Consider the following 54437-nt stretch of genomic DNA (forward strand, 5'->3'; position numbering starts at 1 on the left):
TTTCCCGGAACAGCCGAACGTCGGCTACGAAACGTTGTTGTACGACTGCATGCTGGGCGACGCGACGCTGTTTCAGCGCGCCGACAGCATCGAGACAAGCTGGGCCGCGGTAGACGACGTGCTGCATCCGAAGGGCAGTCCGCTGCCGGTGCGCGGCTACCCAGCTGGCAGCGAGGGCCCGGCCGAGGCCGATGCGTTGCTCGCACAAAACGGCCATACTTGGCGGCCTTTGAGCAAGGACGCGGACGCAAAGAAGTAAGGCTCACTACACATCACCAGGGGACCACTGTGGCGACACGTCAAACCAACGTCAAAGGTAACGTCAAGAGCCGTACTAGCGGCACCGGTAAAACCACCGCTGCCAAACGCGTAGCGAAAACCGCAACGAAAGCTGCGCCTAAAGCCGCAGCTAGACCTGCGGCTAAAAGCAGCGCCAGGCGTGGTGTGGAGCAGATCCTTGCGATCGACGTAGGCGGTACGGGACTGAAGGCCGCGATCATCGATGCGCAAGGCAAGATGCTCACCGAGCGCCTGCGCGTGGCGACGCCGCATCCTTGCACGCCCGAGCAACTGGTCGATACGCTGGTCAAGCTGGTCGAGCCGCTGGTTGCGGAGCATCCACCGACGTGCATCTCAATCGGCTTTCCGGGTGTGGTGCGCAACAACCGCATACTGACGGCGCCGCATTTCGGCGACGTGGGCTGGCACGACATTCCGCTTGCGGAGTCGCTAGCCACGCGGCTTGGCGGCTTGCCGGTGCGCATGATCAACGACGCCGAGGTGCAGGGCTTCGCAGTCATCGAAGGCCACGGCATTGAGTTCGTGCTGACGCTTGGCACGGGCGCGGGCACGGCGCTGTTCCGCGATGGCGAATTGATGCCTCACCTCGAACTGGCCCATCATCCGGTCAGCAAGAATCGCGCGTACGACGAATACATCGGCGACGCCGCGCGCATGAAGGCGGGTAACAAGCGCTGGAATAACCGCGTCGAGAAGGTCATCGGCATTCTTGCGTCGCTGGTGAACTACGACAAGCTGTGGATTGGCGGCGGCAACGCTGCGCGCCTCACGTTCAAGCTGCCGGCGAATGTAGCGGTGGTGTCGAACGACGCCGGTATCGAAGGCGGCGCGCGACTCTGGCATCCGCTCTCATTGCGCGACACGCGGCAATTGCCCGAAGCGACCCAGCGCACGGGCGCGTTCGAGTGATGCAACTGTAATGCGCGTGCGTCGTTGCGCGCGCAACCTTTAGCTGTGCAAGAGGCGCGGTACTTCGAGCGAAGTGCCGCGCTTCGTCATTTAGCGCGCCGCGTCGCCCCAGCGGTACTCGTGCGTCACATCGTCGAGTTGCGCTTTCAGTTCCGCATCGAGCGTGAGATCGACTGCACTGAGCGTGTCCGTCAGTTGATCGGGACTGCTCGCGCCGATGATCGCCGAGGTGATCAGCGGATTGGCGAGCACCCAGGCCAGCGACGTCTTCGTCAGCGAGGCGCCGGATTCCACCGCAATGGCCCGCAGTTTGTCGATCGTTTCGAATTCGCGCTTGTGCCAGTAGCGTTCCTGATACATCGCGCCGGCTTTCCCAACGGTTGCGGTGAAGCGTCCCGCCGCGGGCTGCGCGTCGTGACGGTGCTTGCCGGTCAGCAGGCCTCCTGCCAGCGGGTTATATGGCATGACCGCGAGCTGTTCCTCGCCGGCGAGCGGTAGCAACTCGCGCTCGATCTGCCGGAACAGCAGGTTATAGCGAGGCTGCACGGAGACGAAGCGCGCGACGCGCAGCACATCCGCGCGCCCCAACGCACGCGCCAGCCGGTAAGCCAGGAAGTTCGATACGCCGATATAGCGTGCTTTGCCCGAACGCACGATCACGTCAAGCGCTTCGAGTGTCTCGTCAAGCGGCGTCTCATGGTCGTCGGAGTGCAACTGGTACAGGTCCACATAGTCGGTGCCGAGGCGGCGCAGCGACGTGTCGATGGCATCGAGCAGGTGTTTGCGCGAGGCGCCCTGATCCCACGGCGACGGCCCGACCTTCCCCACTGCCTTGGTCGCGACGATAAAGCGATCGCGCTTACCCTTCAACCAGCGGCCGACGATCTCTTCGGTGCGCCCCGCGATATTTTCTCCGCCGCCGAGCGGGTAGACATCCGCCGTATCAATGAAGTTGACTCCGGCTTCCGCTGCCCGATCGAGGATGCTGTGCGAGACCGACTCTTCGGTCTGTAAGCCGAACGTCATCGTGCCAAGACACAAACGTGAAACGCTTAGGCCGGTGCGGCCGAACTTACGATATTGCATGGTGGACTCCACGAGAGGAACAGACTGCCGATTGCGTGAAGCGAAAAGCATAGCGCTTATCCACGATTGGCGTCGGCGGGACGGCAAGTGTCCTGCGGCTTGCCAAAACACACGCCTACGCCAGCGAGGCATGCCATCGCAACGGCGCCGAGCGTGACGAACACATCGCTCGTAGAGAGCAAGCTCGTCAGCACCGCGCCGAAACACGGCGCGATGAACTGCATGAACATTCCCGCAGATTGGAGCGCCGCGCTGGCGCCCGCCACCTGATCCGCGAGGCGGCGGGCGATGAACAACCTGCTCTCGACCCTGAAACGTGCGCCCACGAGTCCGGTTGCAAAGAAAGCGATCGCCAGCATCAACCCGGCCGGATGCAACGGCATCCGGAAGATCCCACCAATGGCGATGAACACGGCGCACGTCACGAACGCAGGTGCAAGGAGCGCGCCGAGGCCTGCTTGCTGTGCGTTGCGTCCCATCGGCAGCAAGCTGCCGAGCACCCCGCCCAGCGCAGAACAGGAGACCACGATACCCAGTACGGACTTGTCGAAGCCGTGGTTCTTCAGCATCAACGGAAACTGATTGTTGACGGCCGCGGCCAGCGCGAAGTAGATGCCGACACAGAGCAATAGCGGCACGATGGGCCCGCTGAAGGGGGCTCGCTGCACAGCTTGCTCGTCAGGGGCTGCTAGTACCGAGGACGCCGCTTTACCGTTCGACGCCGAGGCCAGCATCAGGATGATCGCGGCGGCGATCAACACAATCGACGCGAGCATCGTGTGATTGTCGCCGGCCCACGCGCCGACGATACCGCCGGCCGCGGGCGCACAGATCTTCGCCACGCTTTGGGCCAGACTCAGAAGCCGGAAGGCGCGGCTTTGCTGCGCCTCGTCGACGCAGGTGGTGACGTAGAGCGTCTCGGATGGATCGGTGAAGCCGAGGGCCGCCGATTTCAGCGCGACAATCAGCAGAAATGCAACGAAATTGCCGACCCAAAGGAGCGCGGCCGTCGTGCCCAATGTGAGTGTCAATGCGACGACGAGAACTCGTGTACTGGCATAACGGCTACAAACCTGGCTGATGGTTCGCGTCAGCAGAATGGGCGGCACCAGCAATGCCGCGCTCAAGATGACCAGGTCAAACGGGGTGGCGTCGAATCGATAGGTCGCGATGTTCAGAATCGCGAGAAAGTTGATCCACCCACCGAAGCTGGCAAAGAAGCTGCCGGTTAGAAACGAATAAAAGCGGCGATTCCCGGACATATTCACTCTCAGTGCATATTGGATTTATTGGAGTCCTGCGGCCTAACTAAAAACAGCAAGACGCAACGAGACCTTCGAAGTCTTTCGAATGGTTAACTAAGGAATGCTAAAAAATCAGGGCGAGACGATGCGAACCCTTGGTGACTTAAGGGTTCGATGCTGCTTGCTAACGGGTAGTACGAGTAGTACGGGTAATGCGGATCTTGCTCGCCGTCGAAATGCCGGCGTCTAGAACAGTGCCGGCTGCTGCGCAGATACCATTGGCACGACGTTCAGTTCGTCGAGCCTCAGGCGCGCCTTGGCGAGATCGTGAAGCACTTGCCTTTGTAACCATGTTTCCGCGCCGCCGCCGAACGCCTTGTCGAGGCGCAGCGCCATCTCGGGTGAGATGCCTGCCTTGCCGCTCAACAGATTGGTGAGCGCCTGACGACTGACGCCCAGAACCAGCGCACCCTCGGTGACGGTCAAATTGAACCGCTCAAGGCAGTTCTGCCGGATGGTGATGCCCGGATGGATGAAATCTGAATCGGCCATGGGGTGAACAATATCGACGAATGGAACATCCGTCAACTGACAAGCGCTCCTTGTCATTGGGGCGAATGAGGTTCTCACCGTGCGTGCTTGTCCCGCCAGACTTTCCCGAAGTGCACCGACATAAAAAGTCCAATTGCCAGCGCACCGGCGAGCGGCACGATCAGGTCAGGCGTGAATTCTAGAGTCACAGGGTGACGCGAAAACAGATAAAGGCCGACCAGCAGATTCAAAAAGCCCCACACGAAGTTCACGAGCGCGGAGGAGTCGCCGACACCGTGCGGTTTGGCGAAGGGTGTCGGAAAGGGAGCGCCCTGCAGCCCTGCAACGAGATGCGGGACGCTATTGCAAAGAAAAGCCCCGGCAAAGAAAGCGGCGACGTAGTGCATGAGATGACTTGAGGAAAGGGTGGCGTGAATCAGCGTGCCGTGAAGGTTGCTTTCATGCCGCTGACGAAAACATGCTGACAGTCCGGTCGAAACCGGACAGGCATGGCTAATATGCGAGGGTATCCTCCGTCAGCGACGAGCGCTTGCTGCAGGCGGAAATCCGGCAGCTCGTGCACCTCTACCTGGGTTCGGCCCAGCGTGAGGCGGGGGCGTAGTTTGTGGCCACAACCCGCACCGCGCCTAGGGATGCGCCGGGAGCGTAAATATCGCTTTCCGGTCGAACTGCTACAATCCACGCATTTTCCTCGTCGTAGACTGCATCATGGGCTTTGAACAACTCGCTGCACTGAAAGACCAACTGGCGAAACAGGCTGAAGAGAAACGCATGGCGAAGCGTGCGCAGCACGCCAAGCCGGCGCAGAATGCCAAGCCAGCGAAGCAGGCCGAGGCACCGAAGCAAGCCAAGCCTGGCCGCGCTGCGCCCACGGCTGCTCGCCACGCTCAGGCGCAAAAGGCGCCTGCGCAGAAGTCGAAGCCGGTCGACCCCGTGGTGCTGTCTATCGGCAAGCTGCAGAAGCGGTTCCCGAAAGCGTTCCCCAAGAATCCGGCCCCGAAAGTGCCACTTAAGGTGGGCATTTTCAAGGATCTGCTCGAACACTCGGAAGAACTCGGCCTGAATGAAGCGGCACTGCGCGACGCCATCAAGGTGTGGTGCTGGGGCAGCCGCTATTGGGCATGTGTCGCCGAAAACGCAATGCGCGTCGACCTCAACGGTCAGGACGCAGGTCAGGTGCTGCCGGCGGAAGCGGCGCGTGCGCGCGGCTTGCAGGCCAAGCGGCAAAAGACGAAGAACGCCGCCGCACAAGGTGGCGCTGCTCAACAGGCCGGTGCTGATCAGCAAGGTAGCGCCGTGCAGCAGGACGCTGTGGTCTCGCAAGACGGCAGCGCGGCTCAGCAAGACGGCACAGCGCAAGAAGAGCGTGCGGTTCAGCAGGACGTGGCCGCTCAGCAAAACAGCACTGCTGAGCAAGACGTCGTCGCGCAGCACGACGACGGTGCGTCCCAGCAAGACACCCCGGCCCAACAGGGCAACGTAGCTTAACGAAGCGGCGCCGTCGTCACGACGGCGTCTCGCAACGCGGCAGCGCTCTCCGCTCATCGTGCTCGTCGTCGCTGCTGTACCTGCGCCTTATTCGGCGGACGACGTCAGCGGGGCGGGCATCGGCAACGCCATCGGCGTACTCGTGCCGAATCGACGCACATCTTCCACTGGCGTGAACCCTATCGCGCTGTAAAACTCCACGGCGTTCGGCGCTGCGTTGACTCGCAGATAAGGCCGCTCGTTGCGCGCCGCGCATCGTGTGACCGCTTCCTGAATCAGACTGCGACCCACGCCAAGCCGGTGGTAGCTGGGCTCGACAAACAGACTGCACAGGTTCCAGAAATTTTTCACCAGCACGGCGCCGACGATGCGTCCGTCGTCGACGCATTTCAGGTGGACGCATTGCTGCGGATGGTCGAATGCCCAGCGCATGTTCGCCAGGACATTGGCGACGATCACGTTCATTTCCGCCTCATCAACCCGCACGCTGGTCTTGATGGTTCGCAGCATCATGGCTTCGAGGCTGGACTCATCGGTGGTCTGGATTGCTTCGATTTTCATCGGATAGAGTAATTGCTGCCGCGCGCCGGTTTCCAACCGTGACCGGCGAACGGCGACGTGGTGCGGTGCCCCCACCACAAGCGCATCAACACGGCCATCACGACGAGCAGCACGAGCACCAGTACGCTGCCTTCTGGACCGGTTTTGCCGCCGCTCAGCAGAACGTTGCCGAGCGGATGCGCGGTGAAGAAGCGATGGTCCACCACCGTGCCGCTGTCGGACGTGCCGTAGAAGAACGATTCACCCCAGTCCCACGCGGCATGGAAGCCGATCGCCCAGAACAGCGACCCCGTATACCAAAGGCTCAGACACAACACGATGCCGAAGCCCCCGGCGGTAATGAGACCCACTGGCGTCTCGCCGGGATTGGAGCCATGCAGGCCGCCGAACAGGACCGACAGCAGGATCGCGCTCCACCAGAAACCAATGCCGCGCCCCAGCGTGTGCTGAAGATATCCGCGCAAAGCTGATTCTTCAAAAAGGCCGACCAGCAGGAAGAGTCCACCCCAGGCCAACGCGCGCAACCACACAATCGCGCCGTATTCCGATGGTGTGTCGAGCGTGAGTACATGCATTTGCATCAGGAGGAACACCGTCAGACTGACCGCGGCGAATCCGCAGATCACGCCGCTTCCAAAGCGCGCCCATGCGGCGGATCCTTGCAAGCCAAACGACAGCAAGGGACGCCGCTCGATAGCCGACATCACGGCCAGTGCCACCGTTAGGCTGGCGATCTGGATGGACTCCCCGAGATAGAAAGGGAAGAGCGTCAAGTGTGTCGCGCTGTGAGGGATCGGTCCAAAGACATAGTGCTGCAACTTGGCCAGGCCGAATGCGACAGCCAGAAAAATCGCGATGAACAGCACGATTCTCCAGCCCCACCGGAGTCCGTAATTGCCGACGAATATCCAGCACACCCGCCCCTTGCGTCGCGCTGGGGGTGTTTCGTCGTTGATGGCTTTTGCTGACTGCTGAAGCTGGTCGTCCAAGAAAACCTCCGTTCTATTGACTACGATGGAATGGGCGCATTCTTTTGTTTCCGGGCTCGTATCATGACTGAAGCGAGCCTGCTGTTTATGCGCTGTGTATATAGCGGCCAGGTCGATTTGAGCGCATTACTTTAACGTCGTTTAATACGTGATGCCAACGGGTTCAATAGTGGATGCACTTCATTCGACGTGTACGGGTGTAGATTCCACGGAATAGATTTCCACCCGCCTGTGTTTGCCTTGTATTGCTCATCCGATCTGCTGATAGGGGGGCGTTCCATGCCTTGCATTGCTCGTTCAATTGCACGCTCCACGTTCGCCGCTGCGGCCTTGGCTATGTTGGGTGTGCCCTGCGCCGTATGGGCCGGTGGCCCGGCCGCCCCCAACACCGCAGAAGCCCCGTTCCTGGCGGAAAACGACACAGCCATGACCAGGATGATGGGCGACATGACCATCAAGCCCTCGGGCGACGTCGATCAGGACTTCGTTGCGATGATGGTTCCGCACCACCAGGGCGCAATCGACATGGCCCAGGCCGAACTGCGCTACGGCCACAACGAACAGCTGCGACGTATCGCGCAGGAGATCGTCGTCGAGCAGCAGCAGGAGATCGTCGCAATGCGGTTGGCGTTGGGACAGACTCTTCCGCCCTCCGCGCCTGCGCCCGATCAGCAACATGGCCCGAACGTCCCACCCTCACAGGCAAGCCCCACACCCCCTAACGGCATGCAAATGAACATGCACAAGGAGCCGTGATGAAACACTCGCCGATTCTCTCCACCGCGCTGACGTCTATCGCTATGTTCGCGGCCCACCTTGTGTGGGCTGGCCAGGCACCGGGCTCGTTATCGGAGCCGGACATTCCGGTGAGTCATCATGACCGTGTCTATGCTGCCGAGCAATTCTCGAACACCGTGTCGGTGATCGATCCGGCCGACAATCGGTTGGTTGGCGTTATTCGTCTCGGCGACCCGTCGCCGGCCAATTTCAGCCCGCTCTATCACGGCCAGGTGCTGGTGCACGGCATGGGATACGCGCCCGACCATCACACGATTGCGGTGGTCTCCATCGGCTCGAATTCGGTTTCGTTCATCGACACGCAGACTAACGCGGTCAAGCATGTCACCTACGTGGGCCGCTCACCGCATGAGGCATTCTTCACACCTGATGGCAAGGAAGTGTGGGTAACCGTGCGCGGCGAAAACTACGTGGCGGTGCTCGACGGAAGCAGCTTCGAAGAGAAAACCCGCATTATCGTGCCGGCCGGCCCGGGGATGCAGATCTTCTCGCCGGACGGCAAGTACGGCTATGTATGTTCGTCGTTCAATCCGGAGGTCGAAGTGATCTCTGTGGCGGACCACAAGATCGTCGGTACGGTTAAGCAAGCCAGTCCGTTTTGTCCTGACCTCGCGGCGACGCCGGATGGCAAGCAGGTCTGGTTCACACTCAAGGATGTGGGCAAGACCCAGGTTTTCGACGCCAACCCACCTTTCGCTCTCCTGAAGACTCTCGACACGGGGCCGATCACGAATCACGTGAACATCGTGCATAACGCCAATGGCATGTTTGCTTATGTGACCATAGGCGGCCTGAATCAGGTCAAGGTGTTCCGCACCGACGACTTCTCGCAGGTCGCAACCATACCGATCGGCAGTCTGCCGCATGGCATCTGGCCGTCGGGCGACGGCAGCCGCGTCTATGTAGGCCTTGAGAATGCCGATGCGATGACTGCTATCGATACATTGACCAACCGTGTGATCGCGACCGTGCCGATCGGGCAGGCGCCGCAGGCGGTGACCTACGTACCGAACGCGGTGCCGCAAGGAGACGGCACGCAGAACACGGTCCTGCTCGGGGTGGCGGGCCAAACCGATCATCTGGCGATGGTGGCGGTGGGCATGGGCAAGCCGGCGGATTCCGCCGTTGCGCCAACCAGTGTCGCGTTGTTCGATCAAGGTCTGGTGCAGGTATTGCAGGCCGCCGTCACTGGGCTTCAGCCAAAGCAGCCCTACGTGCTGGGACTCGCGAACCAGCCTGACGGCAGCGGCACGATGGACGTGCTGGCGAGTTTCATGACCAATCCCGCGGGTTCGGCCATTGTCAATACCATCGGCCAGATTCGCCAGGTGGTCACGCCGGGCATGAATCCGACGGCCGACACTCGGCGTTATCTTGTGATTGCTCCGCAAGTGGCCGGAAAACCCGGCGCGCCCGTACAGGTCCAGGCGCTTTGAATTGAGTGCACGGGGTCCGCGCCGAGTATCCCCGGATGTATATCAAAAAGGCATTCACAAGATACGAAAGATGTATTTTTTATATGGCAAGCGCAAGCCTAAAGTTCATTCATGACTTCCCCACCGGAGATGATGATGAACAACACCAGAATTGCGCGCGCCCCGTCCGCCAGCGCACAGCTCCTTTCCGAGAAGGTCCGCCAGTTCACGCCGAACTGGTTTGCGGTGACGATGGGTAACGGCATCGTGTTTCTCGTGCTCACGGCGCTGCCGCTGCACTTTAGCGGTCAGCGGGCATTGGCCGAGTCGCTGTGGTGCGTCGACATCGCGCTGTATGCCGTGTTTGCGGCGATGTTCGCAGCGCGCTGGATCTTTAACCCCGAGACCGTCAAGCCGCTGCTGCATCATCCGCTGCAGTCGATGTTCCTCGGCGCCATCCCCATGGGGCTCGCACCGATCATCAACGGCATCGTGCTGTTCGCCGGTCCGAGTTTCGGCGCAAGTGCGTACACGCTCGCCTCTGCGCTGTGGTGCTTCGACGCGCTGCTCGCCGTGACGGTCGCGGTAGTCGTGCCGTATCTGATGTTCACCGAGCAAAGCCACGCATTCGAGCGCCTCACGGCCGTTCTGCTGTTGCCTATCGTCGCACCGGAAGTGGCGGCATCGAGCGCCGCTGTGCTGGCGCCGCATCTGCCGGTCGAAACGGCGCGGGTCGTCATCGGTGCAGGTTATGTGCTGTGGGCCATCTCGGTGCCGCTGGCGTTCTCGGTACTCACGCTGGTCTTTTTCCGGCTCGTCATTCACAAGCTGCCGCACCGCGATCTCGGTCCTTCGAGCTGGCTCACACTTGGTCCGATCGGCACAGGCGCGCTGGGACTGCTCACACTCGGACAAGCGGCCTTAGGCGCGTTCGCTGGCACCTCGCTCGCCAGCGTAGCGGTCATTGCGAGAGACTTCGGTATCGTCGGCGGCTTGCTGCTGTGGGGTGTCGGGCTCTGGTGGCTCGCCGTCGCGGTGCTCTTCATGTGGCGCTATCGCCGCGAAGGCTTGCCGTTCAACCTCGGCTGGTGGGGCTTCACGTTCCCGATCGGGGTCTACGCACTCGCTACGCTGAACCTTTACCGCTTGACCGGTTTCAGTGGTTTCGCTGCGATCGGCGTGGTACTGGCTGCCGCGCTCGGCGCTCTTTGGGTCCTGGTGGTGTCGAAGACAGTGCGTGAATTCATGCACGGCCAACTGTTCAACGCGCCTTGCCTTGCGGTTGCACGTTGAGCTCGGGCGTCGCGCATCCGCGCATGCCTTCAAACCAGCAACGAAATGATGCCTCCGATGGTGAGCCCGGCTGCAATCCACCGGCCTGCGGTGTAGAAAGGGTTGCGATTTTCTTGCGACTGATCGGGGCGCTCGAGTCCCAGCGTGCCGTAGGCGAGCGACTTCAGCGGCGAGACGTTGGCGGTGTTGCCTGGATCGTCTAACGTGCCTGCGGTGCCTGCGGTGCCTGCGGTGCCTGCGGTGCCTGCGGTGCCTGCGGTGCCTGCGGTGCCTGCGGTGCCTGCGGTGCCTGCGGTGCCTGCGTCGCTCGCGTCAGTCGCGCTATTCGCCGCGATCGCCGCGCCCTCCGGAGAAATGGTGACGGCCGAATCCTGACTTGGGTTGCTTGTCGTCGAGGTAACGGGTGTCGTCGGGTCAGCGTTATTCGCAGACACCGATGCCGGGTCCGACGCTGCGTTTTCGCTGACCGCCGTTTGCGTCGACGTGGGCGACGACGCGGCGTTGCTGATTTGCATGGCAAGCTTTCCTCATTCTTATATCCAGGCGGCAGGGCTGCGCATCCACAGACGTTGCGTGCAGAGCCGCAGCCGCAAAGCGAACCCTACGACGGCCCCCCAGTCGTTCGATGCCGCCTCGCCTGTTTTGTCGACCTCGCAGAAACGTATCTTTAGCGTTGGTAAGGCGCCGTAAGGCCAAGCCACGGGCCTGCGCGCGCCGGGGTATCATGCGGCTCCGGCGGCCCCAGCCACCCACCAACGACTTGGCCCGCGTGATGGGCTCACAGAGACACGAATTGCACTGCGCGATACGCGAGCTCGTCAATCAGCAGTCATAGCGCGCAGATGCCATCCATGGTTCACATCAATCTCTCCGCCGGCGTTTTAGGTCCCGCCCTGCAGGCACTCGATCTGTACGCGCTACTGGGCATCCTGGCCGCGTTGATATGGGGTGGCATGGTCAAGGGAGTAGTCAGCATCGGCGTGCCGCTGATCGCGATGCCGATTCTTAGCCACTTCCTGCCGATCAAGGAGGCGGTGTTGCTGCTCTCCATGCCGATCATCCTCGGCAATATCCCGCAGGCGCTCGAAGGCGGCGAGATGCTCGCTACGGTGCGCCGGATCGCGGCGCCGCTGGTCGGCACGGTGCTCGGCAACATCGTCGGGGTGACAATGCTGATCTCGCTTGCGCCACACCGCGCGCAAGCCGCCGCCGGCATAGTGCTGGTGATCGCAGCGCTTCTGCTGTTCCTTTCGCCGCGGCTGACGCTGTCGCCGGGGCTCGCCAAGCCGGTGGGCCTGATACTCGGCTTTGGGGCGGCCGTGATGGAGAGCATCGCCTCCGTTCCCGGCCCGCTGCTGGCCATGTATCTGATCGCGACCGGGGCGACCGGCAAGGCGTTCACCAAGCAGATCGCCATCATTCTTGTGGTCTCGATCATTACGCTGATTGCCGCGTTCAGTGGCGGCGCGCACGCGAGCTGGATCGATCTCGCCATCTCGGCCGCCGCGAGCATTCCGGTGATTGCCGGCATGCTGATCGTGCGCCCGCTGCGCGACAAACTGCATCCTGCGGCTTTCCGCAAGCTTGTGCTGCTATTTGTGCTCGCGGCTGCGGCGCAGATGATCTGGAAGTCCGGGGTTCTGTAGGTGCGTCAGTCGTCGCGATGCATAAGTGAGCTGAGCGTCGAGCCAGAGCTGCTCAGCCCACCTGGCCAATGCCTCAGGCGGACACGTCGACCAGCACGCCCACCGGCTGCCAGTTCAGACTGCTCGCGCTGTCCGACAGGCCATCGAGCACATCGGACAACGTGACCGTCGCGGCCGGGTCCGAATCGAGCGCGGCGACGTGGGCTTGCAACGCATTGCTCAGATTCGACATGGCGGCGTCCATCGGATCTTCACCGTCTTCCGCTTCATCCGGCTCGGATACTTCTTCCACGTCATCGACTTCGACGTCCCATTCCCCGGCGTCGTCATCCACATCGTTGTCTACCGCGTTGGCGGCATTCGATAACTCCGCAATGCGTGAACCAAGATCGCGATACGCGCCGACGCCGCCGCCCGAGGTCGCCGGGTCGTTAAAGCTGGCAATCGCTTTGGCCGAACTATCGCCGGATGAGGTGCCGCTGTTGTCCGCCGAGATCGACTGCTGAAGGGACAGCGCCTGATACAGCGCGGCGAGGAATTGCGCGCCGGTGCTGGTTGCGTCCGAGTTGGACCCGCTCACGGCGCTCGCGCTGCTGCCGTCCGCGCTTTCTGTGCCGCTGGTGGCGCCGGTCGTGAGCGAGCCCGCCGGCATGCTATAGCCAAGCTGCGATAGCGTCTGCTGAAGCGCGGCCATCAGCGGGTCGGTATTTGATGAGGCCGACGTCGTGGACGAGTTGTCCGAAGTGGCTTGTTTCTTCGCAGGCACCGAGTCTAGCGACGCCGCCGCAGACGGTGCGGTGGGCGCTGGCAGCGACGCCATCGCCATACCAAACGAATCGACTGACATGGTCCATTTTCTCCAGATAAGCACGTTGGATGGTGGGGGTACGCACGCAATCGAAAGGCGAATTCACTTCGATGGCACGAACCTGATCGAACGGGTTATCGGAGGGATGGGTTCAGAGTTTGATGGTTTGTAAGGCGACGAAAGAGCAAACCGGCCTTCGTTAATATTTGGCGGCCTGCAGCAGATGGCAACAATGGACGACGGCGGCCGTCTACGTGTCGCTGCGTGCGAAGGAGGCGAATTGGCCTGCGTCTGGAAAACCGCACGTCCGATATCGCACCGGGTACATCGATTCTTCTTCGAGCAGGCCACCCACGAGAGGTGCGATCTGTTGCCACGGCACGATGCGTGTCTCGCCCGACTCGGGACGCACCAGCACGATGCGGTCGGCTTCGGGCAACAACGACTCCACGTCTGCGGTCCACGTTGCAGCGGAGAACATCTCGCCGGCATCATCCTTGGCGCCGTAGAGCAGGTAGTTGGCAACGAACACATCGCGTCCTTCCTGCTTGTGGAGGCGATCAAGCGCGGCCTTTTGCGTATCGTAGTCGTCCTTGCGATAACGCAACGCGAGTTGTGCGAGGCGCTGCGCCACCTCGGCCTGCCGCGGCGTAAAGCGGCGCAAGCCTTCGTGGTAGCAGTACATGAACGGTGACACGGGGCGACCAGTCTGTGCGGCTTCGTGGCTCAATTCGACCATGCGCGCGAGCGCGCCGTCGTCCTTGTCGCTGGTGACGAGCAACACATCGCGAGTGGGAATCATGAAGACGGGAAAGCCATGCACCGGCGCGCGGTGCAGCAGGTCCGGCAGCAGCGCTCGGCTCGCGTCGTAGCCGTCGCCCCAGTCGCCGCGATAGACGCCGCGCGCCACTTCGACGAATGCGTCGGTTGTGATATCGCGCAGGTTGTCGCACGCAATCGAAAGCGCTTCGTCGAGCGGAATGTGCCACGACTCGGGTGGCCCACTCATCAATGTTGAGGTGGACTCAGGATAATCGAGCGCCAGCAGCACTGCGCAGTCGTCACCGAACGCTTGCCACGCGGGCGCGAACGTCGCCTTTCTGCCAGCCGTGCGAAGTTGATGCAGACGCACGTCTTCGAGCACGCCACGGCCGCGGATCAACGGACGCAGCATCGCTCGCGCGTTGCACAGACGTTCGGGCGCCGCTTGCTGGCTCGAGCATAGCGTTGCCACGAATCCCTGCAGTGCGTTCTCACGCGACGCCTTGTCGCTGCTGCAATAAGCGCGGTATGCGTGATGCAGATTGAAGACGGCGTTGTCCCCGTATTCAAGCCGGAACTCGTCGGCGTTGTAGTTCAGTGAAGTGTCGAACCCGTGGCGTTTGGCGGCCTCGATGAACAGGGAGGCGAACGCGTCCGGCGTTGGTTTACGTACGAACAGCGCGTCGAAAAATCCCATGTGAGCAAAGGCAATAAGGCGAGCGTAGACGGTCAATCGAGGGCGCCGTACCGGTCAGGCGCAATGGGAACATCGTCGCAAATCGCGGCCGGTGAGATCACCCATTATTGGGGCATACAATGAATAACGGCCTCGCGCCGCAATTCTTGAAGACCGGCTACTAAACCCCCAATCCCCGCTATGAAAAACTCACGTCGTAGTTTTCTTCTGTTCAGCATCGGCGCGGGGTCGTCCCTCGCGCTTACCCGCGTCGCATTGGCCGACGCGGCCAAGCTCAGCGAAGCGGATCCGAAGGCGCAAGCGGTAGGCTACAAAGAGGTGGCCGCAACCGTGGACAAGAGCAAGTTTCCCACCTACGTCGCAGGTCAGAACTGCGGCAATTGCTCGCTGTTTCAAGGCAAGTCATCAGATGCATGGGGTGGCTGCACGTTGTTCGGCAGCCAGCAGGTGGCTGCGACCGGCTGGTGCAGCTCTTACAGCAACATGTAGTGGATGCGCAGCGTGACGGGACGCATCCACGAGATCACTTGCCGAACACTTCCAGCTTCAGCGTGTGCGAGTGGCCGATCCAGACCGCGGCGTCGCGGTGATCGCGTAAGCCGTCGCCGGTATTGGGGTGCAGAAATACGTCAAGCGCGCCGTGATTGAGCGTGAGCCACTCCACGATCTCGGCGAAGTGAGGCCGGTCGAACTCGAGCTGATACGACCACAGCGGGTGCGGGCCAACCGGACGCTCGTGAAAGCGGCCCAGTTGCAGCTTGCCTGCGAAGCGGGCTTCGATCTGCCCGCGCAGCGCCCATGCCGCATCGCGATGCGCAGCATCGAAGTACACATGGGCATGCCAGTTCTGAACTGCCGATACATCTGGAGAGGTCATGTGATGAGTGTGAGTTCGGGAAGACCGTCAGGATAAGGCAGTTTGCGGATGTTCGGGCGGGCGAGGCAGCGGGTTCTGCCTCGCGTGTCAAATTTGCCTGCCTTGCAAATCGGGCGGCCTGGCAGCTTGGCCGCCAGGCGATCTGCTCAGTTGGCCTACGTATTGACCTGCTGATTGCGTGCCGCGTTTGCGCCACTCAGCGATCTATTTCCCCAGCTCATAACCGATGGCGCCGCCCACGACGGCGCCACCCACCGTACCTGCAGTGCTGTGGTTGGTGGCTTCATTGCCGACCACGCCGCCCGCTGCCGCGCCGCCTAGCGTGCAGCCACTCGCAAGCGACGCCAGAACCACGAGCGTGACGATACCGGTCCACCTGAATCGAGTGCTCATTTTCAACCTCTCTTTTTCGTGTTGATACTCTTTACCAGCAAGTTCTGTGCCGGAGCGGAGCAGGGTTAAGCAAGGGCTGAGCTCGCCCGACGGCGTTTGCGTCGATCCGTCTGCGCTTGCTAGACTGCCTGCGCAAATTGCATCGCCTTTGAAGGCGTAGGCATGTGCCAGTTTCCTACCCGTCGGCGCACGCCCGAGTCATTCCACAAAGACGCACACAGGACCACCGACTGGAGTTCCGTATGGCTTATATGCTGTTTATCGTCGAACCCGCCGACCAGCGCAACGAACGCAGCGAGGAGGAGGGACGTGCGCTCTACGAGCGCATGGGAAACTACGCCGAAGACCTCCGCAAGCGTGGCCTGCTGCTCGCGTGCGAGTCCTTGAAGTCCACCCGCGACGCGGTCCGCGTGCAGATGCGCGACGGCCAGTCAAGACTGCTCGACGGCCCGTTCGCGGAAGCCAAGGAAATGGTCGGCGGCTTCCTGCTGCTGAATTGCGACACACGTGAGGAAGCGGTTGCGATCGCCACCGCCTGCCCGGCGGTCAATTGGGCCACGGTCGAGGTCCGCGAAGTTGGGCCGTGCTACGAATGATGTTGGTGGCGTAATAGGCCAGTAGCGACTGCTGTCGCGGCCGTCTTCTTCAACATCAGGGTTTTCCCGAAAGTGCGGATTCTGTGTCGATCCGCCCCTGTGTCGCGCGTCGTGTCAGTGAAGAGCCCACGAGGCGGCTCGATATCCACAACTCCAAGGAGCAATACGATGCGATTCATGATCATGGTCAAGGCAACCGCAACGAGCGAATCCGGTTCCATGCCGGACGAATCCCTGATGGCGGTCATGGGCGCCTATCACGAGGAGCTGGCGAAGGCCGGCGTGTTACTCGACGCGACTGGCTTGCAGCCGAGTTCGAAGGGCTGGCGCATCCAGTATTCGCAGGGTCAGCGCCGCGTGATCGACGGACCGTTCGCCGAGACGAAGGAATTGCTGGCGGGCTATACGCTGATTCAGGTGCGCTCGCGCGAGGAAGCCATGGAGTGGGCGCGGCGCTTTCCGGCGCCGTTCGGCGAACACGCCGATGGTGAGATCGAGGTGCGGCAACTGTTCGAACTGGAAGACTTCGAGCCGGGGCCATCCGTCGATCGCTTTCGCGAGCTGGATGCGGCGCGTCGCTAAGTGGCGGTGAATTCAGCAGCTACCCATCGTGCGATAGAAGCGGTCTGGCGCATCGAATCGGCCAAGGTCGTCGCCTGCGTCGCGCGCATGGTGCGCGACGTGGGCGTGGCCGAAGAACTGGCGCAGGATGCGCTCGTCGCGGCGCTCGAACATTGGCCCGAGCACGGCGTGCCCGACAACCCCGGCGCCTGGTTGATGACGACCGCCAAAAACCGCGCGCTCGACCGCTTGCGCCAGGACGTGCTGCATGCACGTAAGCGCGAGGAACTCGGCCGCGACCTGGATGCACAGGAGGCTCACCTCGTGCCGGACTTTGTCGATGCGCTCGATACCGCGCGCGAGGATGACATCGGTGACGATCTGCTGCGCCTCGTGTTCACGGCGTGTCATCCGGTGCTATCCACCGACGCGCGTGTCGCGCTCACGCTGCGCCTGCTCGGCGGCCTCACGACCGACGAGATCGCGCGCGCCTTTCTCGTGCCCGAGCCGACCATCGCACAACGGATCGTGCGCGCCAAACGCACGCTGACGGCCGCCAAGGTGCCGTTCGAGGTGCCGCGTGCCGATGCCCGTGCGGTGCGGCTCGCGTCGGTGCTCGAGGTGATCTACCTGATCTTCAACGAAGGCTATTCGGCCACGGCGGGCGATGACTGGATGCGCCCGGCTTTGTGCGAGGAGGCGCTGCGGCTCGGCCGTGTACTGGCTGGCCTTGTGCCGGACGAAAGCGAGGTGCATGGGCTCGTCGCGCTGATGGAAATCCAGGCCTCACGCCTCCACGCACGGATCGACGCACAAGGCCGTCCGGTGCTATTGCCCGATCAGGACCGCAGCCGATGGGATCTACTGCTGATCCGGCGCGGGTTTGCGGCGCTCGAGCGTGCTCAGGCACTTGGCGGCGCCAGTGGGCCCTATGCGTTGCAAGCGGCGTTGGCCGCCTGTCATGCGCGCGCCCATACCGCCGAGCAGACCGACTGGGCACAGATTGTCGCGCTATATGACGTGCTTGCTCAGGTCAGGCCGTCGCCGGTGGTGGAGTTGAACCGGGCGGTGGCCGTCGGCATGGCGTTCGGCCCGGCGGCGGCGCTCGAGATTGTCGACGTGCTGGCCGCTGACGCCGCACTCGCGAACTACCATTGGCTGCCCAGCGTGCGTGGCGACTTGCTCGCGAAACTCGGGCGTATGGACGAGGCACGCGCGGAATTCGAGCGTGCCGCCGCAATGACACGCAACGCGCGCGAACGTGAACTGTTGTTGGAGCGTGCGCGGGGCGGGGCGGGCTGAGCGAAGGCCCGCGTGCCTCTGAATCTGATCAACCCGTTCGAGCGTTAGCGGGTTAGCGCATCCGTTACCAGACGCCGTGTTTAAACGGACAAAAACGCTGCTGCACCGAACAGGATGCCCGCTGCGGCCACACCTAAGGACAGATTGCGCAGCCACTTCTTGCGCGTGAGCAAGGTGATGGCCGTCAGCGCAATGGAGATCTGAATCAGCGTGGTGGCCTGGGCCCAGCGGTGGTGACCATGCAGCAGCTTCTCGCTTTGCGCGTCATTGTTGGTCACATCCTTTTCGATTGCTTCGGCGTTGGCGCGAATCGGCTCTTTCTGCTGCTTGTACTTTTCGACATCCGCGAGGAATTTCGCGTGCGCGTCGCTGCCCGGAGTCGACAACGCGGCCCCCAGTTCAGCGAGGTTTTCTTTCTCGCCCTTTGCCTGGTAGTACGACCATTGATTGGCCGCCTCAGTCTTCTTTATGGCCGCTTCGTTCTTGTAGTAAAGCGCGAGGTTTTCGCTGGTGCCGCTCTGGTAGGCGTAGATCGCGCCGATCGTGGCAAGGATTGCCGTCATCACCGCCATGCGGCTCGCAAACGGATCGGCATCCGCGTGAGCGTGATGCCCCTCGCCCACGTGCTCGACAGCATGGTCATGCGGACCATGCACTTCATATTCATCAGACATGCAACACTCCGGAACACACTTATGTATTGAAGTTCACGCGGCAGACTTAGACGGCGACGATGGCGCCCGCTACGCGGGGCTCAATCTTAGCGGGTTGTGTTCAGGATCGCGCAGCGCGAGTCGCGAGTTGCTCAACGAGAAAATCCACGAAGCAGCGCACGCGGACCGACAGATGCCGCACATGCGGATAGAGCAGCACGAAGGGGCGCGACGCGCCGCCGAGGTCCGCCATGACCTCGACCAGGTTGCCGTCGCGCAGATCCTGCTCGACCACAAAACGATACGTCTGAAACAGCCCCGCGCCGTGACGGGCGAGCGTCACGCCGCTGAGCACGTCGCCGCCGGACGAATAGCCACCGTCCGTGTTCAGGTCAACGAAGCCGGCGTTGTCGCGCAGCGTCCATGGAATGCGCCGGCCCGTCCTGGGCAGGTCGAACTGGATGCATTCGTGATGCTGCAGATCGTCGATCGTGCGCGGTGTGCCCGCCCGTTTCAAATAGCCCGGGGTGGCTACGACCACCAGTTCGGCATCTTCCAGCTTGCGCGCGATCAGGTTGGAGTCTTCCGGCGCCTTGCCGCGAATGGCGAGATCGTAGCTTTCCTCTGCGAAATCGATGTTGCGATTGCTGACGTGCGCATCGACCCGGACGTCCGGAAAGCGCTCACGGAAGAGCGGCAGGAGCGGCAGTACCCGATAGTGTGCGTAAGGCGTCGGCATGCTGATGCGCAGCAAGCCGGCGGGTGACGCCTGCTGTCCGGTGGCTTGGCGCTCTGCGTTCACCAGTTGCGCAAGCGCGCCGCTGCATTGCTCGAAATAGGTTCGGCCTGCATCCGTCAGGCGAATCTGCCGCGTGGTTCGTACGAACAGCCGCACGCCCAACCGTTCTTCCAGGCGCGATACTGACCGGCTCACAGCGGCGGGCGTGACTCCGGCCGCAGTGGCTGCCGAGGTGAAGCTAGCCAGTTCCGCGGCGAGGCAAAACAGCTCAATGCTGCCGAGCAGCAGGTCGTCGAATTGCCGTTTGGTATTCATTACATGGTGGACGGAGTGAGGTGCGCGGATGACGATTTGTTCGTCAAAACGGCATGAGTATAGTCCGTCCGAAGGAAGTCGAGGAGACCGGCGGCTCCTTGTCGCGGCGCGCTTCCAGCACCGCTTCAGCGCGACTAGTTGACGCTGGAACCGAGCAGCGGCACGTTCACACCGCCGCGCGAACCGGATCTCACATCGTGATGACGACACGCCCGCGCGTGCCGGCGGTAACGGCCTCGTAAGCCTCACGGGTGCGCTCGAGTTCGAAGCGCTCGGCGATGGCAGGCGGCTGCAACGCACCGCTCTCGAAGCCTTCGACCAGCGCCGTCATCAGCCGGGCCGACTCGGCGACTCCAAGCTTGGCGCTATCGACGCCGAACAGTTGAGTCTCGTTATGGTAGAAGTCGATCATGTCGAATTCGACGCGGCGTTTGCCGGTTGCGCTGATCTCGGCCACGCGGCCACGGCGTTTGACCAGACTCAACGCGGTTTCGAAGGCGACACCGCCCACTGCGTCGTACACCACGTCGACGCCGCCGCCGGTCAGGGCCTTGACGCGCTCGGTGGTGTGCTCGTCGAACGGCACGTACTCGTCGATCAGGCGGCCGGCCGGTGAATCGGCCAGCGGCGCATGACGGTCCACGCCGATCACGCGGCAGCCGCGCGCTTTGGCAATCTGCACCACCGCCCCGCCCACGCCGCCGCCAGCGCCGATCACGGCAATGGTCTCGCCGGTCTTCAGTTGTGCGTAATCCACCGTGCCGAGCCATGCCACCACGAAGTTCACGCCAATTGCCGCGGCCTGTTCGTGGCTGAGCGTTTTCGGCTTGCGCGACAACGCGGCGACCGGAATCTTGATGAACTGGGCGTGGGTGCCGTCGCGCGTAAAGCCGATGTCGCCGCCGGTGCCCCAGACTTCGGCGCCGATCCATTCAGCGGGACCCTCCACGACGACGCCGCTGAAATCGCGGCCCGGCGTGCGTGGCAAAACCGTGTGCTCAAAGTGGCCGGAGACGTTTTTCACGTCGCTCGGATTCACCGAGGCGCTTTTGACCTGGACGACGGCGCTTTCCGCGTCGGCCGACGGGGTGGGCAGGTCGAGATATTCGAGTACTTCCGGGCTGCCAAAAGACTTGAACTGAATGGCTTTCATGACAACGCTCCTAAGCGGGGTGTGTGCTGCGCGGTGCAGCGATGAACCCATTCTAGATGTCCGAGTCGTCCCTGTTGAGACAACAACTTTCGAATTTCGGACAGCGGCGTGCAGCGCCGCCAGGCGTCGCCCGAACGGCTATTTGCCGGCGTGGGAGCTGGTTTCTTCGCGCGCTGTGCTGAGGGTTTCTTGCGGATCGAATTCGGTGGGCGGGGCGCCGAGTTCACGCCGGAACATGTCGCTGAAACTGCTCGGCAGATAGCCGAGATCGCGCGCGATGCTGCTGACCGAACGGCCTTCCGCCAATCCAGAAACGGCCACAGCCAGTTGCACCTGGCGTCGCCACTCGGAAAAGCCAATGCCGAGTTCGCGCGTGAAGAGGCGCGCGAGCGTGCGTACGCTCGCGCCCACCGAAGCAGCGTGCTGCTCGAAACTGATGGCAATCGATGGATTGTCGATCACCGCCCGGCATAACGCGTCGAGCCGGCGGTCGGAGGCATCCGGCAGCGGAATGCGCAATGAGGAGCGGGGCGCGTGCACCAGTTCCAGCATCGCGAGCTTGTACGCCGCCTCCAGATAGGCGCGGTCGCGGGCGTGGGTATGTTCGTATTCGGCGATCGAGGTGATCAGCTCGCGCAGCAAGCCGTTGATTTCGAAGACGTCGCTCTGCTTGCTGAGGTGCTCGACGTTGCGCGTGTGGAAATAGACATTGCGCATCTCCACTTCGCTCATCATGTGGATCGAGTGCACCGCCCCGGGCGGCAGCCACACGGCGCGCTGCGGAGGTACCACCAGCGCCTCGCGGTCGACCTCGACCCACATGACGCCCGCCACGGCGTACAGGACCTGCGCCCAGGTGTGCGAGTGGGGCTCGATGTGCATTCCACGGGGATAACGCCGCGCGAGCGAGTGGGCGTCGTCGTCTTCGGGTAGTTCGGGAGGGCGGGCTAGCGGCACGGTGGCTTCCAGTCAGCGAGAGTTGCAGGGCGTCACGCGATCAGGGTCACAGGATAGCGCGACCCGCGGCGGGATGGGAGGTGTGAGCTACCCGGACCCGCAAGGCAGGCCCCGAAATTATTCACGAAACCACAAAAAATCAGCGACGGATTTTCGCGGCGCCTGCGTTTAAGACGAAACGGCCGTTCGCGCCGGTTGCCGGCAGCCCCCTGAGAAGCCAGTGCGGCCGGCGTATTACCATTCTGCCGACGCGTATATTGAAGGCCCGGATTGATAACAAGCGTAGAAACAGGCGCAAAGCGCCCCTCTCGGAGCAACGGCAAGTGAGAAACGCTCGTGTCGCGACACGATATGTCCGGGCGCAGCGGCGGCAGCCGCGCACGCTGCGGATGTCACGGAATTGCGCCCCTTGAGCGAGCGCGATCCCGATGCGGAACTCGTCGCGCGGGTCGGCGAGCAGGATCCGGCGGCGGTGCGCACCCTGGTGTCGCGCAAGCTGCCGCGTTTGCTCGCGCTCGCGACGCGCATGTTGGGAGACCGTATGGAAGCGGAAGACGTCGCACAGGAGGCCTTTGTGCGTATCTGGAAACAGGCGCCCCATTGGAAAGAGGGTGAGGCGCGCTTCGACACGTGGATCCACCGCGTGGCGCTGAACCTCTGCTACGACCGCTTGCGCGGGCGGCGCGAAGACCCGGTGGCCGAACTGCCGGACGAGGCCGATCCGCAGGCTTTGCCCGACATGCAACTTGAAGCCCGTGTGCGCGACGAACGCGTGCGCACGGCGCTTGCCGCGCTGCCGGTTCGGCAACGCGAAGCTCTGGTACTCAACTACTACCAGGAGCTCTCGAATATCGAAGCTGCCGCGTTGATGGGCGTCACGGTCGACGCCCTCGAAAGCTTGCTCGCGCGCGCCCGCCGCAATCTGCGCGCACAACTGGCCGGCAGTGGCTTTAGCAAGGACATGCCATGACACCTGAGAGATTTCGTACCATCGTCGACGCCTATGGCGCCGATCCGCGCCGCTGGCCGGACGAGGAGCGCGCGGCGGCCGAGGCCTGGGCCGATCTTCACCGGGTCGAGGTCGACGCCCTGCTGGCCGACTCGGCTGGCCTCGACGCGTGGCTCACGAGCCATACGGTCGCGCCGCCGGAGCGTGCGTTCGTCGATCGGATCGTTGCCGCGGCGCCGGCGCGGCGTCCGGTGAAACATCGTGCGCGGTTCTGGTGGCAGGGCGCCGCGTTTGCGGGCATCGGGCTCGCGGGCGGTCTGGCAGGTGCTTTTGCCGTGTCGTTTTTTGTCCTGACGGGCACGCCGCAGGGGCATGACTCGTCGTCGTACATGACGTCGAGCTTCGACGGTTCAAGCGCTGACTGGAGCGGCGAATGAGCGACCGTACATGGAAGGTTCTGCTAGCGGGTTCGTTTGTACTCAACGTGTTTTTGCTGGGTGGGATTGCCGGTGGTGCGTATCAATGGTTTGCCACGCATGACAACGTTGCCAAGGCGCCGCAGGCACGTACTGCGCTGCGATTCGCCACGGACGGACTCTCCCCGGAGCGTCAGAAGCAGTTCCTTGCGGTGCTCAAGGAAGCGCGCCGGGACGGTAGGGACTATGCGCGCGAAGGTCGCGAAGGACGTCACGAAGTGCTGGCCTTGCTGGCCGCGCCGCAGTTCGATCGCGTCGCGCTGGATGCAGCGCTGCAGCACACGCGTGACGCGGATATCGCGCTGCGCACGGAGGTCGAGAGCAGCGTCGCTAATTTCGCGACGACGCTCACGCCCGAGGAGCGCGTCAAATTTGCCGAAGGACTGAAGCAGGCAGGGCAGTGGCGTGAGTCGCCGCCTGCGTCAGGGGCGAAGGGCAAGCGGCCCGCAAACGCGGGAGCGAATGAGACGGCTAGCGAGGGGCCGGCGAGCGAGTGAGTGGGCAACCAAGCAACTGAGCACCTAGGCACTTGGGCAACTGGGTTGGGCGATCCCAGACCGTGCGCATAAAAACTTTTGTGAGCAGCGACGGAAACGGCGGCCACGAGCGTTTAAAGAAGGTACGCAACGCTCGAAGGAACGCGCATGGTTACCTCACCCAGCGACAACGCCGCGGCAATTGCGCTGAACCGTTTCGGTCTCGGCGCTCGCCCGGACGACACGCCGCCCCCCGACCCCAAGGGATGGTTGCTCGCGCAGTTCGAGCAGTATCAGCCGCTGCCTGCGGCATGGGCGGGGCAGCCCACGGCTGTGGCGCTCGCAACTCAACTAGGCGAGCAACGCCAGCAGAACGCGGGCGCTAACACGAATGTCAACGCCAACGCCAATGCGAATGGCAATGCCAACGCGAATGCCGATCCAGCGGCCAGTCAGGCCGCGAGTCAGGCGGCAAAGCTGGCCGCCAACAAGGCAATCCGCGGCGAAATCCGCGATATCTATCGCACGGCGGTCGATGCGCGCGTCAACAGCGCATTGACGAGCTCGACGCCGTTCATCGACCGGCTGGTGCATTTCTGGGCGAACCACTTCGCAGTATCCATAGAAAAGCCGCAGGTCGCAGCGCTGGCCGGCGCGTTCGAAATGGAAGCGATTCGCCCACATGTGCTGGGCCGTTTCGATGACATGCTGGTCGCGGTGGAGCGTCATCCTGCGATGCAGATCTTCCTCGATCAGACGCGCTCCGTAGGCCCCGACAGCATGGCCGCGGTGCGGGCGGAGCAACGCAATCCCGACAACAAGCGCGGGCTCAACGAGAACCTCGCACGCGAAATCATGGAGCTGCATACGCTTGGCGTGCGCAGCGGCTACACGCAGGCCGACGTCACCGAGTTTGCCCGCGCACTCACAGGATGGAGCGTAGCCGGCGTGAAGGGGCCGCAGCCGAACGGCGCTGCGCCTGGCAGCTTTGTGTTTCGCCCGCAAGTTCACGAGCCGGGTTCGCGGACCATCATGGGACGCCGCTACGATCAGCAGGGCGAAGATCAGGCACTGGCGATCCTGCACGACTTTGCGGCGTCGCCGGCCACTGCGCAACACATTGCCGGTAAGCTGGCGCGTCACTTTGTTTCGGACAACCCACCACCTGCGGTCACCGAACGGCTCGCAAACGCGTTCGAGCGTAGCGACGGCGATTTGCCGACGGTCTATCGCGCGCTGATCGATTCCCCGGAAGCATGGTCGCCCGTGGCAGTGAAATTCAAAACGCCGTGGGAGTGGACTATCTCGTCGATGCGCGGCCTCGGCTGGCAAGACCTTGGCAATCTGCAGGGCGCGCCGCTGCTCACGCAGCTCGGTGAACCTGTATGGCGGCCGGGCTCGCCCGCCGGCTACGACGATATTGCCGCGAGCTGGGCCGCCCCCGATGCGCTGGTGCGTCGTGTGGAAGTCGCGCAGCGCTTTGCGGCGCGCGTCGGCGACCGGATCGATCCGCGTACCTTGGGCCAGACGCTGCTGGTCGGCTCGATCAGTGTGCCGACCCAGACGGCGGTGTCACGCGCCGAGAGCGCCTCGACCGCGATTGCGCTGCTGCTCGTGTCGCCCGACTTTCAACGGAGATGAACGCCATGATTTCCCGTCGCCAATTTCTTAGCTTCGCCGCAGCCGGTGCAGGCGCGATTCTCGTGTCGCCGCACATGGCCTTCGCGAGCGTCGAGACCGACCGCCGCTTCGTTTTCGTGATCCAGCGCGGCGCGGCCGATGGTCTGAACATCGTGGTGCCGTATGCCGAACCGTCCTATCAGAGCTTGCGCGGTGCGCTCGCAATCGATACGTCGACGGCGACCAAACTGAACGGCACCTTTGCGCTGCATCCCTCGCTTGCCGAGACCGCGAAGATGTACGCGTCGGGTGAGGCGCTGTTCGTGCATGCAGTGGCTTCGCCGTATCGTGACCGCTCGCATTTCGACGGCCAGAATGTGTTGGAAACTGGCGGAACGTCGCCGTATCAGGTGAAGGATGGCTGGCTGAACCGGCTGGTCGCGATGATGCCTACCACGCACGAGAACGCGATTGCGTTTGCACCAACGGTACCCATGGCACTGCGCGGCAAAGCGGATGTCACGTCGTACGCGCCGTCTGGATTACCGCAAGCGCCCGACGATCTGCTCTTGCGCGTCTCGCAGCTTTACGAACAGGACGCGCAACTCAGACCGCTGTGGGAATCCGCGATGACAGCGCGCGGTCTTGCTGGCGACGCCGGTGCGCGTCAGGACCCGGCGAGCCTCGGCAAGCTTGCCGCGGGTTTTCTGTCACGCGAGGACGGTCCACGCATCGCGATGATCGAAACCGGCGGCTGGGACACGCATAGCGCGCAAAACCCGCGCCTCGCGAATCAATTGAAAGCGCTCGACACAATGCTCGCTTCGTTGCGCGACGGCCTCGGGCCGCTATGGGGCAAGACGACCGTGCTGGTGGCCACTGAGTTCGGCCGCACGGCCGCTGCCAACGGCACGGGCGGCACGGACCACGGGACCGGATCGGTAGCGATGCTGGTGGGCGGCGCCGTGGACGGCGGACGCGTAGTCGGCGACTGGCCGGGACTGAAGCCCAACGATCTCTACCAGGCGCGTGACCTGCGGCCCACCACGGCGCTCGACGCTTTGATTGCGGGTGCCGCGAGCGAGAGCCTCGGACTCGACCCGCATCGAACAGCGGCCGCGCTGTTTGCGCAAGCGGGCTCGACGCAGCCGCTGACAGGTTTGATCCGTAGCTAGCGCGCAGTATGGCCACGGCTTTGTCGTTGTCGTCGCAATACCAGGGAACAGGAGCTTTACATGAAAAAACCATCCACCTTCACTGCTGCTTTGCTTTCTTGCGTGTGTGCTGCCTTGCTCAGCGCATGCGTTGTCGAACCGGCGCGGCCGCCCGAGCCGGAGCCGCGGGTCGAAGTGGTGCCGGCGGCCCCCGCACCTGGCTATCACTGGGTGAAAGGACACTACCGCTGGGAAGGCAACCATTGGGAATGGGTGCACGGTCACTGGGCGCCGGGTTACTAAGCTTTGCTCAGAGGTGTCAATGCGATACAGGCCAAAGACGATGAATTCAAATAACAGCCTATGGCCTGTATTTGCCAAATACAGGCCATAGGCTGTACGACGCGTTCGCAACCTTGATTTTATGCTGAGGCAGTAGCGAACGAGCAAGCCTCAATGCGTTACCCCCCGCCGCAAATCCTCCGTCGTCTCCCCCGCACCGTCCGGCCTCCAACCGGGTGGGCGCAGCACGTATTCGATCGCGGTCCACGGATGCTTCGACGATGCAATGTCGCGAGCGAGGCTCACCCAGTGTTCGAACTGCACAACGAAGGGATTGTGCGAGCGCGTCGGCGTCGTGAGGCCATAGCGGCAGGGCAGATCTTCGCGCTCTGCGACGTAGGTGCCGAACAGGCGATCGAAGATAATCAGCACGCCACCGTAGTTCGCATCCAGATACTCCGTGTTCGAGGCGTGATGCACGCGATGGGCAGACGGTGTGTTGAACACATATTCCAGCCAGCCCAGCTTCGGCATCCACGTGTTGTGCAGCCAGAACTGATACAGGAGATTGATCATCAACGTCGCCAGCACCACTTCGGGGCGGACGCCGAGCCACACGAGCGGCGTGAAGAACATCGCCGTGCCGGTCAGTTTTCCTGTCCAGCCGAGCCGGTACGCCGAGGAGAGCGTCAGTTGATTCGGTGAATGATGAACCGCGTGCGTCGCCCAGAAAAAGCGGATGCGGTGCGACGCACGGTGATACCAGTAATAGAAAAACTCCTGTCCGACGAACAGCAGCAACACCATCAACGCACTGTTGATCGTGGCCGTGTAAATGCGGTGATCCCATGCGAACGCGAAGATCGGCGTCGCCAGCGATAACGGCAACAGCGCGAACAGTTTGCGACCGACCAGATCGGCCAGCGACAACATCACTTCATGCCAATCGAAATGCGCGGTTTTTTTGCGGCTCAACACCCATGCTTCGATCATCGACGCGCTAACGACAATCGCTGTAGCAAAGAGCGAAATTTTTCCTATGAAGATCATTGTGTGCCTGTTCCGACTCGTGAGGGGACGAATCGTGTACGGCACTCATTGCCGTCGCGTCCCATGAAACAAGTCTAGGGACGGGCACTGTTAAAAGATATGTGCGAGTTATGTCGCGACATGTCACGGTGCGAGCACGCCGCACCGCCCACCCTCTTCAGGCGCCGTGCCGCATAAACAGCAACAGCAGCGAGAGCGTCACAAGCGAGCCTAACGTAGACAGAAGAATGGTCCGCGAGGTGATGTGCGCTTCGCGCCGATAGAACTCCGCGAGCATGAACGGGCCGGTGCCAGTGGGGAGCGCGGCCAGCACGACGGCCATTTCGACGAGCAGTGGCGACAGCGCAAAGACGCGTGCGGCGAGCCACCAGGTCAAGGCCGGTTGCAGCAGCAACTTGGTGCCGGTGAGCAGCAGTGAAGCGCCTGGTTTGCCCGCCTCGGCCGGACCTTCGCGCTTTTCTGCGAGGAACAGGCCAAGGCTGACCAGCGCGCATGGGCTGGCGGCGCCGCCCAGGAGTTTCAGAAACGTCTCCGCACTTTGCGGCAACGTGACGTGCGCACTGGCGACCAGCACGCCGACAATCGGCGAAACGATCAGCGGATTACGCGCCAGCGAACCCACGACCTTCAGCGCCAGCCGATGCGGCGCGCGCTCTGTCTGCAGACCCACTTCGATCAGGACGATCGCGATCGCAAACAGCACGCAGGCGACGAGTATCGTGGCGATCGTAGTCGGGGTCTGGCTGACCGGTCCGAACGCGATCATGCACAGCGGGAAGCCGATATAGCCAGTGTTCGGATACGAGCCCGCAATGGCATCGACGCTGGCGTCAGCCAGGTGCCGGCCGCTGAGCAGACGCACGGCGAGAATCAGCACGAATACCCCGGCGCAAGAGATCGCGAAGGTGGCGACAAACGCTGGCTGATACAGCTGATGCCAGGTGGCGTGAGCCATGATGTCAAAGAGCAGCGCGGGAAGTGCGAGCCAGACCACGAAGCGGTTCAGTTCCGACGCGGCCGTGGGACCCAGCAGGCCGCGCCTGCGGCATACGAAACCCGCAAAAATCAGGCCGAAGACGGGGAGCAGAATCTCGAGGGTCGATAACATCGGTGAAACCGGCAGGCAGGCTGAGAAAGAGATGATCCGCCAGAGTAGTGGTTCGCGTTGATACAATCAAATACTGTTTCAGGTGTTCAACAATACCTTTTTTGCATCGTGATCGACGTCAAGCCGCTACGCTACTTCGTGACGCTCGCCGAGACCCGCCATTTCGGCCGGGCCGCGGCGCGGCTCAATCTGTCGCAACCGCCGTTGAGCCGCCAACTGGCGGCGCTGGAAGCGAATCTCGGCGTCACGCTGATCGAGCGCAGTCCCCGCAGCGTCACGCTGACGGCGGCCGGCGAGCGTTTCTACGCGGACGCCAAAGCGATTCTCAGCGCGATCGAGCAGGCCGCGCGCAACGCGCAGGCTGCCGCGCATGGCGATACGGGGACGCTGGCGATCGGTTTTACGATGTGCGCCGCGTACAGCGTGGTGCCCGGCTATGCGCGAACTTTCGGTTCGGCATATCCGGAGGTGGCGCTCAGTTTGCGCGAGGTAGTGTCGAACGATCTTGCCGCGCAGGTGCTGGCCGGCCAGATCGATGCCGCGATCATGTTCCCGAGCGTGCCGAACAAGGGCCTCGCCATGCGCACGATTGTCAGCGAGCCGCTGTGTGTGGCGCTGTCGCGGACTCATCCGCGGGCACGGGCGCGACAACTGAAGATTGCGCAACTGGCGGGCGAGTCGTTCGTGCTGGCGTCGGAGGAAGTGGCGCCGACTTTGCGTGCCACCATTCTCGAGCATTGCCGCTCAGGCGGCTTCGAGCCGAATATCCGCTTCGAAGTGCAGTTGCAGCAGACTGTGCTCAGTCTCGTCGATGAGGGCGTTGGGATTGCGCTCGTGCCGGCGTCGATGCGCAAGGCGCAACTTGCAGGCGTGGTGTTCCGGCCGCTCGCCGATGCGCCGCTGATCGAGCAGGTGCTGGTGTGGTCGCCGGTGAATCGTAATCCCTGTCTTGAGCGGTTTTTGGAGCTGGCTTAGGTCGCATACCCTTCGGCATCCTGCTTAATCCGCCTGCGATACCAGATCGTCCAAAGCATGAGGCCGGCATAAAACCCATACCGCACGACATTCGACTCGACTACGGCATGCGGGTCGCCCTCCGCGCGCCAGACGATCAGCGTGCGTAAAGCGTTCTCCGTAATAAGGCCGACACCCCAAACCACCGTCATGACGCGGATCCGGTAGGCGAGCTTGGGACGCTCGCACCAGTCCTGCTCAAATTCGCTTGCGCGTTGCATGCTTTGGCGGGCGAGTGTCGAACGCGCCAGATAAAACACCATCGGACGCGGCAGCGCGAGCGAAACCAGAAAGGCAACGCCGATCATGCCGGAAACCATCGGCTCGTCCAGTGCCAGATTTTGCCGGGCGCCGGTGAGTATCATCGCGGCGAGCGAGAGCACGATGCCGATCAGAACCATGGCGCTCAAGGCGTCGAAATGCCGGTGGCGCACCAGATCCCACGCCATCCACGCGAAGAGCGGCAACGTCGACACCAGCAGGCCACCCGGCTGCCCCCAATGCGGATACGTGAGGCGGTACGCAAGCCATGGCAGCAACAGGTTGATGAATAAGGCGGACAGGTATCTGAATCGAAGCTGCATGCGTGGTGCTCCGAGTGGGCGCCCATGCTGCGTGCCGGAAGAGCGAGCGCGGCGCCGTGATGTGCATATCCTAGCTTGCCGAGTGGACGTGCATCAACGTCTCGATTCTGCCATCATCCCAACCACCCTCAACCCACTTTCCGCAACATGGCCCAGCTCAGCACCTTCCTCGAAACTGACCGCTTGACCATGCGTCCTCACGTCCTCGAGGATTACGACGATAGCTTTACGATGTGGTCGAATCCCGAGGTGATTCGCTTTATCGGCGGCCAGCCGTTCACCCGTGAAGAGGTTTGGGCGCGTCTCCTGCGCTACGTGGGGCATTGGACGCTGCTGGGGTTCGGCTATTGGGTGGTGCGCGAAAAGGCAAGCGGCCGCTTTGTCGGTGAAGTGGGCTTTGCCAATTTCCGGCGTCAGATCGAGCCGCCGCTCGATGACATGCCCGAGGTCGGCTGGGCGCTCGTGCCCGCATTCCACGGGCGCGGCTACGCAACCGAGGCGGTCAGTGCGGCATTGCGCTGGGCCGGTGCACAATGGCCCGGTGCCGACACCGCCTGCATCATCGCACCGGAGAACATGCCGTCCCTGCGGGTGGCGCAAAAGTGCGGTTATGTGGAATGGGCACGCGGGTCGTACAAGGGCAAGCCGACTATCCACCTTCGCCGAGCCGCCGGCCCCGCCTAAGGCGAGCGCGAGGCAGCGAGGCACGGCGGTCTCGGCACGAGTGGCGGGCAGCCGCGCTGGTCAGCGGGCAGCGGCGTTCAGTTCAGGCAAGAGTGAAACGGATGCCGCCGTCGACTTCAGCCGCCAGCTTCTGCCGACAGCGTTTGCCGCTGCGCGATCACATCGGCCAGTCGCTCACGCTGGTTACCTTCCGCGTCGAAATTGCGCTCGTCGAGCCACTGCGCGAAGCCGTCGCGCACTGCCGGATATTCGCTGTCGATGACCGAGAACCACGCGGTATCCCGGTTGCGTCCACGCGTGACGATCGCCTGGCGGAAGATCCCCTCGAACTTGAAGCCGTACCGCAGCGCGGCCGCTCGTGACGGCGCATTGAGGGAGTCGCACTTCCATTCGAAGCGCCGGTAGCCCAGATCCTCGAACACATATTTCATCAACAGCGACATTGCGTCACTCGCGATGCGGGTCCTTTTCAGGCGCGGCGAATAGGTGACATGGCCAACTTCGATCACGCCATTGGGCGGGTCGATACGCATCAGGGCCAGCGTGCCGATGGCCTTTCCTGTCGCCAGATCGATCACTGCATGGTGCATCGGATCGGTCAGCGCAGCCGCTTTGGTCAGATGCTCCCGATACGCCTCGAGGCTCTGGAACGGCCCCACTGCCAGATAGGTCCAGTCGCGGCCGTCCTCGGCAGAGCTATAGGCCTCGTAGAGATCTTTGACATGCCGCTCGACGTCCACGGGTTCGATCCGGCAATAGCGTCCGACGAGAGGCTCGCGTCCCGGCGGTTGTGCGCCCTTCCACTCCGGGACCGGCACGCCGATCGGCTGCATGTATTCGTTGAGTCGTTGTGCCACTTTCCTCTCCTTACCTTTTCTGTTGGCCGGTGACCCGCTGGAGGGCCGCGCAACGGCGTTAAGCAAACGTTGCCTGAGCTGTATTCAGCAGAGACGATACGACAAACGTGGTATGTTAAAAAGATCCAGCGAACCACCATTTGATAGGTCCAGCGACGATGATCGAGATCATAGGGCCGTTGACTCACGGCGCGCTCACGCGGGCCGGGAAGCCCGTGCCGTTGCAGAAGCAGTTGATCGAGCGTCTCCAGCAGGCGATTCTGGCCGGACGCCTGCCCGCGGGCGCGTTGTTGCCGTCGTCGCGGCTGCTTGCGGCGGAACTCGGCGTCTCGCGCAACACGGTGATCATCGCGTACGACCATCTGGTTGCCGAAGGATATGTGCTGGCCGACCGCCGGGGGACTCGCGTGAGCCCGCTATCGAGCGCGGCGTCTCATGTCGATACGCATCAGGATGTGGTCGCGGCCGAGATCGCCTACGCGACAAGGCTCAAACGGTTCGCTGCCACTCGTAGTCAGTCCGATATGACCTCGGTGATGACGCCGGGTAGTCCGGCGCTGGATCGCTTTCCGTTGGGCGCCTGGCGCCGCTCGCTGGAACGGGCCATGGAGCGAGGCTTGCCTCAGTTGCTTGGCTACGGAGAGCCGGTGGGGGAGCCCGCTTTGCGTGACGCCATTGCCGCGCATCTGCGGATGGCGCGCGGCGTGCGCTGCGACGGCTCGCAGGTGGTGATCACCGAGGGTGCGCAGGAAGCGCTGAACCTGTGTGTGAGTCTGCTCACCAATCCTGGCGACACCGCGTGGGTCGAAGATCCGGGATATCGGGGCGCCAAAGCCGCCTTCAATCTGGGCGATTTGAAAACCGTGCCGATGCGCGTAGATCAAGAAGGCATGGCCGTGCCGCCGGATGCATGGCGGGCGAATCCGCCCAAGCTGATTTACACGTCGCCCGCGCACCAGTATCCGACCGGCGCGGTGCTCTCCGTGGCGCGACGGCTCGACCTCATTGCGCAGGCGAGACGCACCGGCGCCTGGTTGATCGAGGATGACTACGACGGCGAGTTTCGTCATACCGGCGAGCCGATCGCCAGCATGCAGGGTCTCGTGCCGGATGCGCCGGTTCTGTATGTGGGGTCGTTCAGCAAGACGATGTTCCCAGCGCTGCGCATCGGCTTTGTTGTGCTGCCGCGCAGCATGGTGGCGCAGACGGGCACGGCGCTTCAGGAAATGCTGCGCGGCGGGCATCGACTTGAACAGTTGGGGTTGGCAAACTTTATCGAGGCGGGCGAATTTGGCCGTCACCTTGGCCGCATGCGGCGGCTTTATCGTGAGCGGCAGCAGGCATTGCGCGAGGCGCTGGCCGGGTGCTTCGAAGTGGCGCAGATTCTCGGCGGTAACTGCGGCATGCATCTGACGCTCCGGTTGCCGCCGCGTATTTCGGACCGCGCCGTCGTCGAGCTGGCGCAGCAGCAGCGTCTCAATCCGCGTGCGTTATCCGGATTCGCGCTGCAGCCGTGCGATGAGGACAATGGGCTGGTTATTGGCTATGGCAATACGCCGGCGGAGGCGATTGCGCCTGCTGTCGGTGCGCTGGCGCGGTGTGTGAGCGAAGTGGCGGGTGCTGCGCGCAGCGGTCGGCGTGGTGCTGGCGTGAGGGCTTGAACGCTTGAATGCTTCAATGCGGTCGAGGTAGGCGCTGCATCGCAGCACTCAACATCGTACTGTTCGCCGCATCCATCACCGTGTAAGTCTTACGCTCGCGGGAACAGGCGGGGCCTCCTCCTTACCTCGTCCAAAACGGCCATCGCGCGCTTCAATGCCGTATCCACCCGCGACCCGCTCCGCCCTGCGCCGAGTCCACGTCGGCCTCCACAACATGTTCACCGTGCCCGACCTCGATCTCAGCATCGGGCATGAAGAATGCCTTGTGTTTATTCGTGACGATTTTTCGACGAGAGAGGACATGATGGACATTCGACCGACCGCGTGGTTTCCGTTGGACCGTTACACGCCTGTCCGTGACGGCTGGTATGAGGTTCAGCTAGTGAGCGGCGACACAGCGTTTGCGAAGTTCGGCGCGAACGAGTGGAGCGAAAAGCCGCTGCTGGTGTTCACGCATTGGCGAGGACTCTCTGCCGATCCGGCCCGCTCCGGCGAGAGTGAGACATTCGGCGCCGAGGCTACCGCTGCCGAAGGCGTTCGCGCGGCGTGGAATGCGTTTTTTCCGGGGCTCGGTGAGGAGCAGCACAAACCGCTGGACGTGACGCACGGCGAGAAGAGCTAGCGCGGGCGCGCTTGCGATGGCCGTCGCGCGCTACTCACACAGCAAGGCCGCCATCGCAAGCCGCGCGATATCGTAGTCCACGTCGGGCGTTTCGCCGGTTTCCAGAATCCACGCAGCGGATAGTCCTGACCAGGCGAGAATCCATTGCAGCAAACGCCGCCTCCCCAGCCCGGCTTCCTGCACCACGCGGTTGACGCGCTGCTCGAAGCGGCCGGGCACGAGCGCCGTGTCACGATCCGGGTTGCAGAAGATATTCGCGTAATCGAAACCGCGCTCGCCGTGGAGCCCCTTGGGGTCAATCGCGAGCCAGCCACGCGCGCCGAAGTCCAGCACATTGCCATGATGGATGTCGCCGTGCAGTACCACCACGTCCTGTGGCGTGGCGAGCAGGCCACGTGCCGCCTCGGCGCACTGCGCGAGCAGTCCGCCGTGCTGCTGCGCTGCGGGCCACAGACTGCGGAACCACCGGTCGAGCGGCACCAGTTCGGGGAGTTCTGGTCCTGTCAGCAGCGGGTCACGCGGCTGATGCAGCCGCGCGGCTGCTGAGCAGAGAATCCGGGTGGCCTCGTCGTCTTGTCCGTCGTGGGCCATCTCCACCAGCGAACGCGGGCCATCAGCCCGCGCCAGCAGTAGCGCATCGCCGTCATGCGCAAGCACGCGGGCAGCGCCGATACCGTTCCACCAGACCATCAGCCGGCCACCGGCGCGTTCTTCGTCCTCCTGCGCAATCTTGAGCATGGCCGGGACACCGCGTTGACGTACCGGCAAGAGGCGGCTGCTGTGCGTGACGATCGGGTTGCCGTCAGGTATCAGGTCCCATTGGACGACGTATTGGGTGAACATGGTGGGCGAGCCGTGTCGAGCCGGACGACTGCGCGCCTCAGGCATCGTGGGCGAGTTCTCCCAATCTGCCTTCGATGCCCAATTGCTCCTTCAGCCACACCCAGCCTTGTGGCGTCACCTGCACTGCGCGCGTCGCCCTGACCCGGCGCAGCCAACCGTTCGTACACAGCAGGTTCATCCATTGCGCACCGAGCGGTCCCGCCAGATGATGCTGCCGTTCCGACCAGTCCAGACACTGACGCGCGAGGCCACGCCGGGTGGGCTGCAGCTCCGGCACGTTCAGGCCCATCCGGCTAAACCATTCGGTGCCGGCGGGCGTGACTTCGAACTGCTTGTCCGCCGTCGCGACGATCACCCCGCGCCGCTCCAGCGCCTGCGTCATCGCTACGCCGAGTTGTCCGGCCAGATGATCGTAGCAACAGCGCGCAAAGCGCAGTTTCTGCGCGTCCCCGCTGAGCGGCCTCGTACGTGGGCGGCTCAACGGGGTGATCGAGGCGAGGTTTTCCAGCAGCAACGCCACGTGGGAACCAGCTAGCCGGTAATAGCGGTGCCGGCCCTGCGCTTCGACTTCGACGAGTCCCCCGGCCAGCAGCTTCGCCAGATGCGTACTGGCGGTCTGGGCTGTCACGCCGGCCGCGTAAGCGAGTTCGCCAGCGGGCAGCGCGTGCCCGTCGACTAGCGCCATCAGCATGCTGGCGCGGGCCGGATCGGAGATCAGGAAGGCGGTAGAGGCGATATTCGGGTGAGGGCACATGATCGGTTGTCCGCTTCCATGCAAGCTGGTTGCCGCGATGATCCCATGATAGGCGGTCACGCTGTATGCATGTTTCGATGCACGTCGAAATGTACTGGCTTCTCGAATGGGCTCGTGCTGCGCGGAATGTGCGGTTGTCCGGCGCGCTTTGCGCGGCTCGCACTCGCCCGATCCGCAGCCTGGCTAGAATGCCATGTGACGCGGCTCAGATGCCTCGGCACACCGCACGAATCGATACACCGTTTGCACGACGAAGGCACGTATGAAAGGCACCAGAGAAGCAGTGGAATTGTCGCGGGCGACCCAGTTACTGAACCACGGACCGGTCACCGTCATCACCAGCGCCCATGCGGGGCGCACGAACGTCATGGCGGCGTCGTGGGCGATGCCGCTGGATTTCAATCCGCCCAAGGTCGTAGTGGTGGTCGACAGCCGCACGCTCACGCGGCAACTGATCGAAGCGAGCGGCGTGTTCGGCCTGCAACTGCCGAGCCGCGCGTTCGCGCGACAAACGCTCGCGGTCGGCACGACGCCAGGTGCCGAACTCGACAAGTTCGCCGCGTTCGGTCTGGAGACGTTTGCGGGCGAGCGCATCGACGTGCCGATGCTGGCCGGCTGCATCACGTGGCTCGAATGCAAGGTGATTCCGGACGACAGCCAGCGCCACGATTTGATCATCGGCGAAGTGGTGGCCGCATACGCGGATAGCCGTGTGTATTCGAACAACCGTTGGCACTTCGGCGACGATCCGGATTTGCACACATGTCATTACGTGGCCGGTGGGACGTTTTTTGCCACCGGTGAGGCGTTTGAGGTTAAGCCGGTAGCGCCTGGTGCACAGGAAATTTCCGCAGGCATCGATTGACGTATCGCCGTCAAATCGTTTACTGTCGATCCATGGACCTGTATTCGCTTTCCTTCGCGGCTGTCACCACCACGACGACCACCCTCATGGGCGGGTCGTCTGGAGGTTGTGCGCGCTAAGGCAAGAAGCTGCTGCAAACCCCCAAGGGCCCCGCCGGAAACGGACGGGGCCCTTGGCGTTTATGGCCCTCCGTCGATGGCTCATCTTAAACGGAGCGTACTGTGGACGACATCGATCATCGCGTATTGGGCAACAAGCTGGACCTTTTCCATCAACAGGAGGAAGGCCCCGGCATGGTCTTCTGGCATCCGCGAGGCTGGGAGCTGTATCGCGTGCTGGAGGACTACATTCGCCGGCGAATGCGGCGTGCGGGCTTCCGCGAGATTCGCACGCCGCAACTGCTCGCCCGCTCGATCTGGGAGCGCAGCGGCCATTGGGAAAAATTTGGCGCCCACATGTATTCGTTGTCCGAAGGACAGGGTTCGGGCAGCGCAAACGAAGAGCACGATGCGGATGACGCGTCCGAAGCACGTGCGCTGTGCCTCAAACCGATGAGTTGTCCGTGCCACGTGCAGGTGTTCAATCAGCGCATGCGTTCCTACCGCGATTTGCCGGTGCGCTACAGCGAGTTCGGCGCCTGTCATCGCGATGAGCCTTCGGGCTCGCTGGAGGGGCTCAAGCGCACGCGCGCATTCGTGCAGGACGACGCGCATGTCTTTTGCACGGAAGCGCAGATCGAGGTCGAAGTCGGACGCTTTTGCGATTTGCTGCGCAATGTCTACGCTGACCTCGGATTTCCCGCTTTCTCGGTGGCGCTAGCGACGCGCCCTGCGCTGCGCGCAGGTGCCGACGAAGTGTGGGATCGTGCCGAAGCGGCCTTGGCCAAAGCCGCGCTTGCGGCCGGACTGCAGTTCGAAATGCGCGAAGGCGAGGGCGCGTTTTACGGTCCCAAGCTGGAGTTTCATCTGCAAGATAGCCGCGGACGTAGTTGGCAGTGCGGCACGATTCAACTCGATTTCCTGTTGCCCGAGCGCCTTGACGCGCTCTACGTCAACGACCGCAACGAACGCGAACGGCCGGTGATGATTCATCACGCCGTGCTGGGAAGCATGGAGCGTTTCATCGCGATGCTGCTTGAGCATCACGAAGGCTGGCTGCCGTTGTGGCTCGCGCCGGAGCAGGTGGCGGTGGCGACGATTAACGACGCCAGCGCGGCATATGCGGTGCAGGTCGTGCAGGCGCTTGAAGAGGCTGGTGTCAGGGTTCTACTCGACGATCGCCCGGAGCGGCTGGAGAAGAAGATATTCGACGCTCGCGAGAAGCAGGTGCCGATGCTCGTCGCGGTCGGGCCGCGCGATGAACGCGAACGGACGATCAGTATCCGCGAACGGGATGGGCAACAGGTTGTGCTTGCGCTTGCTGAGGGGGTTGAGCGTTTGCGGATCGCGGGGCTTGCTCCAGCTAGCTAGTGTTGACCGGAGTGGGGAAGGCGGCAGCGTGACACCTGCTGGACGGCGTTACGTCCTCTATGCCGGCCAGCAACCCAATCACATGCTTGATCCGAGGACCATCACGTCTTGAGCGGCAACCAGATCTCGAAGCCACCCATGCCCGTGACAGGGTCGAACTGCTCGCTGTAGCGCTCGAAGTTCGGCGCATCGGCGGGCGTATGTCCCGACTCCGGCAGCCATTTGTTCCAGATGGTGTTCCAGGTCCGCCGAATCACGGCGATATGCTCGCGGTGCGTGAAGACTGCATAGCGCTGCTCGGGTACCCGCACATGGCTCAACTCCGCAGGCAGGCTCGAAAAGTCACTCACTTCGACACCGCACAGATAGTCGAAATTGCCGCTATCGTCGGTGTTATAGCAGATGCCGTAGGCGACGTTGCCGATCTGACCGGGTACCTTTCCGAAGTATTCGTTAAAGCGCTGCCAATGGGCCGGAATGGCCACACTGGTGTCGCAGTTGTAGCGCTCGGCGAGGCCTGCGATGAGCAGCGGCTTGCCGTCCTCGAAGCGAGGCGGCGCAAGGTTGGCAAGAATGGTTTCATCCATTTTGATCGGCTCCACGAGGGGAATGTTGTCGAGATGTCCCCGCGCGCGCAGCGCCTCGGGCGTGAGCCCGAACTGCTCGCGAAACGCGCGCGTGAATGCCTCATGAGAGCCGTACCCCGCTTCGAACGCGACCGCCAGAATATCGGGTGCACCGCTTGCCAGACGCCGCGCCGCTTCGGTCAAGCGCCGTGCCCGAACGTAGCGCATCACCGGGCGGCCTGTTGCCGCTTCGAAGGCGCGCGACAGGTGGTAGCGCGATACGCAGCCGGAACTCGCGATATCGTCGAGCGCCAGTTCGTGCGAATAGTAGCTTTCGATAAACCAGAGTGCTTTTTGGACCGGGTTCATACCAGCTCTCGTGTCAGCATGAAGCCAGCATAGCGGACGGCGCGGCGGCTGATTTGATCGGGCTTGCGCATTTGAGTCAACCCCGAGATACATCTTCCGCAGTGGCGCCGAAGTAGACCTGTACCTCCACGACCTGCCCGTGTTCGACACGGAAGAACTCGGTGTTGCGAAATGCCGGCCGGTCTTTCGGCTTGCAGATGTAGCAGACAAACGCCTCGTTACCTTGATCGAACAGCTTTTCGATGCGAAAGAAGTCGACGTTCTCGCCATAAGGCCAGCATCGCTCGAAGTATGTCGCTTTGTCGATGCGATCGTCCTGCGGACTGCTGAAGATAAAGTCGTCGCTCAGCAGCGATTCCAGCGTGTGCCGGTCGCGAGTTTCAAATGCCGCAAAGCAGCGGCGGATCAGATTCGAAACGGAAGAGGCGGGGTCCACGGTGAGTGCTCCTATGCATGATTTAGCCGTTCTCGGTGGTGGTGTTGGTGCTGGCATGCGGCCTGTGAGTGACGCGGCTGTCGTCGGCGGTAACGTCCGCCTGGACGGAAGTCTGTGCGCGCGGGCGTAGCAGCAACGCGCCGAACAACGCTGCGGCCGCGGCAAAGATCGCCCCGGTCAGAAACGCAACGTGGTACCCGCTGTTCAGTGCTGCGGCCGGCGACTCGGCCGCTTGCAGCGCGGTGGTGCGCGCCGCGGCAAGGCTCGCGAGCACCGCGAGACCCACGGCGCCGCCCATCATGAACGCCGTATTGACGATTCCCGATGCGAGGCCGGACTCGCTCGCTTCGACGTCGCTCATCGCAGCCAGCAAAACAGGATTGAACGCAATACCTGCGCCGAGTCCGAGCAAGGTCATGCCGGGCAGCACATCCACGACGAAGCTGCCGTCAACCGGCGCCCGCGCGAACAACGCGAGCCCTGCGGCGGCCAGCAGCAGGCCGACACCGAGCGGTAAGCGCAGACCGAAACGCATCACGAGGCGTGCGGACAGACCAAGCGAGAACAGCGCCATGATCAGGTTGGCCGGCAGGAACGCGAGCCCGACCTGCACGGGCCGATAGCCCAGTACGCGCTGCAGATACAGTGCGGAGATAAAGAACCACGCGAACATCGCAGCTGCCCACAGGACGCCGACAACATTCGCAACGGCAACGTTGCGCAGTCTGAACAGGGCAAGCGGCATGAGCGGGTGCTGCACGCGCGCTTCGATGCGCAGGAAGAGCACGAGCAGCGCCAGCGCAGCGACGAGCATGCCGATGGTTTGCAGCGAAGTCCAGCCCGCCTCGTTGCCGTTCACGATGGCATAGACAGCGAGCATCAGCGAGGTGGTGACCGTTGCAGCACCGGCGACGTCTAGCCGTTCGCCGTGTGCGTGGCCGCGGCCATTGGGCAACAGCGCGACGCACATTGCGTAGACCGCGATGCCGATAGGCAGGTTGACGAGAAAGATCCAGTGCCAGCTCAACAGGTTGGTGAGCAGACCGCCCAGCAGCACGCCAATACTGCCGCCGCCCGCGCATACGAAGCCATACACACCCATGGCCTTCGCTCGCTCGGCCGGCTCGGTAAAGAGGTTCATGATCAGCGACAGTGAGACGGCCGACACGACCGCGCCGCCAAAGCCCTGCACGGCACGCGCGCAAACGAGCAACATCTGGGAATTCGCCATGCCACAGGCGAACGAGGCAAGCGTGAAGAGGGTAATGCCGCCCAGAAACAGCTTGCGATGGCCATAGAGGTCGCCCAGCCTGCCGCCGAGCAGCAGGCAGCCGCCGAAAGTCAGCATATAAGCGTTCACGACCCATACCAGAGCGGTTTCGGAGAAGCCTAGATCCGCGGCGATTGACGGAAGCGCAACGTTCACAATCGTCGAGTCGAGGACGATCATCAGCACGCCCAGGCACAGGACGATCAGGGCGAGCCAGCGTTTGCGCTGGTCGATGTTATGGGTCATGCGGCGAGTCTCCCGTATTGGCTAGCATGGCCGTTGGCGCTCGTGGCGAAGTTTGTGGCGCTGTAGGGTCGGCCGGCTATGGAGTCCAAAACTGAAATGTTACGCCTGTCGGACGTGAGGCGCACATGGATGATCCGCCCGGCGCGGGTGGCCGTCGCCCCGCGCCCCGCTTCAGCGATACTTAGCTCAACAATTCATACTTGCCGCCGCGTTCCAGCGCACGTTGATACGCGGGGCGTGCGTGGATGCGCTCGAGATAGCCTTTGATGGCTGCGATATTGGCGTCGAGTCCGCCACGCGCCGTGGCGGCTTCGAGCGGGAAACTCATCTGCACGTCCGCTGCGCTGAATTCGTTGCCGACGAACCAGCCGGTGGGCGTCAGCGCGTCGTTGATATAGCCAAGGTGCAGCTTGATCTGCGGATCCACGAAGCTCGATTGCAGCGTCGACGCGATCTTGCGCGCAATCGGCTTGGCGAAGAACGGCATCGGCGCGCTGCCGATCCGCAGCGCCACCAGCTTGAGCAGCAACGGCGGCATCACCGATCCCTCTGCGTAGTGCAGCCAGTACGTATAGCGCAGACGCTCGGGCGTCCCGGCAGCCGGCGCAAAGCGTCCTTGTCCGTAGCGCTCCACCAGATATTCGATGATAGCGCCCGATTCGGCGATGGTCAGACCGTCGTCCGTGATCACCGGCGATTTGCCGAGCGGGTGGATGGCACGCAATTCCGGCGGCGCCAGCATCGTTTTGGGGTCGCGCTCATAGCGCTTGATCTCGTACGGCACACCGAGTTCTTCAAGCAACCACAGGACGCGCTGCGAGCGGGAGTTGTTCAGATGATGGACGGTGAGCATCGGTATGGGATCCTGGCCAGTGGGGTGTCACATCATAGCCGTGTTGGAGGGTGCCAATTCTAGAGTGAAGCATCAGTGCATCTCGCGATGTCGGGTGATGCGCCGGCGTTTGGCACTGAAATCTGTGGCCGGCAAGGAGGCGTGAAGCTCCCATTGCAGGTTTGCCGCCGTCACGCCTAGCCGTTGCAGGCAGGCGCTCAGATGCGCCTGATACTGCGTGAGCGGTGCGCCCGGCGCATCAACATAAAGCGCGAGGGACGCAGGCCCGGTTTGAACAAGCCGATAGTCCGCTGTACGCGGCAGCGTTTGCGCAAGGGCTCTGGAAAGACCGTCGGCGAACACTTCCACTGGGGTGCCGTTTGCCCCAGGCAGGCGAAGCAGGTCGTCGCAACGTCCTTCGATTCGCTCCAGTGCCATTTCATGGCTTTCGCAGGGACAGGGCGTCGAGCGGCGCACCAGAATGTCGTCCAACCGGTAACGCACAATGGGCTGTGTCACGCGAGTGAAATCGGTGATGACCGGAACGAAGCGCTCGCCGTCGAGCCATTGAGGTTCGACGTGGATGTGCGCTTCGTTCAGGTGCAGCGTGTCGTGTTGGCAGGTGGCCGCGAGAAAGCCTTCGGTGGCCTGATAGACCTCGCCGACCGTCCCAAGCGAGGCGCCGATCAGCGTCTTATCGATCGGATCCAGCACTTCGGCGCCGGATATTACCTTGTGCGGCTTTATTGTCAGGCGTCCCGCCATTCTGGCCAAAGCGAGGCTTCTCAACACTTGTGCGGGACCCACGACGATGGTCGGGTCGTACCGGTTCAGCCGCTCGAAATGAGCGTCGAAGGGATCGAACAGGTCGAAGAACTCAAACGAAAGCCACGGGTTGCGCACCGACGCATACAGATTGTTGTTGGCTCGTAGAAACAGCGCGACCCGCTCGCCATGAAATAGCCCGCGCGGCAGGAGTTTGGCGAGCAGGACGCCTGCCCACTTTGCTTGCTCCGCGGGACTCACGACGAAGACGCCGCGTGAACCCGAGGTGCCGGACGACAGGCCAACGCTATAGCCGTTCACGGTCGCGTCGAAGTCACGCGACTGCTCGGCTTGCATCGCGCAGGCAAGCACCTCGTCGAGCGTGAGTCCAGCCGTATTGATGCGGTCGAAATGTTCCATCATGACCGCCTTGTTCATCAGCGGCCACGTGCGCAACGGTTGCGACAGATACGGCGCAAACCACGGGCTGCGCGTGAGATGCTGATGGATAAACTGCTTCAGCTTGCGTTGCTGATATCGCTCGAGCGCCTCGCGGCTCGCGAAGTGCAAGCGGCGTGTTTGCCAGTACGACCAGAGTGTCTCTGGGAGGCGCATTACAGGACCCCTTCGTGCGTGAGGCAGATCTTCACCTGGCCACGCGTATGAAGTGCATTCAGGTCGCGCAGGGTTTGATGGTATTCGGTGGGACTATCCATGATGGCGTGTGCGATTACGGAGGGCCCCACCATCTGCTGATAGCTCTTGGGCGACCATGCGGCATCGGATGCAAGCAGCACCCAGCCGTCAGCGGTACTGACGAAGGCGCCGAGATGACCGGCAGCGTGTCCGGGCAATTCGACCAGAATCACTTCATCGGCTGCGCCTGGCAGCCCGAAACCTTGCTGGAACGGTTCAAGTTCCGGCGCGAGGGCAACCCGCTCGAAGTTCTCGACAAACACAGCGGACGACTCGAAGTCGGGCGGAATCAGGCCCGGCACGAAACCCTTGCGCAATGCGCTAATGCCACGCAACCCGCGCGTGGCTTCCCAACCTGCGCCCGACAGGTAGGCCGGCACGCCCTGCAGATCGCGCAAACCCGCAACATGATCGCCATGGAAGTGAGACAGGATCACCGCGGTCAGATCGCGCGGCTGCATACCGCGCTCTTTCAACTGACTGACCACCGCCTCCTTCGAGTCGAAATAAACCGGTGTCACGCGCCGGTACAGGGAGAAGAGCCCGCTTCTCGTATGGTCGAGGAAGTGCTGCGCATAGCCGGTATCCCACAGCCAGCGTCCGCGCGCCGTTTCGATCAGGTACGCGCGTGCGGGAAACCGGCAGGTTGCGAAGCCCGCGCCTTTTAGCGCCATGCAGGCCATGTGCGTGCAATAGCCGGCTTCAAAGACCGTAATCGTCGCCATGTGCCTTGATCCAGTTGACGGTCTCTTCGATGCTTTGCTGAAGCGTCCAGCGAGGTTGATAGCCGAGTACCTGCTGGGCTTTGCGCGTGCTGAGCGTCATGTCGTAGTTCAATGCGCCGACACTGTAGCGAGTCAGCAGCGGTTCACGTCCGCTGACCGCGGCCCAACGCTGCATCGCGCGTGCCGCAAGGTCGAGGACGGGGTACGGCACGTCCTTGATCCGATAGACCATACCAAGCCGCGTGAGCAGGGCGTCGAGCACGTCGCGCAGGCAGGTGGATTCGTTATTGGTAATGTTAAAGGCTTCGCCGGAACGCACGTCGCGGCAGGTGGTTGCCAGCCGCATGGCGTGGACTACGTTGCCCACGTAGGTCAGATCAATCTGGGCCGTGCCCGCGCGTGGCAGCGGCAATCGACCGCCGCGCTCGCGCAGGAGCCGCAAAATGCGCGGTAGCAGCACGCGGTCGTGGGGACCGAAAATTCCGCGCGGGCGTAGCGTTACGAAGGTGATATCCGGATTGGCCGCGGCGACCGTACGGATGACGTCCTCGGCCTGCGCCTTGGTGCTCGCGTAGTGGTTGACGTAGCGGGCGGGGCGAAACGTTTCTTCGATATCCAGCCGATGGTTGAAGTCGAAATAGAGCGAGGGGGTCGAGATATGAACGAAGCGGCGCACTCCCTTCGCGACGGCGGCATGGGCGAGGTGTGACGTGGCGAGCACATTGGCCGTGTGGAAGTCGGACCAGGCACCCCATGGTGATGAAAGCGCAGCGCAATGCCACACGGCGTCGACGCCTTGCAGCAGGCGTTCGAGATCAGCGCTCGAGGCGCTGGCGAGGTCGAGCGGTGCGAACTCCGTGCCGATCGCCTTCAGCGCCTCGCCGGCCGCGCGATTACGGCCAGTGGTGCGCACGGTGCAGCCCTGCCGTGCGAGAAATTCGGCCGCGTTGCGGCCCAGCCCGCTGGTGGCGCCGGTGACGAGGGTCGTTATATTCACAGACTCCCGGGCGATTGCCCCATCTTTCTCAGGAAACGCTGCTGGCTCGAAAGCAGTTCAGCGCAACCGATCGCCCGATTGGGCGGCCCGTGTTGACGCGCCGAGCGCTCGATGCTCCGCGCAATCGCATCATAGTATCGCCTCAACACCTCAACACCTCAACGCCTCTATCAACGATCGAGATCGTGCAAGCATATTCGGCCTTTGAACTTCATGTGATCGCCCTGGAATGCGCGTGAACTCTTTTTCCATTTCGGACTTTTCTAATATCGCCTCCAGTCCGAAGAAGCTAGGCTCACGGGAATAAGTATTCAATCCCGCAGGAGACCGGCACATGAAGCACGAAGCTACCAACGAAACGATCTACCTCATTGTGCGACCGACGCAGCAGGTCACACACACGTAATGTCATCAGTGAAGAACGCTGATTCTATTCGAATCTCTTCCGCTGGTTGACTCTGCTAGGAGGCAAGACATTGAACATTTTTTACGCGGCAGTCGAAGATGATCCGCTTGATAGCGGCGGTCGGGTTATTGAAGGTGCCTCATGTGGAACCGTGAAGGGCGAAGACGGAAAACATCGGAAGCTCACGTTCCTCGGTCAGCAAGCATGGTGTGACAAGTGCAAAACTGCCGGAATCATCGTTGCGGCTCCAGGTTCTCCAGACAAGAAACGGTTCTATGACCGGCAGCGTGGCAGGCAGCAGGCGTTGGGTGGGGATCTGGTGCTGTGCAAGTGTGAGCGCCATCCGCGCATCGTTTCGGTCTATGGCCGCAAGTGCAAGATCAGGGGCGACAGCGCCAGTGCGAGGAGCCTGACCAGTGCGGCTCCGCCAGCCAGAGCCGCGGCGATGGCCACCACATATGACGAAAGGTTCGTTTTACGAGATGCGAATGGCCGCGCGCTTTCATACACGGGTTACGCGCTTCGCCGGGAAACCGGTACGTTCGAATACGGCAAAACTGATAGCCATGGATATACGCATTTGCTCGCTTCCGTCGCTTCCGCCGAAAGCATCAATGTTTACTTCGCAGGATAGCCATGCCAGAGCAGACTCACGTTTCCCCGGACGGGGTGAAGTATCGATTGATCGCGACTCGAACGACTACGCCAACGACAGATTCCGAAGCGAAGGAAATTCGCGTCGAGACCGACAGCATCGAGGTGATCGTTAGCGATTCACGGGTAATTAGCCGCGGATCGCAATTTGGTCACGTGGCTATAATCGTCGATGAAATAGCGTACTCGCGAGCATATGACGGGTACGATTCAAAGAAGACATACGCCCAGTACGTTACCGTGCAGGAGAGCTTCCGCGATTCTGTTGGTTATGTGCTCCGCGTATCTCCAGGGGAAAAGAAGAAGATCGAGGCTGAGTTGAAGCGCCGTGTGACTGTAACCAACGGCGATCCAACGCGACACGGTTACAGTCTCCTGGATGATAGTTGCTCATCGAACGTGGCTGACGTACTGAACCTGGTTGGGATCGTTGCCTATGATCCGCGGTGGTCTGCCTTCGGCATGGTTAGTCCCGAGGACATCGCTGTTGGCCTATCGCATTCCAAACGTGTCAAAGAAAAGCGGTTTTATCCCAAAGAAGGCTCATGAGAACCCTAATCCTTGCGCTCATCGTTCTCATGTCTGCTTGTACAAACAAAGCACACGAAGTGTGGATGGCAACAAAGGACACGCCTGTATATGCGTCGGAGAGCGACTCTGAGGAGAGAATCATATTCACGCTAGCAGTAGGCGATACTTGCACGGCAGTGCGCGATGTTGTCATGAAGTCATATCTGCACACTGAAATTCAGTGCAAGAAGGGACGCGGTTGGGTTGTCGACAAACAGAATTTCGACATCAAATCCATCCACTGACGGGTCCCTTTTCGTGACGCCTAAACTCCGGCCTTCGCACCCATCAATTGATTCGACGGCAGGCTCTCATCGAGGAGCTTGCGTGCGCTCTCGATTCCCGCCACCGGCAGCCCCTGCGGATTGAGCGACCCAACCTGGACCAGCACCGAAGCCTGATCCCAGTAGATATGCTCGTTGTACAGCTTGTCGCCGCGAAAGCACACGACGGCCAGCATTGGCACTTCGAAATACTTGCCCGTGGGCGCGACGCCCGGCAGCAGCCAGTCGATCTCGCAGGTATGAGTACAACTGAAAATGAATTCATCGACAATGCGATCCGCACCGATCGTGCGCGAAATCGGAATCAGCTTCGTATCCTCGGGATTCGAATGCACGAAGTGATGCGTGTAGAAGCGCTTGAGGTTGTCGTGGCCCACGCCACCCGTCATCGTCGGCACGTGATTGACGTATGGCTGCGCGACCATGGTGGGCATTACCGCGTCTACATCGCGCGTGGCGAACTCGTAATAGCAGTGCTGCTCCCACAGCGCATTCAGGTCATACACGGGCCCGAGCACCTTGCGCAGCAGCGTGAGCGTGCGCGAATACGCCATCATCGTGGCCGGCTTGTCGTAGCTCTTGCGTGATGGCGTGGCGAACGCGTGGTCGCATCCCGCGTAGACATATTGCTCGATCTGCGGCCGCGTTTTGAGTGCCGTGCTGATGCGTTCGCGTACCTCGGGCGGGCAGTGTGAGTCCTGCTCGGGGAAGTGGAACACCATCGGACAGCGGATGGCAGGCACTTCGTCCAGGTAGGCTTCGAGCCCCACGCCGTAGTAGCTGACGGCGCAGTCCACATCGGTGCGCGCTGCGCTCAGCAAGGCGAGCTTACCGCCCAGACAGTAGCCGACCGTACCAACCTTGCCCGCCTGCTCCGGCAGCGCACGCAACGCGCCGATGGTGGCCGCAATATCGTCCACCGCGCGGTCGATATCGAAGCGCTGCAGATAGCCGAGCGCCTCTTTCATGTCGGCTTCGCCGTAGCCAAGCACGACACCTGGTTTCAAACGCCAGAACAGATCCGGCACCAGCACCACATAGCCTTCTTCCGCGAACCGGTCGGCCATCGACTTCATGTAGTCGTTGATGCCGAAGATTTCCTGCAGCAGCACGAGTCCTGGACCCGACCCTTGCGCCGGCCGTGCGATGTAAGCGTTGAAACGGCCACCATCGTCGGCGACGACTTCAATGAAAGACGCGGGCATGCCGGGCTCCAGTAGGAATGACGGGACGCGCTACATGACGTTACAGGCTGCGCAGCGCAAACCGCTTGAGCTTGCCGGTTTCGGTGCGTGGCAGTGAGTCGACGAACGTGATGAGACGCGGATACTTGTACGGCGCCACGCTATTCTTCACGAAATCCTGCAACTGCGCGACCATTTTGTCGTCCGGCTTGAAGCCGGGATTGAGGACGATAAACGCTTTGACGACCTGGCCGCGGGTTTCGTCGGGTGCGCCGATCACGCCGCACTCCGCCACCGCATCGTGCTGCAGCAGCACGCTTTCCACTTCCGGACCAGAGATGTTGTAGCCCGCGGAAACGATCATGTCGTCGGCGCGTGCCTGATAGAACACGTAGCCGTCCTCGTCCAGATAGACGGAGTCACCGGGCAGGTTCCAGCCGTCGCGCACGAACTTCGTTTGCCGGTCATCGGCCAGATAGCGGCAACCGGTCGGCCCGCGCACGGCGAGCTTACCGATGGTGCCGGGCGCCACTGGCTGCATGGCATCGTCGACGGCCTGCACGATATAACCCGGCACGGCGCGGCCGATGGCGTGTGGCCGAATCTCTGCGCCCGCTGCCGAAATGAAAATGTGGATCAGCTCGGTGCCGCCAATGCCGTCGATCATCTCGATGCCGCTCGCCTCACGCCAAAGATGCCGCGTCGAATCGGGCAGCGCTTCGCCTGCGGAGACAGTCTTCTTCAGGCTCGATGTATCGAAGCGCGGCACGAGCGGCGCCATCTGCCGGTAGAAGGTGGGCGCGGTGAACATGATGGTGGCGTGAAAGCGTTCCACCGTCTGCAGCAAGGTCTCCGGCGTAAGCCGCTCTATCAGCACGGTGGAGGCGCCCACTCGCAGCGGGAAACACAACAGGCCGCCAAGCCCAAAAGTGAAGGCGAGCGGCGGCGTGCCGCAGAACACGTCCGTGGCCGTGGGTTTGAGCACGTGCCGCGGAAACAGGTCGCACATCATCAATACGTCGCGATGAAAATGCATGCAGCCTTTCGGCAAACCGGTCGTACCGCTCGTGAAAGCGATCAGGCAGACGTCGTCGCTGGCGGTATCGCAGGCGGTGAAGTGGTCGGGTTTGCTTGCGGCGAGTGTTTCGAGAGAGTCCGCTGTGTCGTGATGAAAGAGGCACGTCTGCAGCAGCGTGGCGCAGAAGAATTCGTCTTGCGGATCGCTGCAGCGGGCGAGTTCTTCGGTGATACGTGCATCGCATAGGGCGGCGCTGATCTGCGCTTTATCGATGATCTGCTTGAGTTCCTTGGCGCGCAGCAGGGGCATGGTAGGCACCAGTACGAGCCCCGCCTTCAGCGCGGCCAGCGCCGCCACCGCCATTTGCAAGGTATTGGGCCCGCGCAGCAACACGCGGTTACCGGGCTTTAGAGCCAACTCATCGACGAGCACATGTGCGCTGCGGTTCACTAACGCGAGCAGCTCGCCGTACGTGGTGGCACGGGCTTCGCCATTCACCTCGGACCAGATGGCAGGCCGGTCGCGGTGCCCGGCCTCGATGGTCCGGTCCAGCAACTCGGTCGCGCAATTAAAGCGCGCCGGATACGCGATGTCGGGATTGTCGAGCAGAAAGACCGGCCATTGATCTTGCGGCGGCAGATGATCGCGGGCGAAGGTGTCGACGTGCGCAGACGGTTCCATGACGCTCTCCCGAACGGTTAGTGGGCTTCGTGGGGGATCACTGCGGTGGCTTCGATTTCGACCTTGGCTTCGTCTTCGATCAGGGCGACCACCTGAACCGCGCTCATCGCAATGTCGTAGTCGCCGATCAGCTCACGAAACGCGCGGCCGATGTCTTTAAGCGCGGCGAGGTATTCGCGCTTGTCCGTCACATACCAGGTCATGCGCACGAGGTGGGCCGGTTGGCCGCCCGCTTCGTGCAGCACGGCGACGACGTTCTTCAGGGCTTGAATCGCCTGGGCGGCAAAGTCGGTCGACTGGAAGCGCGCCTCGGCATCCCAGCCGATCTGACCGGCGATAAACACCTGGGTGCCGACGGCAGCGACACCATTCGCATAGCCGCGCGGTTTGATCCAGCCGGCAGGGAGGAGAGGTTTTTTCATGAGCGTGGCTCGTCGGTGAGGGCAGGCGGTGGGGCGAAGGTCGCGAGTGCACTCGCGATGTCGTCGGGAATATCGATGGACTGGCCGGTTTCGAGCGAAGTCGTCACCAGCACCTGATGCGCGCGAAAGCGCACTTCGTTCTGGCAATGGCCCACAATGCCGATACGAATCGAACGTTGACCAATTGAACTCACGGTCAGCGCGAGCGTGATGGTCTCGCCCATGCGGCTTGGCCGCGAAAACTCGCAGTCGAGCTTGACGATCGGCAAGCCTATCCGGCGCTCGCCGATCATGTGCGCGTAATCGACGTGTAGACATTCGGTGAACCAGTCTTCGACCAGCGCATTGGTCAGTACCAGGTACTGCGGAAAGAACACGATGCCCGCCGGGTCGCAATGAGAAAAGCGGATGCGCACCGGCATGTCGAATGTCGCGCTCATGACTTGCTGTCCTGTTGCGCGGCAGCGTAGGCCTTCAACAGATCCCGGCCTACGATCAGTTGCTGCACTTCCGTCGCGCCTTCGTAGATGCGCAGCGCGCGAATCTCGCGATAGAGCATTTCGACGGCGGTGCCGCTTTGCACGCCCATGCCGCCCCAAAGCTGAACAGCTGCGTCGATCACCTGTTGCGCGCCTTCGCTGGCATGCCACTTCGCCATCGCGGCTTCGCGCGTGACGTTTTCGCCTTGATCGCGCAGCCAGGCGGCTCGATAGACGAGCAGGGCACTGCTGTCGATGGTCAGCGCCATCTGCGCGAGCTTTGCCTGGGTCAACTGAAAATCGCCCAGTGTCTGGCCGAACATTTTGCGGGAGGCGGCGCGTTTGATGCCTTCGGCCATCGCATGCCGCGCAAAACCTAGCGATGCCGCCGCCACCGAGGTGCGGAAAATATCGAGCGTGCGCATCGCCAGTTTGAAGCCTTCGCCAGGCGCACCCAGCATCTGGCTGCGCGGCACGCGTGCGCCCACAAAGTGCAGGCGTGCTAGCGGATGCGGCGCGATCACGTCGATGCGCTCGGCGATTTCGAGGCCCGGTGTATCGGCGTCGACAATGAAAGCGCTGATGCCGCGCGCGCCGGGCGCTTCGCCGGTTCTGGCGAATACCACGTAGAAATCGGCGATGCCGCCGTTGGAGATCCACGTTTTGTCGCCGTCGAGGAAATAGGCGTCGCCGTCGGCTCGGGCTGACAACGCCATGGCCGCGACGTCCGATCCTGCTTCCGGTTCGGACAGCGCGAATGCAGCGATGGCAGTGCCATTCGCCACACGCGGCAGGTAACGTTGCTTCTGTTCGTGCGTACCGCCAAGCGAGATGGCGCCTGACCCGAGCCCTTGCATGGCGAGCGCGAAGTCTGCGAGTCCTGAATGTTTCGCGAGCGTTTCACGCAGCAGGCAGACGGCACGCGTATCGATGGTGTCGCCGTGGCCGCCGTACGCAGTGCCGCCGACGCCGTATTTAAGCCAGCCCGCTGCACCGAGTTCGCGCACCAGATGGCGGCAGGTTGCGTCGACGTCCTCGCCGTGGCTGGCGTCAGCGAGATGCTTGCCGCACCATGCTTCGACGCCTGCGGCGAGTTCGCGGTGGCGGTCTTCGAAGAACGGCCACGCCAGCGCGCTGTGCAGATCGATCTTGCCGGAAGTGCTCAAGTCAGTCTCCTTCGAATACTGGACGCGTTTTCGCCGCAAACGCGCGATACGCGCGTTCGAAGTCGTGCGTGCTCATGCAGATGGCCTGGGCTTGCGCCTCGGATTCGATCGCTTCGTCGATGCTCATGCTCCATTCCTGGTGCAGCATCTTCTTGGTGATGCCGTGCGCGAAGGTCGGTCCAGCAACGAGTTCAGCGGCCAGTTTCGCGGCTTCGTCGAGCAAGGCATCGGGTTCGCACAAGCGGTTATAGAAGCCCCAGGCATGACCTTCGTCGCCGCTTGCCGAGCGACCGGTGAAGAGCAGTTCGGACGCACGTCCTTGACCGATGATGCGCGGCAAGATCGAGCACGCGCCCATATCGCAGCCTGCGAGGCCAACACGCGAAAACAGGAACGCGAGCTTGCTGCGCGCGGTGCCCAGTCGTAAGTCGGACGCCATGGCCAGAATGGCGCCTGCGCCTGCACAGACGCCATCAACGGCGGCAACGACAGGCTGCGGGCAGTGGCGCATCGCTTTCACCAGATCGCCCGTCATGCGAGTGAACAGCAGCAGCTCGGGCATCGGCAGATCGATCAGCGGCGCGATGATGTCGTGGACATCGCCGCCCGAGCAGAAGTTGCCGCCCGCACCGTGGATCACCACGGCTTTCACATCCGTTGCGTACGCGAGCTGGCGAAACAGGTCGCGCAACTCGGCATACGATTCGAACGTGAGCGGGTTTTTTCGTTCGGGGCGGTTCAGCGTGATCGTTGCCACCTTGGCGCTGACTGACCAGCCGAAGTGCTTCGCTTCATAGCCCGCCAGCGTGACGCGATTGCCGGCAAGCAGTGCGTCGACGTGGGATGATGTCATGGATATCTCCTCCAGTTCGGTGCCGCTCAACCCTTGAGGTTGTCGAGCAGATGTTTCTTGAGCTTGCCCAGACGCTGATGCGTGCGTGACTTCTCGTCGAGGCTCAGGCCGCCGAACATTTCGACGACCCACTGTTCATGCGCTATCGCCATCCGGTCGAATAGCGCGCGACCTTCGGGTGTCAGGCGCACGCTGATCGAGCGGCGATCGTTCGGATCGGCATCGCGAACAACGAGGCTTTCCTTTTCGAGCTGATCGGTAATGCCGGTCACGTTGCCGCCCGTTACCATCAGACGCCGTGAGAGCTCGGTCATCTTGAGCCCCTCGGGATGACGTTCGAGCTGAGCCATCAGGTCGAAGCGCGGCAGCGTCGTATCGAACTCGGTGCGCAGCCGTTTGCGCAGTTCGGCCTGCACGAGGTTGGTGGTGGTGAGCATACGCAGCCATAGACGCAGGCCCATATGGCTGTCGGCGCCGGTGCTCATTTCCATATCGACCACATTCTCCGCAGGCTTGGCGACACCTTTGCGCGGCGGCTTTGCATCTGTGGATGCGGGCTTTTTAGCGCTAGCTGCACGGGTCATGTGACTTCTCCCCCGGAGACGGAAATGGATTGGCCGGTGATAGCCGCGGAGCCTGGCATGCAAAGCCACAGTGCGGCATTGGCGACTTCTTCCGGCGCGACAAAGCGCTGTTGCGGGTTGTTGCGCAGCAGGATGCTGCGCGCTTCCTGCTCGCTGCGCGACGTTTTGCTGGTGATCTGGTCGAGCGAAGCGCGTAGCAGTTCAGTCTCGGTATAGCCGGGACAGACTGCGTTGACGGTGATGCCCTTCGTCGCGACTTCGAGCGCGAGCGAACGGGTCAGGCCGATCACGCCGTGCTTGGCCGCGCAATACGCGGCGACGTAGGCATAGCCGATCTGCCCTGCGGTGCTGGCGACGTTGACGATGCGGCCATAGCCGCGTTCGAGCATGCCGGGCAGCACGGCGCGCGTGCACAGGAACACGCCGGTCAGGTTGACGTCGAGCATGCGTTGCCAGAGCGCCATATCGGTCTGTGTGAACGGAGCCGCTTGAGCCTGGCCCGCGTTATTGATCAGGATGTCGACAGAACCCGCTTGCTCGAATGCAGCAGCGACGGCGGCTTCCTGTGTGACGTCTACCGCGATGCAGGCGAGTTCGCTTGCTGTGCCTGCCGTCGCGCTCAGGGCGTTTAACGCGTCACGCTGCGCGGCAAGACGCGCAGCGTCGCGACCC

General features: G+C 62.4%; 61 protein-coding genes (2 of these 61 only partly in view). 25 read left to right on the top strand and 36 right to left on the bottom strand.

Annotated features, from left to right (window positions below):
• Together zwf and P3T40_RS13690 are read left to right on the top strand one after the other, a co-directional pair.
• Positions 1 to 259, top strand: partial view of a glucose-6-phosphate dehydrogenase gene (gene zwf, locus P3T40_RS13685; protein ID WP_429268244.1) — the 3' end only. 1340 nt of this gene lie to the left of the window's left edge; only the last 259 of its 1599 coding nucleotides appear in the window; its start codon lies beyond the left edge, outside the window; it ends in the stop codon at positions 257 to 259.
• A 185-nt stretch (positions 260 to 444) separates the two neighbouring features.
• Positions 445 to 1209, top strand: a complete 765-nt coding sequence (locus P3T40_RS13690) for an ROK family protein (protein WP_429268451.1) — start codon at positions 445 to 447, stop codon at positions 1207 to 1209.
• Between the two features lie 90 nt (positions 1210 to 1299).
• On the opposite strand, the gene P3T40_RS13695 is transcribed toward P3T40_RS13690, so the two are convergent.
• The 4 genes from P3T40_RS13695 to P3T40_RS13710 form a co-directional block, all read right to left on the bottom strand.
• Entirely contained in the window at positions 1300 to 2295 is a 996-nt protein-coding gene (locus P3T40_RS13695) for an aldo/keto reductase (protein WP_429268245.1), read from the bottom strand.
• A gap of 56 nt (positions 2296 to 2351) precedes the next feature.
• Positions 2352 to 3557 (bottom strand): hypothetical protein, encoded by a 1206-nt coding sequence (locus P3T40_RS13700; RefSeq protein ID WP_429268246.1) that lies wholly within the window; start codon positions 3555 to 3557, stop codon positions 2352 to 2354.
• A gap of 228 nt (positions 3558 to 3785) precedes the next feature.
• Positions 3786 to 4091: a HigA family addiction module antitoxin gene (locus tag P3T40_RS13705; RefSeq protein WP_429268247.1), complete on the bottom strand. Its 306-nt coding sequence runs from the start codon at positions 4089 to 4091 to the stop codon at positions 3786 to 3788.
• Between the two features lie 74 nt (positions 4092 to 4165).
• Complete coding sequence (locus tag P3T40_RS13710; protein ID WP_429268248.1) at positions 4166 to 4477, bottom strand: hypothetical protein; 312 nt, start codon at positions 4475 to 4477, stop codon at positions 4166 to 4168.
• 322 nt (positions 4478 to 4799) lie between these two features.
• Between P3T40_RS13710 and P3T40_RS13715 the strand changes: the two genes are divergently transcribed.
• On the top strand, positions 4800 to 5579 hold the full coding sequence (locus P3T40_RS13715; RefSeq protein ID WP_429268249.1) for a ProQ/FINO family protein: 780 nt from the start codon (positions 4800 to 4802) through the stop codon (positions 5577 to 5579).
• An 87-nt stretch (positions 5580 to 5666) separates the two neighbouring features.
• Here the strand turns inward: P3T40_RS13715 and P3T40_RS13720 are convergent, their stop codons facing one another.
• Both P3T40_RS13720 and P3T40_RS13725 read right to left on the bottom strand, forming a co-directional pair.
• Positions 5667 to 6140, bottom strand: a complete 474-nt coding sequence (locus P3T40_RS13720; protein ID WP_429268250.1) for a GNAT family N-acetyltransferase — start codon at positions 6138 to 6140, stop codon at positions 5667 to 5669.
• Positions 6137 to 7129, bottom strand: a complete 993-nt coding sequence (locus P3T40_RS13725; RefSeq protein ID WP_429268251.1) for a CPBP family intramembrane glutamic endopeptidase — start codon at positions 7127 to 7129, stop codon at positions 6137 to 6139. Before P3T40_RS13725 ends, P3T40_RS13720 begins: the two co-directional genes overlap by 4 nt.
• Before the next feature lie 336 nt (positions 7130 to 7465).
• On the opposite strand from P3T40_RS13725, the gene P3T40_RS13730 reads away from it, so the two are divergent.
• The 3 genes from P3T40_RS13730 to P3T40_RS13740 all read left to right on the top strand — a co-directional run bounded on the left by P3T40_RS13730 (position 7466) and on the right by P3T40_RS13740 (position 10635).
• On the top strand, positions 7466 to 7885 hold the full coding sequence (locus P3T40_RS13730; RefSeq protein ID WP_429268252.1) for a DUF305 domain-containing protein: 420 nt from the start codon (positions 7466 to 7468) through the stop codon (positions 7883 to 7885).
• A 44-nt stretch (positions 7886 to 7929) separates the two neighbouring features.
• Positions 7930 to 9363, top strand: coding sequence for a YncE family protein (locus P3T40_RS13735; protein ID WP_429268452.1), 1434 nt, complete (start codon positions 7930 to 7932; stop codon positions 9361 to 9363).
• Positions 9364 to 9498: 135 nt separating this feature from the next.
• Positions 9499 to 10635, top strand: a complete 1137-nt coding sequence (locus P3T40_RS13740; RefSeq protein ID WP_429268253.1) for a TDT family transporter — start codon at positions 9499 to 9501, stop codon at positions 10633 to 10635.
• 29 nt (positions 10636 to 10664) lie between these two features.
• Here the strand turns inward: P3T40_RS13740 and P3T40_RS13745 are convergent, their stop codons facing one another.
• On the bottom strand, positions 10665 to 11150 hold the full coding sequence (locus tag P3T40_RS13745; protein WP_429268254.1) for a hypothetical protein: 486 nt from the start codon (positions 11148 to 11150) through the stop codon (positions 10665 to 10667).
• Between the two features lie 336 nt (positions 11151 to 11486).
• Between P3T40_RS13745 and P3T40_RS13750 the strand changes: the two genes are divergently transcribed.
• Positions 11487 to 12281: a TSUP family transporter gene (locus P3T40_RS13750; RefSeq protein WP_429268255.1), complete on the top strand. Its 795-nt coding sequence runs from the start codon at positions 11487 to 11489 to the stop codon at positions 12279 to 12281.
• A 73-nt stretch (positions 12282 to 12354) separates the two neighbouring features.
• Here P3T40_RS13750 and P3T40_RS13755 read toward each other — a convergent pair whose 3' ends face one another.
• Both P3T40_RS13755 and P3T40_RS13760 read right to left on the bottom strand, forming a co-directional pair.
• Entirely contained in the window at positions 12355 to 13128 is a 774-nt protein-coding gene (locus P3T40_RS13755; protein ID WP_429268256.1) for a hypothetical protein, read from the bottom strand.
• A 211-nt stretch (positions 13129 to 13339) separates the two neighbouring features.
• The gene (locus tag P3T40_RS13760; RefSeq protein WP_429268257.1) at positions 13340 to 14584 is read right to left on the bottom strand and encodes a hypothetical protein; all 1245 of its coding nucleotides are present in this window, start codon (positions 14582 to 14584) and stop codon (positions 13340 to 13342) included.
• Positions 14585 to 14728: 144 nt separating this feature from the next.
• Here P3T40_RS13760 and P3T40_RS13765 point away from each other — a divergent pair, with 144 nt between their 5' ends.
• Positions 14729 to 15037 (top strand): high-potential iron-sulfur protein, encoded by a 309-nt coding sequence (locus tag P3T40_RS13765; RefSeq protein ID WP_429268258.1) that lies wholly within the window; start codon positions 14729 to 14731, stop codon positions 15035 to 15037.
• 34 nt (positions 15038 to 15071) lie between these two features.
• Here P3T40_RS13765 and P3T40_RS13770 read toward each other — a convergent pair whose 3' ends face one another.
• Positions 15072 to 15425 (bottom strand): DOPA 4,5-dioxygenase family protein, encoded by a 354-nt coding sequence (locus P3T40_RS13770; RefSeq protein WP_429268259.1) that lies wholly within the window; start codon positions 15423 to 15425, stop codon positions 15072 to 15074.
• A 204-nt stretch (positions 15426 to 15629) separates the two neighbouring features.
• Positions 15630 to 15818 carry a glycine zipper 2TM domain-containing protein gene (locus P3T40_RS13775; RefSeq protein WP_429268260.1) on the bottom strand — a complete coding sequence of 63 codons (189 nt, stop codon included), beginning with the start codon at positions 15816 to 15818 and terminating at the stop codon, positions 15630 to 15632.
• A 242-nt stretch (positions 15819 to 16060) separates the two neighbouring features.
• On the opposite strand from P3T40_RS13775, the gene P3T40_RS13780 reads away from it, so the two are divergent.
• From P3T40_RS13780 to P3T40_RS13790, 3 genes are all read left to right on the top strand, one after another.
• The gene (locus P3T40_RS13780; RefSeq protein WP_429268261.1) at positions 16061 to 16414 is read left to right on the top strand and encodes a YciI family protein; all 354 of its coding nucleotides are present in this window, start codon (positions 16061 to 16063) and stop codon (positions 16412 to 16414) included.
• 168 nt (positions 16415 to 16582) lie between these two features.
• Positions 16583 to 16996, top strand: a complete 414-nt coding sequence (locus P3T40_RS13785) for a YciI family protein (RefSeq protein WP_429268262.1) — start codon at positions 16583 to 16585, stop codon at positions 16994 to 16996.
• A gap of 6 nt (positions 16997 to 17002) precedes the next feature.
• Complete coding sequence (locus P3T40_RS13790) at positions 17003 to 18277, top strand: RNA polymerase sigma factor (protein ID WP_429268263.1); 1275 nt, start codon at positions 17003 to 17005, stop codon at positions 18275 to 18277.
• 80 nt (positions 18278 to 18357) lie between these two features.
• On the opposite strand, the gene P3T40_RS13795 is transcribed toward P3T40_RS13790, so the two are convergent.
• The 4 genes from P3T40_RS13795 to P3T40_RS13810 form a co-directional block, all read right to left on the bottom strand.
• Positions 18358 to 18951 carry a DUF4337 domain-containing protein gene (locus tag P3T40_RS13795; RefSeq protein WP_429268264.1) on the bottom strand — a complete coding sequence of 198 codons (594 nt, stop codon included), beginning with the start codon at positions 18949 to 18951 and terminating at the stop codon, positions 18358 to 18360.
• Between the two features lie 100 nt (positions 18952 to 19051).
• Complete coding sequence (locus tag P3T40_RS13800; protein WP_429268265.1) at positions 19052 to 19984, bottom strand: LysR family transcriptional regulator; 933 nt, start codon at positions 19982 to 19984, stop codon at positions 19052 to 19054.
• 190 nt (positions 19985 to 20174) lie between these two features.
• The gene (locus P3T40_RS13805; RefSeq protein WP_429268266.1) at positions 20175 to 21137 is read right to left on the bottom strand and encodes a quinone oxidoreductase family protein; all 963 of its coding nucleotides are present in this window, start codon (positions 21135 to 21137) and stop codon (positions 20175 to 20177) included.
• Positions 21138 to 21275: 138 nt separating this feature from the next.
• Positions 21276 to 22094, bottom strand: coding sequence for an AraC family transcriptional regulator (locus P3T40_RS13810; RefSeq protein ID WP_429268267.1), 819 nt, complete (start codon positions 22092 to 22094; stop codon positions 21276 to 21278).
• 349 nt (positions 22095 to 22443) lie between these two features.
• Here P3T40_RS13810 and P3T40_RS13815 point away from each other — a divergent pair, with 349 nt between their 5' ends.
• From P3T40_RS13815 to P3T40_RS13840, 6 genes are all read left to right on the top strand, one after another.
• A complete protein-coding gene (locus P3T40_RS13815) occupies positions 22444 to 23064 on the top strand; it encodes an RNA polymerase sigma factor (protein WP_429268453.1) in 621 nt (206 codons plus the stop codon).
• A complete protein-coding gene (locus P3T40_RS13820) occupies positions 23061 to 23480 on the top strand; it encodes a hypothetical protein (RefSeq protein ID WP_429268268.1) in 420 nt (139 codons plus the stop codon). The genes P3T40_RS13815 and P3T40_RS13820 overlap by 4 nt, the downstream gene beginning before the upstream one ends.
• Complete coding sequence (locus P3T40_RS13825) at positions 23477 to 24016, top strand: periplasmic heavy metal sensor (protein WP_429268269.1); 540 nt, start codon at positions 23477 to 23479, stop codon at positions 24014 to 24016. Before P3T40_RS13820 ends, P3T40_RS13825 begins: the two co-directional genes overlap by 4 nt.
• A gap of 147 nt (positions 24017 to 24163) precedes the next feature.
• Positions 24164 to 25636 (top strand): DUF1800 domain-containing protein, encoded by a 1473-nt coding sequence (locus tag P3T40_RS13830; RefSeq protein WP_429268270.1) that lies wholly within the window; start codon positions 24164 to 24166, stop codon positions 25634 to 25636.
• Between the two features lie 5 nt (positions 25637 to 25641).
• Positions 25642 to 26790, top strand: a complete 1149-nt coding sequence (locus tag P3T40_RS13835; RefSeq protein ID WP_429268271.1) for a DUF1501 domain-containing protein — start codon at positions 25642 to 25644, stop codon at positions 26788 to 26790.
• 60 nt (positions 26791 to 26850) lie between these two features.
• Complete coding sequence (locus tag P3T40_RS13840) at positions 26851 to 27072, top strand: YXWGXW repeat-containing protein (RefSeq protein ID WP_429268272.1); 222 nt, start codon at positions 26851 to 26853, stop codon at positions 27070 to 27072.
• 150 nt (positions 27073 to 27222) lie between these two features.
• Here P3T40_RS13840 and P3T40_RS13845 read toward each other — a convergent pair whose 3' ends face one another.
• Both P3T40_RS13845 and P3T40_RS13850 read right to left on the bottom strand, forming a co-directional pair.
• On the bottom strand, positions 27223 to 28101 hold the full coding sequence (locus tag P3T40_RS13845) for a sterol desaturase family protein (protein ID WP_429268273.1): 879 nt from the start codon (positions 28099 to 28101) through the stop codon (positions 27223 to 27225).
• 157 nt (positions 28102 to 28258) lie between these two features.
• Positions 28259 to 29209, bottom strand: coding sequence for an AEC family transporter (locus P3T40_RS13850; RefSeq protein WP_429268274.1), 951 nt, complete (start codon positions 29207 to 29209; stop codon positions 28259 to 28261).
• Positions 29210 to 29317: 108 nt separating this feature from the next.
• Here P3T40_RS13850 and P3T40_RS13855 point away from each other — a divergent pair, with 108 nt between their 5' ends.
• Entirely contained in the window at positions 29318 to 30184 is an 867-nt protein-coding gene (locus P3T40_RS13855; protein WP_429268275.1) for a LysR family transcriptional regulator, read from the top strand.
• Here P3T40_RS13855 and P3T40_RS13860 read toward each other — a convergent pair.
• Positions 30181 to 30807 carry a VC0807 family protein gene (locus P3T40_RS13860; protein WP_429268276.1) on the bottom strand — a complete coding sequence of 209 codons (627 nt, stop codon included), beginning with the start codon at positions 30805 to 30807 and terminating at the stop codon, positions 30181 to 30183. The two genes, P3T40_RS13855 and P3T40_RS13860, sit on opposite strands and share 4 nt — an antisense overlap.
• Positions 30808 to 30954: 147 nt before the next feature.
• Between P3T40_RS13860 and P3T40_RS13865 the strand changes: the two genes are divergently transcribed.
• Positions 30955 to 31491 (top strand): GNAT family N-acetyltransferase, encoded by a 537-nt coding sequence (locus tag P3T40_RS13865; protein WP_429268277.1) that lies wholly within the window; start codon positions 30955 to 30957, stop codon positions 31489 to 31491.
• Between the two features lie 116 nt (positions 31492 to 31607).
• On the opposite strand, the gene P3T40_RS13870 is transcribed toward P3T40_RS13865, so the two are convergent.
• Positions 31608 to 32324, bottom strand: a complete 717-nt coding sequence (locus P3T40_RS13870) for a GNAT family N-acetyltransferase (protein ID WP_429268454.1) — start codon at positions 32322 to 32324, stop codon at positions 31608 to 31610.
• Between the two features lie 182 nt (positions 32325 to 32506).
• Here P3T40_RS13870 and P3T40_RS13875 point away from each other — a divergent pair, with 182 nt between their 5' ends.
• Together P3T40_RS13875 and P3T40_RS13880 are read left to right on the top strand one after the other, a co-directional pair.
• Positions 32507 to 34009 (top strand): PLP-dependent aminotransferase family protein, encoded by a 1503-nt coding sequence (locus tag P3T40_RS13875; protein ID WP_429268278.1) that lies wholly within the window; start codon positions 32507 to 32509, stop codon positions 34007 to 34009.
• A gap of 301 nt (positions 34010 to 34310) precedes the next feature.
• The gene (locus tag P3T40_RS13880) at positions 34311 to 34631 is read left to right on the top strand and encodes a hypothetical protein (RefSeq protein ID WP_429268279.1); all 321 of its coding nucleotides are present in this window, start codon (positions 34311 to 34313) and stop codon (positions 34629 to 34631) included.
• Between the two features lie 30 nt (positions 34632 to 34661).
• Here P3T40_RS13880 and P3T40_RS13885 read toward each other — a convergent pair whose 3' ends face one another.
• Both P3T40_RS13885 and P3T40_RS13890 read right to left on the bottom strand, forming a co-directional pair.
• On the bottom strand, positions 34662 to 35474 hold the full coding sequence (locus tag P3T40_RS13885; RefSeq protein ID WP_429268280.1) for an aminoglycoside phosphotransferase family protein: 813 nt from the start codon (positions 35472 to 35474) through the stop codon (positions 34662 to 34664).
• Between the two features lie 37 nt (positions 35475 to 35511).
• Positions 35512 to 36228, bottom strand: a complete 717-nt coding sequence (locus tag P3T40_RS13890) for an ArsR/SmtB family transcription factor (RefSeq protein ID WP_429268281.1) — start codon at positions 36226 to 36228, stop codon at positions 35512 to 35514.
• A gap of 262 nt (positions 36229 to 36490) precedes the next feature.
• On the opposite strand from P3T40_RS13890, the gene P3T40_RS13895 reads away from it, so the two are divergent.
• Together P3T40_RS13895 and thrS are read left to right on the top strand one after the other, a co-directional pair.
• Entirely contained in the window at positions 36491 to 37093 is a 603-nt protein-coding gene (locus P3T40_RS13895) for a flavin reductase family protein (protein WP_429268282.1), read from the top strand.
• A 221-nt stretch (positions 37094 to 37314) separates the two neighbouring features.
• Positions 37315 to 38562 carry a threonine--tRNA ligase gene (thrS, locus tag P3T40_RS13900; protein ID WP_429268283.1) on the top strand — a complete coding sequence of 416 codons (1248 nt, stop codon included), beginning with the start codon at positions 37315 to 37317 and terminating at the stop codon, positions 38560 to 38562.
• A gap of 101 nt (positions 38563 to 38663) precedes the next feature.
• Here the strand turns inward: thrS and P3T40_RS13905 are convergent, their stop codons facing one another.
• The 7 genes from P3T40_RS13905 to P3T40_RS13935 all read right to left on the bottom strand — a co-directional run bounded on the left by P3T40_RS13905 (position 38664) and on the right by P3T40_RS13935 (position 45464).
• A complete protein-coding gene (locus P3T40_RS13905) occupies positions 38664 to 39497 on the bottom strand; it encodes an AraC family transcriptional regulator (protein ID WP_429268284.1) in 834 nt (277 codons plus the stop codon).
• A gap of 76 nt (positions 39498 to 39573) precedes the next feature.
• Complete coding sequence (locus P3T40_RS13910) at positions 39574 to 39933, bottom strand: nuclear transport factor 2 family protein (protein ID WP_429268285.1); 360 nt, start codon at positions 39931 to 39933, stop codon at positions 39574 to 39576.
• Between the two features lie 22 nt (positions 39934 to 39955).
• A complete protein-coding gene (locus tag P3T40_RS13915) occupies positions 39956 to 41449 on the bottom strand; it encodes a DHA2 family efflux MFS transporter permease subunit (RefSeq protein WP_429268286.1) in 1494 nt (497 codons plus the stop codon).
• A gap of 181 nt (positions 41450 to 41630) precedes the next feature.
• Positions 41631 to 42302, bottom strand: coding sequence for a glutathione S-transferase family protein (locus P3T40_RS13920; RefSeq protein ID WP_429268287.1), 672 nt, complete (start codon positions 42300 to 42302; stop codon positions 41631 to 41633).
• Positions 42303 to 42374: 72 nt separating this feature from the next.
• Complete coding sequence (locus P3T40_RS13925; protein WP_429268288.1) at positions 42375 to 43661, bottom strand: F390 synthetase-related protein; 1287 nt, start codon at positions 43659 to 43661, stop codon at positions 42375 to 42377.
• On the bottom strand, positions 43661 to 44467 hold the full coding sequence (locus P3T40_RS13930; RefSeq protein WP_429268289.1) for an MBL fold metallo-hydrolase: 807 nt from the start codon (positions 44465 to 44467) through the stop codon (positions 43661 to 43663). The genes P3T40_RS13925 and P3T40_RS13930 overlap by 1 nt, the downstream gene beginning before the upstream one ends.
• A complete protein-coding gene (locus P3T40_RS13935) occupies positions 44445 to 45464 on the bottom strand; it encodes an NAD-dependent epimerase/dehydratase family protein (protein WP_429268290.1) in 1020 nt (339 codons plus the stop codon). The genes P3T40_RS13930 and P3T40_RS13935 overlap by 23 nt, the downstream gene beginning before the upstream one ends.
• A 476-nt stretch (positions 45465 to 45940) precedes the next feature.
• Between P3T40_RS13935 and P3T40_RS13940 the strand changes: the two genes are divergently transcribed.
• Both P3T40_RS13940 and P3T40_RS13945 read left to right on the top strand, forming a co-directional pair.
• Positions 45941 to 46504: a hypothetical protein gene (locus tag P3T40_RS13940; protein WP_429268291.1), complete on the top strand. Its 564-nt coding sequence runs from the start codon at positions 45941 to 45943 to the stop codon at positions 46502 to 46504.
• A 2-nt stretch (positions 46505 to 46506) separates the two neighbouring features.
• Positions 46507 to 47073 (top strand): hypothetical protein, encoded by a 567-nt coding sequence (locus P3T40_RS13945; protein WP_429268292.1) that lies wholly within the window; start codon positions 46507 to 46509, stop codon positions 47071 to 47073.
• Between the two features lie 286 nt (positions 47074 to 47359).
• Here the strand turns inward: P3T40_RS13945 and P3T40_RS13950 are convergent, their stop codons facing one another.
• The 8 genes in view from P3T40_RS13950 to P3T40_RS13985 are tightly spaced (at most 40 nt apart) and all read right to left on the bottom strand, a layout consistent with a single transcriptional unit that may run on beyond the window.
• A complete protein-coding gene (locus tag P3T40_RS13950; protein WP_429268293.1) occupies positions 47360 to 48583 on the bottom strand; it encodes a dienelactone hydrolase family protein in 1224 nt (407 codons plus the stop codon).
• Positions 48584 to 48623: 40 nt separating this feature from the next.
• Positions 48624 to 50261: an AMP-binding protein gene (locus tag P3T40_RS13955; RefSeq protein ID WP_429268294.1), complete on the bottom strand. Its 1638-nt coding sequence runs from the start codon at positions 50259 to 50261 to the stop codon at positions 48624 to 48626.
• 17 nt (positions 50262 to 50278) lie between these two features.
• Positions 50279 to 50683, bottom strand: a complete 405-nt coding sequence (locus P3T40_RS13960; RefSeq protein ID WP_429268295.1) for a RidA family protein — start codon at positions 50681 to 50683, stop codon at positions 50279 to 50281.
• On the bottom strand, positions 50680 to 51123 hold the full coding sequence (locus P3T40_RS13965) for an acyl-CoA thioesterase (RefSeq protein ID WP_429268296.1): 444 nt from the start codon (positions 51121 to 51123) through the stop codon (positions 50680 to 50682). The genes P3T40_RS13960 and P3T40_RS13965 overlap by 4 nt, the downstream gene beginning before the upstream one ends.
• On the bottom strand, positions 51120 to 52328 hold the full coding sequence (locus P3T40_RS13970; protein ID WP_429268297.1) for an acyl-CoA dehydrogenase family protein: 1209 nt from the start codon (positions 52326 to 52328) through the stop codon (positions 51120 to 51122). Before P3T40_RS13970 ends, P3T40_RS13965 begins: the two co-directional genes overlap by 4 nt.
• 1 nt (position 52329) lies before the next feature.
• Positions 52330 to 53181, bottom strand: coding sequence for an enoyl-CoA hydratase family protein (locus P3T40_RS13975; RefSeq protein ID WP_429268298.1), 852 nt, complete (start codon positions 53179 to 53181; stop codon positions 52330 to 52332).
• A gap of 26 nt (positions 53182 to 53207) precedes the next feature.
• Positions 53208 to 53765, bottom strand: a complete 558-nt coding sequence (locus P3T40_RS13980; protein ID WP_429268299.1) for a MarR family winged helix-turn-helix transcriptional regulator — start codon at positions 53763 to 53765, stop codon at positions 53208 to 53210.
• A protein-coding gene (locus P3T40_RS13985; RefSeq protein WP_429268300.1) for an SDR family NAD(P)-dependent oxidoreductase crosses the window boundary here: on the bottom strand, positions 53762 to 54437 show its 3' portion. Its footprint extends 119 nt past the window's final position; only the last 676 of its 795 coding nucleotides appear in the window; the start codon falls outside the window, past its right edge; it ends in the stop codon at positions 53762 to 53764. The genes P3T40_RS13980 and P3T40_RS13985 overlap by 4 nt, the downstream gene beginning before the upstream one ends.

The organism is Paraburkholderia sp. EB58 (genome assembly GCF_050436665.1).
Taxonomy (GTDB): domain Bacteria; phylum Pseudomonadota; class Gammaproteobacteria; order Burkholderiales; family Burkholderiaceae; genus Paraburkholderia.

What these genes read in the sequence shown, in the direction of transcription:
- P3T40_RS13755 (WP_429268256.1), bottom strand. Translation starts at nt 13,128, where the DNA reads ATGTCAGTCGATTCGTTTGGTATGGCGATGGCGTCGCTGCCAGCGCCC.
- P3T40_RS13950 (WP_429268293.1), bottom strand. Translation starts at nt 48,583, where the DNA reads ATGCCCGCGTCTTTCATTGAAGTCGTCGCCGACGATGGTGGCCGTTTC.
- P3T40_RS13700 (WP_429268246.1), bottom strand. Translation starts at nt 3,557, where the DNA reads ATGTCCGGGAATCGCCGCTTTTATTCGTTTCTAACCGGCAGCTTCTTT.
- P3T40_RS13955 (WP_429268294.1), bottom strand. Translation starts at nt 50,261, where the DNA reads ATGGAACCGTCTGCGCACGTCGACACCTTCGCCCGCGATCATCTGCCG.
- P3T40_RS13980 (WP_429268299.1), bottom strand. Translation starts at nt 53,765, where the DNA reads ATGACCCGTGCAGCTAGCGCTAAAAAGCCCGCATCCACAGATGCAAAG.
- P3T40_RS13830 (WP_429268270.1), top strand. Translation starts at nt 24,164, where the DNA reads ATGGTTACCTCACCCAGCGACAACGCCGCGGCAATTGCGCTGAACCGT.
- P3T40_RS13975 (WP_429268298.1), bottom strand. Translation starts at nt 53,181, where the DNA reads ATGACATCATCCCACGTCGACGCACTGCTTGCCGGCAATCGCGTCACG.
- P3T40_RS13895 (WP_429268282.1), top strand. Translation starts at nt 36,491, where the DNA reads ATGAAAGGCACCAGAGAAGCAGTGGAATTGTCGCGGGCGACCCAGTTA.
- P3T40_RS13945 (WP_429268292.1), top strand. Translation starts at nt 46,507, where the DNA reads ATGCCAGAGCAGACTCACGTTTCCCCGGACGGGGTGAAGTATCGATTG.
- P3T40_RS13965 (WP_429268296.1), bottom strand. Translation starts at nt 51,123, where the DNA reads ATGAGCGCGACATTCGACATGCCGGTGCGCATCCGCTTTTCTCATTGC.
- P3T40_RS13775 (WP_429268260.1), bottom strand. Translation starts at nt 15,818, where the DNA reads ATGAGCACTCGATTCAGGTGGACCGGTATCGTCACGCTCGTGGTTCTG.
- P3T40_RS13930 (WP_429268289.1), bottom strand. Translation starts at nt 44,467, where the DNA reads ATGGCGACGATTACGGTCTTTGAAGCCGGCTATTGCACGCACATGGCC.
- P3T40_RS13825 (WP_429268269.1), top strand. Translation starts at nt 23,477, where the DNA reads ATGAGCGACCGTACATGGAAGGTTCTGCTAGCGGGTTCGTTTGTACTC.
- P3T40_RS13860 (WP_429268276.1), bottom strand. Translation starts at nt 30,807, where the DNA reads ATGCAGCTTCGATTCAGATACCTGTCCGCCTTATTCATCAACCTGTTG.
- P3T40_RS13765 (WP_429268258.1), top strand. Translation starts at nt 14,729, where the DNA reads ATGAAAAACTCACGTCGTAGTTTTCTTCTGTTCAGCATCGGCGCGGGG.
- P3T40_RS13875 (WP_429268278.1), top strand. Translation starts at nt 32,507, where the DNA reads ATGATCGAGATCATAGGGCCGTTGACTCACGGCGCGCTCACGCGGGCC.
- P3T40_RS13705 (WP_429268247.1), bottom strand. Translation starts at nt 4,091, where the DNA reads ATGGCCGATTCAGATTTCATCCATCCGGGCATCACCATCCGGCAGAAC.
- P3T40_RS13720 (WP_429268250.1), bottom strand. Translation starts at nt 6,140, where the DNA reads ATGAAAATCGAAGCAATCCAGACCACCGATGAGTCCAGCCTCGAAGCC.
- P3T40_RS13715 (WP_429268249.1), top strand. Translation starts at nt 4,800, where the DNA reads ATGGGCTTTGAACAACTCGCTGCACTGAAAGACCAACTGGCGAAACAG.
- P3T40_RS13905 (WP_429268284.1), bottom strand. Translation starts at nt 39,497, where the DNA reads ATGAACCCGGTCCAAAAAGCACTCTGGTTTATCGAAAGCTACTATTCG.
- P3T40_RS13750 (WP_429268255.1), top strand. Translation starts at nt 11,487, where the DNA reads ATGGTTCACATCAATCTCTCCGCCGGCGTTTTAGGTCCCGCCCTGCAG.
- P3T40_RS13840 (WP_429268272.1), top strand. Translation starts at nt 26,851, where the DNA reads ATGAAAAAACCATCCACCTTCACTGCTGCTTTGCTTTCTTGCGTGTGT.
- P3T40_RS13915 (WP_429268286.1), bottom strand. Translation starts at nt 41,449, where the DNA reads ATGACCCATAACATCGACCAGCGCAAACGCTGGCTCGCCCTGATCGTC.
- P3T40_RS13960 (WP_429268295.1), bottom strand. Translation starts at nt 50,683, where the DNA reads ATGAAAAAACCTCTCCTCCCTGCCGGCTGGATCAAACCGCGCGGCTAT.
- P3T40_RS13835 (WP_429268271.1), top strand. Translation starts at nt 25,642, where the DNA reads ATGATTTCCCGTCGCCAATTTCTTAGCTTCGCCGCAGCCGGTGCAGGC.
- P3T40_RS13770 (WP_429268259.1), bottom strand. Translation starts at nt 15,425, where the DNA reads ATGACCTCTCCAGATGTATCGGCAGTTCAGAACTGGCATGCCCATGTG.
- P3T40_RS13920 (WP_429268287.1), bottom strand. Translation starts at nt 42,302, where the DNA reads ATGCTCACCGTCCATCATCTGAACAACTCCCGCTCGCAGCGCGTCCTG.
- P3T40_RS13870 (WP_429268454.1), bottom strand. Translation starts at nt 32,324, where the DNA reads ATGCAGCCGATCGGCGTGCCGGTCCCGGAGTGGAAGGGCGCACAACCG.
- P3T40_RS13800 (WP_429268265.1), bottom strand. Translation starts at nt 19,984, where the DNA reads ATGAATACCAAACGGCAATTCGACGACCTGCTGCTCGGCAGCATTGAG.
- P3T40_RS13735 (WP_429268452.1), top strand. Translation starts at nt 7,930, where the DNA reads ATGTTCGCGGCCCACCTTGTGTGGGCTGGCCAGGCACCGGGCTCGTTA.
- P3T40_RS13865 (WP_429268277.1), top strand. Translation starts at nt 30,955, where the DNA reads ATGGCCCAGCTCAGCACCTTCCTCGAAACTGACCGCTTGACCATGCGT.
- P3T40_RS13885 (WP_429268280.1), bottom strand. Translation starts at nt 35,474, where the DNA reads ATGTTCACCCAATACGTCGTCCAATGGGACCTGATACCTGACGGCAAC.
- P3T40_RS13710 (WP_429268248.1), bottom strand. Translation starts at nt 4,477, where the DNA reads ATGCACTACGTCGCCGCTTTCTTTGCCGGGGCTTTTCTTTGCAATAGC.
- P3T40_RS13890 (WP_429268281.1), bottom strand. Translation starts at nt 36,228, where the DNA reads ATGTGCCCTCACCCGAATATCGCCTCTACCGCCTTCCTGATCTCCGAT.
- P3T40_RS13740 (WP_429268253.1), top strand. Translation starts at nt 9,499, where the DNA reads ATGAACAACACCAGAATTGCGCGCGCCCCGTCCGCCAGCGCACAGCTC.
- P3T40_RS13850 (WP_429268274.1), bottom strand. Translation starts at nt 29,209, where the DNA reads ATGTTATCGACCCTCGAGATTCTGCTCCCCGTCTTCGGCCTGATTTTT.
- P3T40_RS13795 (WP_429268264.1), bottom strand. Translation starts at nt 18,951, where the DNA reads ATGTCTGATGAATATGAAGTGCATGGTCCGCATGACCATGCTGTCGAG.
- P3T40_RS13925 (WP_429268288.1), bottom strand. Translation starts at nt 43,661, where the DNA reads ATGCGCCTCCCAGAGACACTCTGGTCGTACTGGCAAACACGCCGCTTG.
- P3T40_RS13845 (WP_429268273.1), bottom strand. Translation starts at nt 28,101, where the DNA reads ATGATCTTCATAGGAAAAATTTCGCTCTTTGCTACAGCGATTGTCGTT.
- P3T40_RS13780 (WP_429268261.1), top strand. Translation starts at nt 16,061, where the DNA reads ATGGCTTATATGCTGTTTATCGTCGAACCCGCCGACCAGCGCAACGAA.
- P3T40_RS13785 (WP_429268262.1), top strand. Translation starts at nt 16,583, where the DNA reads ATGCGATTCATGATCATGGTCAAGGCAACCGCAACGAGCGAATCCGGT.
- P3T40_RS13820 (WP_429268268.1), top strand. Translation starts at nt 23,061, where the DNA reads ATGACACCTGAGAGATTTCGTACCATCGTCGACGCCTATGGCGCCGAT.
- P3T40_RS13745 (WP_429268254.1), bottom strand. Translation starts at nt 11,150, where the DNA reads ATGCAAATCAGCAACGCCGCGTCGTCGCCCACGTCGACGCAAACGGCG.
- P3T40_RS13805 (WP_429268266.1), bottom strand. Translation starts at nt 21,137, where the DNA reads ATGAAAGCCATTCAGTTCAAGTCTTTTGGCAGCCCGGAAGTACTCGAA.
- P3T40_RS13880 (WP_429268279.1), top strand. Translation starts at nt 34,311, where the DNA reads ATGATGGACATTCGACCGACCGCGTGGTTTCCGTTGGACCGTTACACG.
- P3T40_RS13695 (WP_429268245.1), bottom strand. Translation starts at nt 2,295, where the DNA reads ATGCAATATCGTAAGTTCGGCCGCACCGGCCTAAGCGTTTCACGTTTG.
- P3T40_RS13730 (WP_429268252.1), top strand. Translation starts at nt 7,466, where the DNA reads ATGTTGGGTGTGCCCTGCGCCGTATGGGCCGGTGGCCCGGCCGCCCCC.